The organism is Pseudomonas sp. R25(2017) (genome assembly GCF_002112565.1).
GTDB lineage: Bacteria > Pseudomonadota > Gammaproteobacteria > Pseudomonadales > Pseudomonadaceae > Aquipseudomonas > Aquipseudomonas ekonensis.
In genome coordinates this window covers 1-57,671 of sequence record NZ_NEHZ01000003.1, presented here as the reverse complement: position 1 = coordinate 57,671, position 57,671 = coordinate 1, and the positions used below count along the sequence as shown (strand labels likewise).

Here is a 57,671-nt window from a genome sequence, read left to right as displayed (position 1 = left end):
AAGCAGTTCTCCCGCGACTTCTTCGACTTGATCGTGATCGACGAGTGTCACCGTGGCAGCGCTGCCGAGGATTCCGCCTGGCGCGAAATTCTCGACTATTTCTCCAGCGCCACCCATGTCGGCCTAACCGCCACACCAAAGGAAACCAAAGAGGTGTCAAGCATCACCTACTTCGGTGAGCCGGTGTACAGCTACACCCTCAAACAGGGCATCGAGGACGGTTTTCTTGCGCCATATAAAGTGGTGCGCATCGACTTCGACAAAGACTTGCAAGGCTGGCGCCCCCCCAAGGGCATGCTCGACAAGAACGGCGAACTGATCGAAGACCGCATCTACAATCTGAAGGACATGGATCGCAGCCTGGTCATCGAGGCGCGGACTCAACTGGTCGCGCAGAAGGTCACCGAGTTCCTCAAGGCCTCAGACCCATTCCAGAAAACAATCGTCTTCTGCGACGATATCAATCACGCCGAACGCATGCGCCAAGCCTTGGTCAACCTCAACCCCGAGCGCGTGGCTGAGAACCGCAAGTACGTCATGCGCATTACTGGCGATGACCAGGAGGGCAAAGCCGAACTGGACAACTTCATCAACCCGGAAATGCGCTACCCGGTCATCGCCACCACCAGCAAACTAATGACCACCGGCGTAGATGCGCAGACCTGCAAGCTGATCGTGCTCGACCAGCACATCAAATCTATGACCGAGTTCAAGCAGATCATCGGTCGTGGCACCCGCATCAACGAGGAATTCGGTAAGTACTGGTTCACCATAATGGATTTCAAAAAGGCCACCGAGCTGTTTGCCGACCCGGCCTTCGACGGAGACCCAGTGGTGATCTACGCCCCAGAGATCGATGACTCCCCGGTACCGCCTGATGAACCAATAGCCGATGAAGAAGGCTCCAGCGCTGGCAACGATAACGAGGGTGACGAATCAGATTTCACAGGCGAGGAAGAAGGCAAAAAACGCATCAGATACATCATCAACAACGTACCGGTCTATGTCGTCGCTGAACGGGTGCAGTACTACGGTCCTGATGGCCGGCTGATCACCGAGTCACTACACGATTACACCCGCACCTGCGTACGAAAGCAGTTCGCCTCACTGGATGACTTCCTCCGACGCTGGGGAGATGCCGAGCAAAAGAGAGTCATCATCGAGGAGATGGCCATCCAGGGCGTGATGTGGGAGGCCTTGGCCGAAGAAGTAGAAAAGAAACAAGGCAAGCCGCTCGATCCGTTCGACCTGATCTGCCACGTAGCCTTCGATCAGCCTGCCTTATCACGCCGTGAGCGAGCCGAGCAGGTAAAAAAGCGCAACTATTTCGCCAAATATTCTGGCGCAGCCCGCCAGGTGCTGGAGGCGCTATTGGATAAATACGCAGATACTGGAATCGAGCACATCGAAGACATAAAAATTCTTCAGCTTGACCCCTTCAGCCAGATCGGTGCCCCTATCGAGCTGGTCAAAGCCTTTGGCGGCAAGGCGGGTTACACCAAGGCGATCCACGAACTGGAGGAGGAGCTCTACGCAAGCTAAGGGTTGGACACCGACGACATGACGAAGCAGTCTCCTCCACTATCCGGTAGAATTTTGCCCCCCTGCGATACGTGTTGAGAGACCTTCATGTCCATTAGCTCCACCATCAAGTCCATCCAGGACACCATGCGCAAAGACGTTGGCGTAGACGGCGACGCCCAGCGCATTGGCCAGCTAGTTTGGCTGTTGTTCCTGAAGATTTTTGATGACCGCGAGCAGGAATGGGAACTGATGGACGACAACTACCGGTCGCCCATTCCCGAGAGCTGCCGCTGGCGCACCTGGGCCGCCGACCCGGAAGGCATGACCGGCGATGCGCTGAAGGAGTTTATCGACAACAACCTGTTCCCCCAGTTGCAGAACCTGCACGAGTACAGCAACACACCGTCAGCCTTCGTAGTACGCAGCGTGTTTGAAGACGCATACAACTACATGAAGTCCGGCCAATTGCTGCGCCAGGTAATCAACAAAATTCAAGAGGGCGTGGACTTCAATAGGGCTCAGGAGCGCCACGAATTCGGCAATCTTTACGAGCAACTGCTGCGTGACCTGCAGAATGCTGGTAACGCTGGCGAGTTTTACACCCCGCGCCCCGTCACCGAATTTATGGTGCGCATGGTTGATCCCAAGCTGGCCGAGAAGGTCATGGACCCGGCCTGCGGCACCGGCGGTTTCCTCACCTGCGCTATCGAGCACAAACGCAGCCGCTATGTAAATACCGCCGAGGATGAGCGTACTCTACAAGCCAGCATCTTCGGTGTAGAGAAGAAGCCGCTTCCGCACCTGCTGGCAACCACCAACATGATCCTGCATGGCATCGAAGTGCCCAGCCAGATCCGCCACGACAATACCCTGAGTAAACCCCTGATCAGCTGGGGCCCGAGCGAACGCATGCACTGCATCGTCGCCAACCCGCCGTTTGGCGGCGTGGAAGAAGACGGTATCGAAACCAACTTCCCCGCGGCCTTCCGCACCCGCGAAACTGCCGACCTGTTTCTGGTGCTAATCATGCAGCTACTCAAGGACGGTGGCCGCGCCGCCGTAGTGCTTCCCGATGGCTTCCTATTTGGCGAAGGCATCAAAAGCCGTATCAAGGAAAAGCTACTGGCCGAGTGCAACCTGCACACGATCGTTCGTCTCCCCAACGGAGTGTTCAACCCCTACACCGGCATCAAGACCAACCTGCTGTTCTTCACCAAAGGTACACGCACCAAACAGGTGTGGTTCTACGAGCATCAGTACCCAGCCGGAGTAAAGAACTACTCCAAGACTCGCCCCATGCGCATCGAAGAATTCGCCGTGGAGGAAGCCTGGTGGGGCAGCGAGGCCGATGGCTTTGCTGCACGAGTGGAGAACGAGTTTGCCTGGCAGGTCAGCATCGAAGAACTGCAAGCGCGCAACTGGAACCTAGACTGCAAAAACCCGCATATCGACGAACAGGTCAGCCACGACCCCGACGAGCTCCTGCGTAACTACGCCAACCTGCAAAGCGAAATCAGCGACCTGCGTGACCAGCTTAAAGCCGTGCTGGCTGAAGCCTTGGAGCGTGAGGTATGACGGCGCTGCTAACCAACAACCTGCCGCTACTGGCCGGTGCGCCCAATGGCATTAAAAAGCTGCGAGAGCTGATTTTGGAATTAGCGGTGCGCGGCAAGTTGGTGCCGCAAGATCCAAGTGATGAACCGGCCAGCGAGTTGCTTAAGCGGATTGCAGAAGACAAGGCGCGGTTAACTGCGGGTAAAAAATTAAAGCAGCAGGCTGAGATAAGTTCGCAGGAACAACCATTTCCCGTGCCTCAGGGTTGGAACTGGGTACGCCTTGGAAGTTGTCTTGAGATGATCAATGGGCGCGCATTCAAGCCTACAGAATGGATAGCTGCGGGACTTCCCATTGTCAGGATCCAAAACCTGAACAAACCAGAGGCGCCGTTTAACTATTGCAATCCAGATACTGTCGATGATCGCCATGTCATCGACACTGGGACAATACTCATCAGCTGGTCAGGCACACCCGGGACTTCATTCGGGGCGTTCATTTGGGAACGAGGAAAAGCGGCTCTAAACCAACATATTTTTTCTTGCTCTCAGGTAGGCGACGCATTTTTCGATAAGTTTCTAAAATTGGCGATAAATACTCGCTTAGAAGAACTGATTGCTAAAGCTCACGGCGGAGTGGGACTTCAGCATGTGACGAAAGGTAAGCTAGAAGCACTTACTCTAGTCTTGCCCCCGATCGCTGAACAACACCGCATCGTCGCCAAAGTCGATGAACTGATGGCTTTCTGCGACCGACTGGACGCCCAACAGGCCGACGCCGAAAACGCCCACGCCCAACTGTTGCAAGCGCTACTCGACAGCCTGATACAGACCTGCGACGCCAACCAGTTCGCTGCCAACTGGCAACGCCTGGCCAAACACTTCCACACTCTGTTCACCACCGAATCCAGCATCGGTGCCCTCAAACAAACGGTGCTGCAACTCGCAGTGATGGGCAAACTGGTGCCGCAAAATTCCAGTGATGAGCCGGTGGCATGTCTGCTCGAGAAAAATGGCATTAAAAGCCAACCCCATATGTTGCAGGGGTGGGCTCAAGCCCCGCTGGGGCAGCTTGGCGAAATTATTGGTGGATCGACACCTAGCAAAGCCAATGCGGAGTTCTGGAGCGGTGATATCCCCTGGGTTTCTCCGAAGGACATGAAGCGACCGCTGATCCAGGACTCCGAAGACCACATATCTGCTAAAGCCTTGGCTGAAACCTCACTAAGATCAGTCCCTCCCAAGAGCTTGCTTATGGTCGTACGGGGCATGATCTTGGCGCACTCCTTTCCTGTCGCAATCACTGCGCGGGAGGTCACAATCAACCAAGACATGAAGGCATTAGTGCCACCTGCAGAAATCAGTGATTACCTGCTGATGTACTTGCAGGCTGCGAAGGGGTTGATGGTTGGACTTGTTGACCGGTCAAGTCATGGCACCTGCAAGCTGATTTCGGAAAAGTTGTGGTCGCATATCGTTAGCTTGCCACCTCTCGACGAACAGCACCGCATCGTCAAAAAAGTTGCTCAACTGATGACTCTATGCGACCAACTAAAAGCCCGCTTAACCCAGGCCCACCAACTCAACGAACAGCTAGCTAACACTCTCGTCGAGCACGCCATTAGTGAAGATTGCCGACAGGCTTCAATTTCCGCCGATCGGCAAGTGGCTCGTACCCTACTCGCAGCGGAAATCACGCATCGACTACATAACCAACGTACATTCGGACAACGCAAGCTACAGAAAGTGATTTATCTGGCCGAGCATGCAGCTAAGCTTACCGCTATCCAGGGCGCTTACCTGCGCGATGCTGCGGGCCCCCACGATCGCCAGCTAATGAATCAGATAGAAAGTGAGTTGCGAAACCGGCAGTGGTACGAGCGCATCGAGCGCGAGACTGTTGGCCATTCGTACCGCCCGCTTTCTCAAGCAGGAGAACATCGGCAGGCATATAGAGGCAATTGGTCAGTCGCTGAACGCATCACCGTTGACCAGGTGATCGAGCTAATGCAGGGTTGGGATACGGATCGTTGCGAAATGACTGTGACTCTCTATGCCGCGTGGAACGATTTTATTCTCGAAGGTCGCCCAGTTGCCGATGAAGCCATCGTGAACGAAGTCATGCATAACTGGAACGTCACTAAGCTACGCTTCTGCAAAACCGAATGGTTCGCGGTTCTCGCAGAGATGAAGAAGCACAAGGTGCTAATGCCCACCGGCTTTGGCAAGCGGACCGAAGGTGGCATGCGCAGCTTACCCGGCTTCGAATAAGATTAATCTCTGGCAAGTCTTTGCAAAATAACACACCGAGGCATATCGCTGATTTCAGCTTGCCTCGGCATTCCAATCGGTATTCCAAAGAGTTTTATTAACCAATGTATTTCTTGCAAATCAGGTAGCTAATAGCTCTGTTCAAATTACCCCGGCTCATCCAAGAAAGTCTTTAATTTTTCTTGGAATTCAGTAATGCCAGATATTATCTCACCCGAATACTCCACCTCTCCAATCACCAACTCAAGACATGCAACCTTCACGCAGGCACATAAAAGTAACTCAACGGCACCAATCGCTTAGTCTCCGGATCGGTAGCTGGGTAATGCGCCATCAACGTGCGCGCCAGTTCATCCAACGTCCACATCGTCAGATGTACGTTGGCCCGCTCTCCTTCATACAGCGCCTCTTTAGTAAACCCACCAGTGCTTACATACAGCCCTCGATCATCCTTGTGTCTTCCACCGAGAAAGCTGCGGATTTCGTTGCTCCCCATCCGGGCATTCCGATGCTTGACCTCTACAACAATTCGCGGTGGCTCAAATCCAAAACCATCGGGCGATGCAATGATGTCCTTGCCGCGGTCAGCACCGGCCGGTGAAACAAGCGTTTTGTATCCCATGGCTCGCAAAATGCCCGCCACCAACTCCTGCATCTCAGCCCAGTCCAGACTGTTGATTTGATCCTTGATGCGCTCGAAGGCGATCTCCTGAACGCCCTTAAGCGGATCCTCAAGAGCTTCTGGTTCTTCAATCAAATCCTTTGGTGCAGTGGTCACGTTCTTCCCAGTGGCCAGGGCCAGCAATTCCTTCTGGGCATCCTCAGCAACATTGAACACGGTAAGCGTAGATCCCAGACTGTTTCTGCTGGCACCGGTGAGTTTGTCGCGGTCGACCTCCTGCGCAAACCACTCAACCGGCCTGGTCAAAGACATACCCACCTCTGCCAGGTCGGGACGATGCTGGCACGCACCAGTGAAGCGGCCCACCAAGTAGGTCCGGTTCGCAGGAGAATAGGTAACGACCGTATCGCCGATGTTGATTTCGTTAACGAAACGGAACACCTGGGAAGCACCCGATACGGCACTTGCATCCTTGATCCCTGGCTGTAGATCTTTATAGGCTTGGATCAACGCCTTTCGGGTAACGCCAGGCTTGGCCTCAAGCGCCAGTTGAGTCCACCCAATGGCTGCGAGATTGCGATCTCTGAAATCGTCATAGAGACGGCCGCCGTCACCTCGAATCATCCACATCGTGGGCATGTTGATACTCATTCTTTCCATGGAGTTGAGGCGAAACTGTAGCAATGGTGATTTTTTGTGTGAATGAAAAAAGCACGACACGTAGCTCTGCTTACCTGCAGGCAAAAATCAGGTTTCACAAGGCCGCGATCAGCTCGACGGCGAAGCAACATACTTGTCCACAAGTTGGTACTGCTGCCCTACAGTCGATCACGCGCGACGGTCGAAAAAAGTCTCTGCGCCTACCTGGATACCCCCAGCATCAGTCAACGCCGTATTGCAGCCAACATTGCTCACCGACCTGACCGTAAGTTCGTCACTGAATCGCTCCGGTGGGCTAGGCATTTAACTGTGGGGACATCACTTCAGACACACGCCAACTTCAGCCGAGCTCCGTGCTCCCCTAAGCACGTCCTAGGAAGTTTCCCGCAACACGCGTCGACTTCCATGAACTGTTTCAAGCATCACCGACACGATAGGCTCCTGGCTTCGCTTTCACCCGGCCATCAAATGCCTGGAGCCCCGTCATGAAGAAAGACAGCCAGACCCCACCATCCCCAGCACCCGATTCGGACCCCCACGACTCCCGCCCGCAGCCCAGCGAACGTGTGCGCAAACGCCGGCAAGCGCCCCCCTTCAAGGAGTTGTTCAGCGTCCGCACCGATGTGGACACGCTGACCCTGCTCACGCACGCCACCCAAACCCTGGCCGCGCTCAACTCCGTGACGGCGAATTTCGCCGACGGTTTCGAGGGGGCGCAGCGCAGTCGGATGCTGGCGATTCAGCAGTTGGCGACCATGACGGAGATGCTGGTGTGTCGAGCGCTGGAAACTGTCGATCCGCAGCAGGCCGTCGTGCCACCGCCGGCGCCCGTTGTCCACTGAGACGGCAGGCCTGGCGCCGAGGGTGCAAGTCATTCATCGACATGAACTTTTCTTCACCCCCGCTTAATCGGCGGCCGTGTACATTGCCCTCGCTCATTCAAGAAACTACGGTTCGCCCGCGCTCTCCCGCGGGCTTTTTTTTGCCTGGGGTTTGGCCTTGAGGCGGTAGGCCAGCGTGTCTTGCACGCCGTGCTGCGGCGAGTTGCGGCCCGCGGGGTGCACGCGGATCAGCTCGAATCCGACGGATTCCGCCAGGCGTTGGCTGCGGGTGTTGGCCGAAGACGCGCTCAGATAGAAGTCAGCGTCAGGAAAACCACAAAGCAATCGGCTCAATGCAGCACGCATGTAGCCCTTGCCCGAATGCTCGGTGTTGGCCCAATACCCCACGACGTAACGATTGCGGCGCCGTGGCTTCAGGCCGATGCAGCCGAGAACGGTCTGGCCGTCGTCGGCGACGATGAACCAGCGGCGTTCGCCGGTTTCGCTGCTGAAGTCGTCACGGGACATGAGCAGAAACTCAAGCGCCTGTTCCTCGGTGGTGTGGGGACGGGCCCAGGGCAGGAATTCGGCGTGGGCGACGTGGCTGGCGTTGAGCGCGTGGGCGAGCGCGGTGCACAGCGTCGGATCGGGGGGCAGCAGGCGGAACGATTGCTGGCCGGTGGTGAACGCAAACTCCATTTCCTTTTCCTTGATCGGATTCCATGTGGTTCGACGATATACGAAGCCGCCCCGTGAATCTTCAAACCCTGCGCAAACTCAAGCGAGCGGTTTGTGTTTTCTTCCCCATCGGTCAATTCTTCCAATAAGTCCCGCCAACGGAGCGCCCGATGCCGCTGCTCACCCTGCCCTGCCCACGCCTGACGCTCGCCGTGCTCGATCCGGAGCAGGCGGGTCTGGAACACGATTTCTACCGACGCAACCAGCGGCACCTCGCCCCGTGGTCGCCGATCCGCACCGACGACTACTTTTCCACCGAACAGATCCGCCGGCGCCTTGAGGTGCAGGGCAGCGCTTTCGAGGCCGGGCTGGCGGTGCATTTGGCGCTGCTGACGCCGGACGGCGGGCAGATGATCGGCGCGTGCAATTTCAGCGGGATCATCCGCGGCGCGTTCCAGGCCTGCTTCCTGGGCTATCACATCGATGAGGCCCATCAGGGCCAAGGTTTGATGCATGAAGCGCTGGAGGCCGGCATCGCCTACATGTTCGAAAGCCAGAACCTGCACCGGATCATGGCCAACTACATTCCCGGCAACGAGCGCAGTGCGCGGTTGCTGGAGCGCCTGGGGTTCGAGCGTGAGGGTTACGCCAAGGCGTACCTGAACATCGCCGGGCGCTGGCAGGACCATGTGCTGACGGCGCGGGTGAACGACCGGTTCGAGGCAGAGGAGCAGCGTTGGTCGCGACGTCTTTCCTGACGTTCACAATTTGTTAAGCATTGGCCGGGTAAGCTCGGGTTTCCTGCTCAACTCCGGTTGCCTGAATCCATGTCGCGTGCCGCCTCGTCCCTGTTCCTGCTTGCCGCCCTGCTGTTTTTCTTCGCGTTGGGCAACCATCAACTGCAAGGCTCCACCGAGGCCCGGGTCGCCGGGATCGCCATGGAGATGCACCTGGACAATGACTGGGTGACGCCGCGCCTGTTCGGCGAACCGTTCCTGGAGAAACCGCCCCTGAGCCTGTGGCTGGACGCCGGCGCCCTGCGCGTGTTCGGCGTGTCGCCGTGGGCGGTGCGGCTGGCGTCGGCGTTTGCCGGGCTGTTCAGCGTGATGGTGCTGTACACGATGCTGCGCCGCCTCGGACGGCCACGGGCCATCGCCTGGACGGCGGGGATTCTGCTGGCGACCATGGCCAGCTACTGGAGCAACGTGCGTGGCGTCGGCGAAGACGCGTTGCTGGCGCTCGGCGTGACCACCGCGCTGCTGGCGTTTTTCCAGGGCCTGCGTTCGCCGACGGTGGGCAACGGCCTGCTGTTCGCCGCCGGGATCGCCGTCGCCACCCTGAGCAAAGGCGTGCTGGGCCTGGCCATGCCGGGGGTGGTGATCTTCGCGTACCTTTTGGCGGACAACCTGATGGACCGGCGCCTGAAACTCGGCGCCTGGCTGCGTCCGGGCCTGCTGACGGCGTTGGGGCTGGTGCCGCTGCTGATCTGGCTGGCGGTGCTGTACCAGCGCGGCGGCGCGCAGGCCGTGGGCGAAGTGCTGCTGACCAACAGCGTCGGGCGCTTCAGCGGCTCCTTCGTGGAGGCCGGCCACTACGAACCGTTCTACTACTACCTGGCCAAACTGCCGGAAGCGTTCCTGCCGTGGAACATTCTGGTGTACCTGGGGCTGTGGCACTTTCGCAAAAGCCTGCGGGCCAACCGTTACCTGCTGTTTTTCAGCCTGTGGATCATTGCCCAGTTCATCATGCTGACCCTGGCCTCCAGCAAACGCACGGTGTACCTGATGTCGATGACCCCGGCCGCCGCTGGGATCGCAGCGGAGTACGCGGCGGTGCTGTTCGAACGGCTGAAGGGCCGCGAACACGGCTTCACCGGCTGGCTCGCTCGGCACCGCCGGGCCTTGGCATCCGGCCTGCTGGCGCTGGTGATCGCCAGTTACCTGGGCGCAGCGCAGTGGGCGATGCCCCGGGCCGACCGCCAGTTGTCGTTCCTGCCGCTGACCGAGCAGATCCAGTCGATGCAGGCCAACGGCCAACAGGTGGCGCTGTTCCAGGCCAACGAGCGGCTGGGTGGCGCCAGCGTGTTCTACACCCAGAGCATCCTCAAGGGCCTGGACACCCCCGCCCAACTGGACGCCTACCTGCGCGCCTCGCCGGCCCACGTGGCGGTGATGTCCGGCGACAGCGAGCCCGCCGCGCCGCTCAAAGTGCTCAAGACCATGATGGTCGGGCGCCAGGCCTATTATTTCGTCGGCTACTGAGGGATTCACGCCCATGAAAAAACCGCCAGTGACGGCGGTTTTTTCATGCACGACGCAGAAGGGTCAGGCGGTGCCGGCCTGGGCGGCGAACACCGGCCGCCGGCGCTCTTGCAGCACCGGCAATGCCAGCCGGGCCTGGCCGTAGAACGCCAGCGCCGTCAGCAGGCAGGTCAGCCAGACGAAGATCCCGGCCCAGAACGTGTGGGACATGTAGTGCCAGCCCTGCAGCACCCGCGTGGTGCCGTAGATCAGGCCGAGCAGCAGCGATCCGTACAGCACGGCGCTGGAGAAACGCCACTGGTGACGGCGCGCGACAAAGTACAGCGCCAGCATGGTGAACCCGCCCGACGCGTGGCCGCCCGGCCAGCAGCGGCCGTCGCCGGCCTCGCGGAACAGCTGGAAATTGCTGAACCAGTCGACGTGCGCCATCTTGCCGCCGTACAGCGTGGTTTCGATCGGGCAATACACGCTGGTGTGGGCCTTGAGGAAATGGATCACGCCGGTGCACAGCGCGAACGCCACGACGACGAACAGCCAGTCGCGCCGATGCTCAGCGGCGAAGCGCAGAACCGGCGCCACCTGGCTGCGCTCCAGGAACGCACCCAGGCGCGGGCGCCGGTCGGTGCCCAACAATGGCCAGACTAACGACAGCATCAACGCGATCAACGCCCCTTCGGCCGTCCAGTTCGGAATGATTCGCGCCCATTTGTGGGTGAACTGTTCGAACAGGTGGTTCTGCTCGATGGGGAACAACTGGCTCACCGGGTCGAACAGCAGGTTGCTGAAGGCGACATCGAGGTGGGTCATGTCGAACACCGCAAACACCAGCGCCGCGCAGGCCAGGGGAATGCCGAAGTTGAACAGGTAGTAGCGGCTGGGCGTCATGGAGTGTCCTGAGGTGAGGGAGGCAGTCATTGGGCAGTCACCGAGCGCCAGTCCGAGGCTTCGATGAGGCCGAGCATTTTCGGCGCCGATGGGTTGGCGGCGGAGATGAACAGGGAGGCGCCGTAGCCGGGCGTCGAGGCGGAGACCTTCAGATCCTTTTCCAGCTGCGCCATGCATTCGCTGTGGGTCACCAGGATCAGGTTGCGCCCCGGCACCTTGTGCGCGAGGGCGTCCTGCAGCATCCGGCCCTTGCAGTTGATCAGCCAGTCCTCGCCGGTCGCCGCCCGGTTGAACATGTAGCCGGCGGTCTGCACGGTGCGCAGCATCGGGCTGTTGTAGATGTCGGCGTGGGCCAGGCCCAGGCGCTCGAACTGCGCGCCGACGCCCACGGCGACGCTGCGCGAGCGGTCGGTGATGCCATCGTTGCCGATCAGGCAAGGCGCCTTGGAGTGGTCGCAGCGCTCGACATGGCGCACCAGCACGATCATGTCGCCCTTGGCCCACCCCGCCGCCAGCGCCTTTGCGCCGGCCACGTTGCCGTGGGCCAGGTCCGGCACCGCCGCAGGCGCCAGCAGCCACAGGGTCAAGGGAACCGCCAGCAGCGTGGCCGCCAGGATCACCCAGGCATTGCGGTAGCGGGCCAGGCCGCCCAGCGACAGCGAGCGTTTGACCCCGAACAGACTCAGTCTCAATTCCACAGCAGGCCGCCTCACCGGCATACAGCACGCGACATTCAAAGCGGCGAGGTTAAGGACAGCGGCGTGGGCGACCGGTGAAACGCGTGTGAAAAAAACCTTGGGAGGACGTGCGGACGCGCCGGAAAGCTTTGTTACAGATTCCGTCCGACAAAATCCTTTCAGCTCTCGGGATTGCGGCCGATACAGTCCTGCTAACACCATTGCTGGCTCAAAAGAACAACAATCTTCCAGCCCAACCGACGATCAAGCAGCACAACGTTTCTGGAGGAATTGTGATGAATAGCTGGTTCGGCAACATCAGCGTGAACCTCAAACTGGGGCTGGGCTTCGGCCTTGTCCTGGCACTGACCTGCATCCTGGCGCTGACCGGCTGGACCAGCCTGGGCGGCCTGATTGACCGCAGCAACTGGATGAGCGACATCACCCAGCTCAACGCCGGCCTGACCAAGCTGCGCGTGGTGCGCCTGCAATACATGCTGACCAACGGCGACGAGACCGCCGCGCAGAACGTGCAGACCACCCTCGACGGCTTCGCCGCTCAGCAGCAGGCGTTGATCAGCAAGTTCAAAAGCCCGGAAAACGTCAAACTGCTCAAGGAGCAGGCGCAGACCATCGCCGAGTACCAGACGTCGCTGAACAAGATGCGCAACGCCTACCGCACCGGCAACAGCGCACGCGACACCATGTCCGCCAACGCCGAGACCGCCTACACCCAGCTTGAGACCATCAGCGACTTCGTCCGCCAACTGCCGATGAGCGAGCAGCGCTTCGAGCAGTTCCAGGCCATCACCGAAGCCAAGGAAGCGTTCATCCTGGCGCGCTACGAAGTGCGCGGCTATACCGCCACCACCAACGCCGACACCGAACAGAAAGCCGTCGCCCAGCTGAATGTCGCGATCGCCAGCCTCAAGCAGCTGAACGCGCACTTCGCCAGCTCCCACCAGAGCGCCCTGCGCCAGCTGGAAGACGCGCTGGTCAGCTACCGCAGCGCCTTGCAGGCCTACAAGGCCGCCAACACCGACGCCGTGCAGGCGCGCAAGGAAATGACCGACCAGGGCGCCACCATCGTGACCCTGAGCGAGCAGCTGTACCAGATCCAGCTTGACCGCCGCGACGTGGAAAGCGCCCAGGCCCGCACCCTGCAACTGATCAGCACCTTGCTGGCGCTGCTGGTGGGCGTGATCGCCGCCGTGATCATCACCCGTCAGATCACCCGTCCGCTGCAGGAAACCCTGACCGTGGTCGAGCGCATCGCCAGCGGCGACCTGACCCAGAACGTCAAGGTCAACCGCCGCGACGAACTCGGCGTGCTGCAGCAAGGTATCGCCCGCATGGGCGTGACCCTGCGCGACCTGATCAGCGGCATCCGCGACGGCGTCACCCAGATCGCCAGCGCCGCCGAAGAGCTGTCGGCCGTCACCGAGCAGACCAGCGCCGGGGTCAACAGCCAGAAGGTCGAGACCGATCAGGTCGCCACCGCCATGCATGAAATGACCGCCACCGTGCAGGAAGTCGCGCGCAACGCCGAAGAGGCCTCCCAGGCCGCTGCGGCCGCCGACGGCGAAGCCCGCGACGGCGACAAGGTGGTCAACGAAGCCATCGCCCAGATCGAGCGTCTGGCCAGCGAAGTGGTGCGCTCCACCGAAGCCATGACCGTGCTGCAGCAGGAAAGCGACAAGATCGGCAGCGTCATGGACGTGATCAAGGCCGTGGCCGAACAGACCAACTTGCTGGCCCTCAACGCCGCCATCGAAGCGGCCCGTGCCGGTGAGGCGGGCCGTGGCTTCGCCGTGGTCGCCGACGAAGTCCGCGGCCTGGCCCAGCGCACGCAGAAGTCCACCGAGGAAATCGAAGGACTGGTGGCGGGCCTGCAGAATGGCACCCAGCAAGTGGCCGCCGTGATGAACAACAGCCGCGCCCTGACCGACAGCAGCGTGGCCCTGACCCGCAAGGCCGGCGACTCCCTGGAGAACATCACCCGCACGGTGTCGAACATCCAGTCGATGAACCAGCAGATCGCCGCCGCCGCCGAGCAGCAGAGCGCCGTGGCCGAAGAGATCAGCCGCAGCATCATCAACGTGCGCGACGTGTCCGAACAGACCGCCGCCGCAAGCGACGAGACCGCCGCGTCCAGCGTCGAACTGGCCCGCCTGGGCGGTCAGCTGCAGCAGATGGTGAGTCACTTCCGCGTCTGACACCCGTCAGCGGGCAAGCCTGCTCCCGCAGGGACGCAACGAACCTGCGGGAGCAACTGTCTTGATCTTTTCCTGGGGCGCCTTCTCTGGCGCCATCGCCAGCAGGCTGGCTCCCACAGAGGATTGGGGTGGATGCAGAATCTGCGCCCACCGCAAAGCCATGTGGGAACGGCGATGCGACTTGCCCGCGAAAGCGGTCAGAAGGGTTGCCGAAAACGTTCGGCCGTTACCGCAGACGCTCTGCTACGCCAGCGAACGCCTCAAACACAAATCGCATTGGTGAACACCAACCGGTTCCCGAACGGATCGGTCACGGTCATGTCCTGGCTGCCCCACGGCATGGCCTGGATGTCCGGGCGGGCGAATTTGTAGGCCTTGGCGATCAGTTGCTGCTGGAACGCCTCCAGTTCGTCGGTCTCGATGCGCAGGGCCGAGCCCGGCGTGGCGTCGCCGTGGTGTTCGGACAGGTGCAGCACGCAATCACCCCGGGAGATTTGCAGGTACAGCGGGAAGCCTTCTTCGAAGCGGTGCTGCCAATCGATCGTGAAGCCGAGGAAACCGACGTAGAACTCGATCGCCTTGGCCTCATCGAAAATCCGCAGGATCGGAGTGGTTTTGCCGAAGCTCATGGGTTGCTCCCTGACTGATTGGCCCCAATTGTAGACGGGCTGGATGTCAGCGCTTCGGCCTGCGCCCGGCATTCTTTAATTGCAATGTGCCACCACTGTGACGCACTGCTCGGAATCCTCAGCGAAATCCCTCCCGCAGGTCGCCCCGGCGCGCCAGAAACCGTCCTTCCCGGCACCCTGTAGCTTGCCCGTCGCGGTAGCTCAAAGCGCCGTTGACCCACACGCCGTCGATCCCCTGCGCCGGCCGTTGCGGGTCGTTGAAGTCCGCCACGTCGCGCACGGTGGCCGGGTCGAACAGCACCAGATCCGCCCAATGCCCTTCGCGGATTTCCCCGCGTTCCGCCAGGCCGAAGCGCTTGGCCGACAGCCCGGTCATCTTGTGCACGGCGGTGTGCAACGGAAACAGCCCGACATCGCGGCTGAAATGCCCCAGCACCCGAGGGAACGCGCCCCACAGGCGAGGATGCGGGAACGGGTCTTCCGGCAGGCCGTCGGAGCCGACCATCGTCAGCGGATGCGCGAGGATCCGCCGCACGTCGTTCTCGTCCATGCCGTAATACACCGCGCCCGCCGGTTGCAGGCGCCGCGCCGCCTCCAGCAGCGGCACCTGCCATTCGGCGGCGATGTCGGCCAGGTCGCGGCCGCCCATCTGCGGGTGGGGCGTGGACCAGGTGACGGTGATGCGGTGGGCGTCGGTGACCTGCTTGAGGTCCAGGGTCGAGGAACTGGCCGCGTAGGGATAGCAGTCGCAGCCCACCGGATGGTTTTTCGCCGCCGCCTCCAACGAGGCCAACAGTTGCGGGCTGCGCCCCCAGTTGCCGACGCCGGCGCACTTGAGGTGGGAGACGATCACCGGCGATTGCGCGTGGCGGCCGATGCGGAACGCTTCGTCCATGGCCTCCAGCACCGGTTCGAATTCGCTGCGCAGGTGGGTGGTGTACACCGCGCCGAAGGCGTTCAGCTCTTCGGTCAGTTGCATCACTTCCTCGGTGGACGCCGAGAACGCGCTCGCATAGGCCAGGCCTGTGGATAACCCCAAGGCCCCTGCTTCGAGGCTTTCGCGCAACTGCTCGCGCATGGCGGCGATCTCTTCGGCGCTGGCGGTGCGGAACAGGTCATCGAGGTGATTGCTGCGCAGCGCCGTATGCCCGACCAGCGCCGCCACGTTCAGCGTCGTGTTCGCCGATTCGACCGCGGCGCGGTAATCGCGAAAGCGCGGATAGACGAACGCCGCCGCACTGCCCAGCAGGTTCATCGGATCCGGCGGATCGCCCCGCAGGCTGACCGGTGCGGCGCTGATCCCGCAGTTGCCGACGATCACCGTGGTCACGCCCTGGCTGAGCTTGGGCAGCATCTGCGGCTGGCGGATCACCACGGTGTCGTCGTGGGTGTGCACGTCGATGAACCCCGGTGCCAGCACCCGACCGGCCGCGTCGATCTCATCGCCGGCGCGGGCGTCCGGCAGGTCGCCGATGCGCTCGATGCGGCCGGCTCGGATCGCCATGTCGGCGGTGTAGCCGGGGGCATTGCTGCCGTCGATGACGTGGGCGTTGCGGATCAGTGTGTCGTAGCGCATGGGGTCTCCGGCATCAGGCCAGCGTCAGTCCCTTCCCTTGATCAGATGATGATCGAATCCCTGCTCGATCAGGTAGCGCCAGGCCACCTGGACATCTTCCGGGATTTCCTGCCCGACCTGAAAGCCCAGCGACGGATAAACCTTGATCCGGTGCACATCCCCGACCATTTCGTCGATCAGCCCCAGCACGCCGATCAAGTGACTGACCCCGTCGGGAAAGCCGAACGCCGGCGCATCCACCCACGCGTCGAGCTCCGGCCACTGCACGGGCAAGGTCAACGCCACGCGCCGGATCGAGTTGGGTTTGGTCAGGAAGGTCGCCCGGCGCACGTCCGGAAACAGCGCCTTGGCGAAGGCGATGTTCTCGGCGAAATTGGTGGCGCGTCGCTCCAGGGTGAACCGCTCCGCCGGCACCCCCAGCATAAGCGCCCGTTGCGCGAAGACTTCGGCTTCGGGACGTTCCCACAAATGCTTCGTCCAGTTGCCGGTGTTGCCGGTGAACAGCAGGTGCGGGGCGACGCCGCGTTTGAGCAGCTCGCAGGCGTAGTCGCAGACCCGCAGGTCATAGGAGCCGCAGACCACGATCAGCTCGCAGGACTCGTGCCCGCGCCCCGACCCGAGAAAGTCCCACAGGACGTTGGCGTGCTTGAGGGTCGGCGTCATGAGAGGACCGCCTCCCGGGCACCGAGGACCAGACCGCCGTCGACGTAGCCATGGGCCGATTCCGCCGCCAGCGAGACCGGCAGCCGGGTGAAGTCGGCGTACGCGCACGCGGCGCCGTGCCCGGTCAGGGTCGGGTCGTCGCCGATGCCGATGCACAGCGCGCCGCTGCCGGTGGCCGACTGCACGCCGCTGACGGAGTCTTCGAAGACCAGGCATTCATCGCTTCGGCAACCCAGCCGCGCCGCCGCCAAGTGATAGGGATCGGGCGCGGGCTTGCCGTGGCGCACATCGTCACGGCAGATGATGGTGTCAAAAGCCGAGGCCAGGTCATGTTGCTGCAGGACATGCTCGACCCGCGCCCGCCAACTGCTGGTCACCAGGGCCATGGGCACGCGGCCCCTGAGCCGGCCGATCAGTTCGGCGACGCCCGGCACCAGCGAGCACGCGGAACGTTCCTCGATGGCGTCGACTTCCTGCTTGATCGCCGCCCGCTTACGCTCGTCGAAGCGGCCGAACAGGGCCTGCAAGGTGTAGCCACCGGGGCGGCCGTGAATGTGCTCGTCGATGAACGCCTGGTCGACGGCGATTGCGTACTGGCGCGCCACGGTCGTCCAGGCGAGTTCGATGACCTCGCGGGACTGGATCAGCACGCCGTCCATGTCAAAGCAGACGGCTGTAAACGTTCTTGGTGTCATCCGTTGAACTTCGCATTCTCTGGTGGGCGATGAAGGCCAGCGCCGTGCCGGCCAGGGCGAACAGGGCCATGACGCGATAGGACCACTGCGGCAGCGTCTCGTACAGGTAGCCGGCGAACGGCGTGGCCAGCCCCATGGGCAACGCGACAGCCAGCGAATAGTAGACGCCTTGGGTGAAGACCTGGATGTCCTGCGGCGCGTGATCACGGATCAGGCGCATGATCGCCGAATGGTAGGCGGCGAAGCTCAGGGCGTGCAGGCATTGCCCCAGCACGATCAGCGCCAGCGCGTCGCTGTCGGAGAAGAACGCCCAGCGCACGGCGGCGCAGACGCTGGAGACCATCACCACCGGCAGCGCCGGCCAGTGCGCCAGGACCTTGTTGGAGAACGCGAAGTAGGTGATTTCCGCCAGCACCGCCAACGCCCAGAACGCGCCGATCCAGCTCGCGGAATACCCCTTCACGCCCCAGCCGATCGAGGCGGTGGAAAAGTACAGGGTGTGGCTCAACTGAATGCAGCTGGCCGCCGCAATCGCGATCAGCAGCGGCTTGTGGGCGAACAGCGCTGTCCAGTCCGGACGCTTGGGGGGGCGCCCGGCCGGCGCCGGCGGCGTGCGCGGCACCCGATGCTTGAGCCACAGGCAGGCCACCCCGGTGAAGGCCATGCTCGCCGCGATCACCAGCGGCACCCAGGACTGGCCTTGGTGCGCGAACAGCAGGCCGCCGAGGGTCGACGTCAGGATGAACGCCGACGACCCCACCGCCCGCACCCAGCCGTAGTTCTGCAACGCCTGCTTGTCGCGCTTGAGCAGGTAGGACTCGGACAGCGGCAGCACCACCATCCACAGGCCGCCGAACAGGATGCTCAGGCACACGAATCCCCACAGGTGCACCGGCATGAAATGGAACAGCAGCGTGCACAGCGCCGCCGAGAAACCGAGCGCGGCGGCCAGGCGCAGTTGGTCCACGCGCCAGTCGGCCACGTAGGTGATCAGCACGCCGGTCACCACTTGCGGCCAGTAGACCGCCGCGATCAGCAGGCCGATCTGGCTGGCGCTGAAGCCCAGCGAGTCCAGCCAGGTCGGCCAGAACGGATAGATGATCCCTTCCGCCGCAAAGAAACCGAAAAAGATCAGATACATTCGTCATCCATAGGACTTGCCTCCGGTCAGGGCTCCGGCGGAGCCCTGCTGTCGGTCTTGCGTCTATTCGAAACGGTGCTGGGTGAAAGGGTTCTTGCCCTTGCGCCAGACGATCAGCGATTCGCTCATCACCACCAGGTCCACCATCCCCTCCTTCAACGCATCCAGGGCATCCCGGGACGTGCAGACGATGGGTTCCTCATGGCGGTTGAACGAGGTGTTGATCAACGCAGCCTGGCCGGTCTTTTCGTGCCAGGCGGTCAGCAGGCGATGCATGAACGGATCGGCCTGCGGACGGATGACCTGCGGCCGTGCGGTGCCGTCGATGTGCACCACCGCCGGGCTCGCCTCGCGAAACGTCGGGTGGCAATCGTAGGTCATGGTCATGGTGTCCGCCGCCACCTGGCTTTCCTCCCAGCCGACGTAGCAGGCCGCCGCCTGTTCGATGGCGGTGACCGGGCCGAACGGCATGAACTCGGTGCGGTGCATGCGTTTGTTCAGCCAGTCGTTCACCTCGGCATCCTGGGCGTGGTAGACAATGCTGCGGTTGCACAGCGAACGCGGGCCGAACTCCATCTTGCCCTTGAACATGCCCAGCACCTGGTTTTCCTGCAACGCCTCGGTGAGCACCTCGATGAGGTTCGACGGCGTGTGGTAGCCGAGCTCGGGGTAGTCGCGGTGGATCAGGTTGATGTTCTGCGACACGCTGCGCGAATCCGGCCCGAGCATCATCGACGGGGCCTTGAAGCGGGTGCCGTTCTCCAGGTACGCCGCGCCGACCGCCGCCGCCAGGGCCAGGCCGCCGTCGCCCATGCACGGCAGCACGTAGACGTCCTTCACGCCGGGGATCTCGCGCAGGCGCTGGTTGAGCTTCACGTTGCCGAACACGCCGCCGGCCAGGCACAGGGCGGCGCTGCCCCGTTGCGCCAGGTGATGGCTGACGGTCGCCACCAGCAGGTCTTCGGTGTGGCGCTGGGCGGCCGCCGCGATGTCCTCGGGGGTCTCATCGGCCAGCAGGGCCTGCAGGCTGTCGGCGTAGTGGTCGTAGGACGGCAGGAACAGGTCGCCGCACACCGCCTTGATGCGCCCGTCTTCGAACCGGATCATCTGCTGCATCACGCCCAGCAGCTTCTGCGGATCGCCGAATGCGGCAAGGCCAGTGATCTTGCCCTCGTGCCGGTTGGGCTTGTAACCCAGCAGGCGGGTGATGCGCCCGTAGAAATAGCCCAGGCTGTCGATGCTGGTCTCGCGCTGCAGCACGGTGGTTTCGTTGGGGCCGTACCAGCTCACGGTGAGGGACTGGAAGTCGCCGCGCCCGTCGCAGGTCAGGGTCAGCGCCTCGTCGAACGGCGAGCAGACATAGGCACCCAGGGCATGGCACTCATGGTGGTCGATGAAGTAGGCCTTGCCGGCCAGGCCGTTGTCCGCGATGAACCGGTCGAACTCGGCGCGCTTTTCCTTATCGTTGCGGATCTCGTCGGTGACGCGCTTGCGGAACTGCGCAAGGCCCTGGGGATTGTTCCGCGCCTCCTCGACGATGCGGTCGAAGTACAGCTCCATGTGCTTGTCGGCGTTGAAGCCGGCGTTCCATCCGTACGCCACATGGTCGAGGTCCTCCAGCGAGACCCCGGCCTGGCTCAGCACGAATTCGATGGACTGGGCGGGCCAGACCTTGTGGTCCTTGATCCGGGTGAAGCGTTCTTCGCTGACCGCAGACAGAATCTGACCGTCGCGCACCAGGCAAGCGCCCGACAGATCGTTGTTGGTGATCCCTAGAATGAGCATGACTGTTCCCTGTTATTGCCGACTTCATGGATGAGCGCGCCCGTGCGCCAGGCATCTGTTGCCCGGGCCCATGGCGGATTCCGGCCGTCAGTGGCCGTGGGTCGTTAACAAGTGAGGCGGCGAAGCGGTTACGTTCGCCGGGACATGCCTTTAGGGGAGGGCATCATGAGTGCGCATGGTCATCGCCAATTCCTTTTGTAGAAAAAACCCACGGGAGGTAACCCACTCACACGGCCTCATGCCTGACATCAAGTGGGTGCTGAACCGGCAGTATCGAATCTGCGTGTCCGGGAATCAGCCTAGCCGCAATTGTGCGGAGCGCCCGCAAAACGCGACCTAAAATTTAAATGCCGCCCGAAGTCTTTTGTTTCCAAAGGTTTGCGCGACTCAAGACACACAAAAACGTGTAGGAGCGAGCCTGCTCGCGATTGCGGTCTGTCATTCGACATTGGCATCGACTGACACTACGTAATCGCGAGCAGGCTCGCTCCTACAGGTCTGTTTTGTGTGCGCAAGCGTGATCAGCCCTTGAAGTCCGCATTGGCGTAGGTCGCCAGCTTGCCCTGGATGAAATCCAGGAAGCACTGGATCCGCAGCGCCAGCTGCGAGTTGCGGTAGTACACGGCGTTGATCGGCTGCCGGTATCCGCTGTTGAATTGCGCCAGCACCACCTTGAGGCGCCCGGAGCGGATGTCGTCGATGGTCATGAAGTGCGAGAGGCAAGCGATGCCCTGCCCTTCCAACGCCAGGTGACGCACGGTTTCGCCGCTGGAGGCGCCGATGGCCGGGGTGACCGGCCAGCGGTCGCCGTGCACGTGGCGCAGCGGCCACTGGTTGAGGCCTTCGTTCTGGGTGAAGCCGAGCAAGATGTGCCGGCTCAGGTCGGCCACTTCGGCGGGGGTGCCGTGGGCGGCCAGGTATGCCGGGCTGGCGACGATCAGCAGCGGGCTGCAGCCGAGCGAACGGGCGTGCAGCGTCGAGTCGGCCAGGGTGCCGATGCGGATGGCGATGTCGGTGCTCTGCTCCAGCAGGTCGATGATCAGGTCGTTGCTGTTGAGCTCCAGCAGGATGTCCGGGTAGAGACGGCGGAACTCGTCGACGTACGGCACCACCGCGTGCAGCATGAACGGCGAGGCGGCATTGATCCGCAGCCGCCCGGACGGGGTCTGGTGGCGGGAAATGAGCCGCTCTTCCAGCTCGTCCATCTGGTCGAGGATGCGCTTGGCCTGCGCGAAGAAGTACTTGCCCTCTTCGGTCAGGTCCATACGCCGGGTGGTGCGGTTGATCAGCGTCGTTTCGAGCTTGGCCTCCAGCCGCGACAGGGTGCGGCTGACCGCCGACGGCGTCTGGCCGACCTGCTCGGCGGCGGCGGAGATCGAACCGCACTCGATCACACAGACGAAAATCTGCAACTCATCGGATCTGGCTTTCACGGGTGTCCTCGAATCGGCAGGCCTGCACCTCAGGCTCAGGCCTGCGATAGTAGCCGAGCCTCAAGCCTTGAGGCCAAACACCTCTTTCAGGTGCTGCTCGTAGCGCACCACGTCGGCCTCGATGTTCGGGCGCTTCATCACGTCCACGCACAGGAACGTCGGCAGGCCGGTCATGCCCAGGAACTGGTTGGCCTTGTGGAACGGGAAGTAGACGGCGTCCACGCCCTTGGCCTCGAAGAAGTCGGTCGGATCCTCGAAGGCCTGCTGCGGCGCGTTCCAGGTCAGCGACAGCATGTACTGCTTGCCGTGGATCAGGCCGCCGCTGCCGTACTTCTGCGAGGCGTCGGAACGGGTGCGGCCGTCGCTGGCGTAGAGGCTGCCGTGGCCGGCGGTGAACACTTCGTCGACGTACTTCTTCACCGTCCACGGCGCGCCCATCCACCAGCCCGGCATCTGATAGATGATCACGTCGGCCCAGAGGAACTTGGCCACCTCTTCGGCCACGTCGTAGCCCTCGTCGATGAAGGTGGTCTTGACGTCGAGACCGCCGCGGTCGAGCACGGCGAGCGCCGCCTCGTGCAGGGTGGCGTTGTAGCGGCCGTCGGAGTGGGCGAATTTTTTGCCGCCGTTGAGCAACAGTACTTTTTTCATGGGTCAGCCTCGAATGGATTCCAATGCCCGGCGCACTCGCCGGATGGAGAAGGGAAGTGAAGGAATGGCGGCAGGTTAACGGTCCGCCCCGCGCGGAATAAGCAGCGGTTGCGCAAATGACATTTGACTGAAAATCACGAATCACCCAACGATTCGTGCCGTAGCATTGGCCGCCACTTCAACTTGAGGAACCGAACGATGAGCGAACGCCAAGGCTTCATCCTGCACGCCAAGACCCGCCCGGAAAAAGCCGAGGCCTTCGAGGCGTTCTTCCGCGCCCACGTCGAGCCGAGCCGCGCCGAACCGGGCTGCATCGAGTACCACATGCTGCGCGACAAGCACGATCCGACCCTGTTCATCTTCTACGAGATCTGGGAATCCCAGGCGCACCTGGACGTGCACTCGAACCTGCCGCACATGCAGCAGTTCCTGGCGCAGCGCATGGAATACCTGGAGCGGGATTTCGACATCCGCCCGATCGAGATGCTCAGCGCCTCGTCGGCTAGCCGCTGACCAGCAGATGGGCGCCGAGCGCGCCCAGACCGATGAAGAACACCCGCTTGAACAAGGTGGCGCTGATCCGTCGGCGCAGCCATTGGCCGAACCCCATGCCGAGCATCGCCGGCACCAGCGCCAGCCAAGAGGCGCCGAATTCCGCACCGCCCAGGGCGCCGCGCCACAGCAGGCCGCCAGCCAGGGCCAGGGTCGACACGGTGAAGGACAGGCCCAGCGCCTGCACCAGCTCATCACGGCTCAAGCCCAACGCTTGCAGGTAAGGCACCGCCGGGATCACGAACACGCCGGTGGCCGAGGTGATGACCCCAGTCACGGCGCCGCACACCGGACCAAGCCAGGGCTCATACCGACGATTGACCCGCAAGGCCGGCAGCCACAACCCGTACAGCGCATACAGCAGCAACGCCGCGCCGAGCCCGCGCACGACCCAATGCCCGCCCGCCATGCCGAGCCACAGGGTGCCGACGCCGGTGCCGAGGAAAATCGACAGCAGCATCGGCCACAGGCGCTTCACAAGCCCAGGCAAGTGGCCGCCGAAGGCCAGTTGCCAGAGGTTGGTCAGGGTCGCCGGGACGATCAGCAGCGCCGCTGCCTGCGCCGGCGCCATAGCCAGACCCAGCAGCCCCATGGCGACCGTGGGCAGGCCGAGGCCGATCACGCCCTTGACCGAGCCGGCGAGGAAGAAAGTGGCGATGACCAGCAAAGACAGGGCAATGCCGAGGTTCTGGTAGAAATCGAGGTAGGCGTTCATGGCGCCACTGTGCGCCTGGCCGGACGTTTTGGAAATCTGCCATATACTGAGGCAGCCTATTGCAAACCAAGAGGCTGAGAATAATGCTGAGGCCACTGGCCCCATCGCGGGCAAGCCCGATCCCACAGGGGGATGCGGTAGACAGGACGACCTCACAGGCCCCATCGCCAGCAGGCCGGCTCCCACCGTTCCGGGGGACACCACAGTCCCTGTGGGAGCCAGCCTGCTGGCGATAAGGCCAGTGCAAACGACACACTGCCCGAGACTCTCCGATGCACTTCGACTTCACCGACCTGCGCCTCTTCCTGCACACCCTCGACGCCGGCAACATCACCGCCGGCGCCGACCGCAGCCACCTGTCGCTGGCCGCCGCCAGCGCGCGGATCCGCGCCATGGAAGCGTCGCTGGGCACCGATCTGCTGCAGCGCGGCCGCCGTGGCGTCACCCCGACGCCGGCCGGCCAGGTCTTGGCGCACCACGCCCGGATCCTGCTGCAGCAGGCCGAACGCCTGCAGCAGGATCTGGCCGACTACGCCCATGGGGTCAAAGGCCGGATCCGCCTGCTGTGCAACACCACGGCCATCACCGAATACCTGCCCGAAGCCCTGGCGGATTTCCTGGGCCGCCACCCCAACCTCGACATCGACCTGCAGGAACTGCCCAGCGCGCGCATCACCCACGCCCTGCGCGAGGGGGCGGCGGACCTGGGGATCGTCTCGGATGCGGTGGACCGCGAAGGCTTGCAGACCCGCTTCTTCCGCGACGATCCGCTGGTGCTGATCCTGCCGCCGGGGCATGCCCTGGCCGAACGGCCTTCGCTCACCTTCGCCCAGACCCTGAGCCACGACTACGTGGCCCTGGGCGCCGCCAGCGCACTGGCGATCCACCTGGAAGAACAAGCGCTGCACATCGGCCAGCGCATGGCGATCCGGATGCGCGCCGAGGGTTTCGACGCCGTCATCCGCATGGTCGCCCACGGTGCCGGCCTGGCCATCGTGCCGCTGGCGGCGCTGGAGCGCTCCGCGCAAAAACCACGGATCGCCCACCGCACCCTGTCCGAGGACTGGGCCAACCGCCAGCTCCACCTCTGCGCCCGCGACTTCGCCCACCTGCCCGCCTACGCCCGCGCCTTGCTGGCCGCGCTGACGCCGGGAACGCCTTGACTCTACCGTTAGGGGCAGACTCTATCCTGAGGGCTTCATTTCAGGAGTACACATGATGCGCAAACGAATGCTCGTGATTCTGGGGCATCCTTCCACCGACAGCTTTTGCGGCGCCCTGACCGAAACCTACGTCCAGGCCGCCAAGGAGGCCGGCCACGACGTGCGCCTGCTGCGCCTGGACACGCTGGACTTCGACCCGGTGCTGCACGAAGGCTACAACAAGCCCCAGCCCCTGGAGCCGGATCTGCTCCAGGCCCAGGCCGACATCACCTGGGCCGAGCACCTGACCTTCGTGTACCCGATCTGGTGGGGCGGGATCCCGGCGCTGTTCAAAGGCTTCCTCGACCGGATCCTGCTGTCCGGCTTCGCCTTCAAGTACCGCAAAGGCAAGGCCTTCCCGGACAAGCTGCTGAAGGGCCGCACCGCGCACCTGTTGGTGACCATGGACACGCCGCCCTGGTACTACAAGTGGATCTACCGCATGCCGGGCCTGCACCAGATGCGCAAGACCACCCTGGAGTTCTGCGGCATCAAACCGATCAAGACCCTGACGTTCGGCCCGATCCTCGGCTCGAAGCCGGAACAGCGCGACATCTGGCTGGAGCAGGCGCGCGTGACCGCCGCCGCCAGCTGAGGCATTTCCCTTCATTGCGCTGACGGCACACCGCCGTCAGCGCTTCTGCGGTCCCTTGCGGTTCTTTGCGGCAAGGGGCCGTCGGTCGGCTGCGCGCGTCATAAGCACGCAGCCGCAACCTCTCCATGTTATCCACGGTATGATCGCCCCCGGTCAGGCATGAGGCCTGGTCGCGCATCAGCCCTGTTTGATCATCGAGACGGACCTTTATGTATATCGGCAAAGCCGCCCAGCTGTCGGGCACCACAGTCAAAAGCATTCGCCACTACGAAGAGATCGGCCTGTTGCCGGAGCCCAGGCGTGAGGGCAAATACCGGATCTACAGTCAGGAGAGCGTCGAGGTGCTGACGTTCATCAAGTGCGCCCAGCAATTGGGCTTCAAGCTCAAGGAACTTCAGGTGATCCTCAACAGCTACCGCGGCGACGTGTTCCCCTGGGACATGGCGCAGCAGGCGATCGCCGAAAAAAAAGCCGATCTGGTGGCCCGGATCGGCGAATTGCGGCAGTTGCACGATGGCCTGGAAGCCTTTGAGAACAACCTCAGCGATGCGCGCCAAGAGTGTCAGTTCGAGCGCATCGCCCGCCAAGGCGAAAAAAACTCCGGCAACACACTGAACTGAATGTCCTGCTGCACCGGGTGACCGCTCCCGCAGGCCGTACCAGGGCCGGCGGAAGCGGTTTTCGCCGAATCAGTTCATGGCCGGTTCCCCACCGGCAGAGTGTGTGTCGGCCACCTGCGCCAGCGGAACGACCGCCCCGAAGAACCACGGCGACACCAGCGTCACCAGCACGATGGTCATGACCCCGCTGGAGAACAGCGCCATGGCCACCAGCGCCCCCAGGTCGACGATCGGCTTGAAGTCGGAGAACAGCAGGGCCATGAAGCCGACGGAGAAGATCACCACGTTGATCACCGTCGAACGGCCGACGCTGTGCATCGCCTGCAGAATCGCCGCATCGACTTCGACGCCCTCCTGCACCAGCAGCTTGATCCGCGACAGCAGGTGCACCGCGTAGTCGACCACGCCGACCACCAGGAACGTCACCAGCGTCGTGCCGATGTTCAGCTCGATGTGGAACAGGAACATGAAGCCGTAGACCGTCACCGACGTGGTCAGCAGCGTGAGCATGCCGAGCAGGCCCAGACGCACGGACTTGAGCCAGTACATCATCATCAGCGTGACCACCACCAGCGCCAGGGAAAAGCTCAGCACCTGCCCCTGGGTGATCTCCTGCAGCACGCCGGTCCAGATCAGCGGCGTGCCGGCGTGGGTCACCTCCAGGTTGGCCGGCTTGTTCACCAGCAGCCAGGCGTCGAGGCGGTCCAGCATGCCCTGGTAGTCGCTGGCCACGGACGAGGTCATGGTGTACAGGGTCAACGCCTTGGAGAAGTCGGCGTTGAGCACGTTGTTCAGGTCCGAGCCGCCGCCGTTCTCGAACAGCATCACGTGCTGCTCGATCAGTGAGTTGCCCGTCACCTCGAACTGCTCGACCTGCCCGTCGTCGTTGACCGAGGACACCTTCTCGACCGCCTCCGGCACCCGCAGGTACGCGGGATCCATGTCGTTGAGCACCAGGTTCATGCGCTTGACGTAGGTGGCCAGCGAATAGCCGTAGCTCACGTTCGGCTGCTGCTTGATGAAGCGGTCGAGCCGGTCGATGAACTGCACCGTCTCGGTGGTCAGCACGCCACGGGGCTCCTTGCTGTCGATGGCGATCCAGCCCGGCGCGGTGCCCGCCACCTTGGCGTGGTTGATGAACTGGTCGGAGATGCGGATGTGGCTGTCCGGCTTGAAGTAGGCGATGCCGGAGTCTTCGATGTCGACGCGGAACGTGAACACCGTCGCCAGCGCCAGCAACGGCACGAGCACCACCAGGATCGGTTTGCGGAAGCGGATCATCCACGCGCAGAACGCCACCAGATAGCGCGAGATGACCGATTCCTTGTGCACCGCCACCTTGGCCTGCGCCGTCGGATCCTTGCCCCAGATCGAGATCCAGGCCGGAATCAGCAGCAGCGAAATGATCAGCGCCGCCGTCAGGCCGATGGACATGAACACCCCGAAGTTGCGGATGCTGACGATGTTGTTGGTGGTGGAGATCAGGAACGTGGCGATGGTCGTCACGGTCGTCAGCACCACCGGCACCACCATCAGCCGCTGCGTGCGGCGGTTGGCCTCGCGGTTGCTCTTGCCCGCGTTCTTCTGCTCGTAGTACTCGGCCATGACGTGGATCGCGTCCGAGCAGCAGATGGTGAACAGGAACACCGGCAACACGCTGGTGAGCAGGTCGAACGGCACCCGCCACAGGGCCATCAGCCCCAGCGTCCAGATGGTGCAGAACAGGATGTTGAACAGCGGCAGCAGCACGCCCAGCGGTTTGCGGAAGAAGAAGATCAGCAGCAGCGTGATCAGCAGGAACACGATCGGGAACAGCACCGCCAGGTCGTGGTCGATGATTTCCTGCTGGGCCGCGATGAAGATCGGCATCCCGGCGATGAAGATCTCGTCCTTGTACGCCGGGTGCTCGGCCTGGTACTGCGCGACCAGGCCGCGCACGATCTGGTAGGCGCGCAGCTGGGCCTGGGCGTCGTCCTGCTTGGTGCCGAGCTCGGCCACCAGCATCGCGACTTTCTTGTCCTTGGACACCACCCCGTCGACCATCAGCTCGTTGCCCATGATCTGCGATTCGACCAGCGCCGGATCCATGTCATAGGCGTTGAGCGTCTTGTGGATCAGTAGCTCGCCGCCGTCGGTCAGGACGATGTTCTCCAGGTCACCCATGGACGCCATTTCGCGGATCGGGTTGATCCGCTCGGCCAGGAAGGTCAGGAACAGCTGGTCGTGGGGATCCCAGCCCTCGCTCTGGGCATGGTCGCGAAGGGCCTTGGCCTGGGCGTAGTCGTTCTGGGAAAAGCCGTCCTCCAGAATGTCTCGGGTCAGCAGTTGCGCGCGGCTGTCGTCGGGATGGCCGGCGACGATCTGCGCCAGCTGTTCCTTGTCGGCGTCGTTGGCCAGGATCATCTTGCGCACCGACTGCGACAGCGAGAACAGCGCGTTGAGGGTGTCCTTGTTGAACACCGTCTGCGGGTTGTTCAGCGCCACCATCACCGAGTCGAACGTGCCGGTGAACTCACCTTGCAGGTCGATGATGGTCTTGCGCGCCGGGTGGGTGTCCTTGAGCAGGTAAGGGTTGGTGTCGGACACCAGCGCACCCAGCGTATAGGTGAAATACGCGGTGATCGCCACCAGCAGGAAAACGATCGCCCGCGCATGGCGCTCGACGAAGTTCAGGTATCTTTCCATGATCATGCGTTCCAGGGTCTTCGGGGCGGCGCCCGGTTAGCGGGCGGACACGGCGAACTCGGGCAGGTCGCCGGTCTTCAGGCCGCGCTTGATGGCGGTCTGGGTGAACAGGCGGTCTTCCAGCGGCACGTTGTACTGCAGCTGGTTGAAGCGCATTTCCGAACGGGTGCCGTCGATGAAGTGCTCGGTCTCGCTCAGCACGATGCTGTCGATCGAATCGATGGTCTCGACCTTCTGGGTGCGCATCTGCTTGATCAGCACGCCCTTGATGTCGAAGAAGTCCTGGCGCATGACCAGGAAGTTGCCCTTGTCGATCCACACCTTGAGCTTGTTGTAGCCGGTCTTGGCCAGCACCTCCGGGGAGGCCGGTTCGCGCTCGATCACGTAGCAGTCGCGGCCCTTGACCTGCTCTTCGCCGACCAGCACCTGCGAGTAGTCCTTGACCCGGATCTTGTCCAGGTCGGCATAGGAGTACTCGCTGCCCATGAACGAGCCGCGCTTGTCGGTGGTGGAGATGCGCCGGGTCTGGCGGCTGACCGGCAGGTACATCCACTGGCTGTCCTCCAGGCCCAGGGGTTCGTGGGGGTTCTCGATGTGGAACGCCACGTCGCGCACGTCGGTGGGCGCGGAGAAGTACATGCTGAATTTGTCGCTGTCCGGGTAATCCTTCTGCAGGTAGGTGAACTCCCGCACCCGGGTGTTGCCCTTCTTGTCGTGCAGGATCAGCGAGACCTGGGACATGAAGCTGGTGCCGTCGTTGCGGTCGCGCACCTTCTGGATGATGTCGTCGGCGTTCTGGCCGGCGGCGTTCGCGCAGGCGGCACCGAGGATCAGCGCGGCGGCGGTCATGGTTTTCAGTAACGGCAACATGTGAGCTTCCCTTTTCGTTGTTTGAGTCGTTTCAGGCCTGTACGCCGGGGCACGCAGGCGTCATGGGGTCAAAACAGATAACCGGCGGACAGCCGCACCTGATCGCGGTCGCTGTACTCGCCGAACGAGCGGTCCGGCTTGCCGAAGAACACGTCGACTTCCAGCCCGAGCTTGATCCAGTCCACCGGCTTGTAGGTGAAGATGCCCTGCAGCAGCGCATCGTCGTGGAACGGTGGCGACGCGGCGACCACCAGCCGGCTCTTGAGGCGGTCCTGCCAGTGGGTGCCTTCGGCCGACAGGGTGAACAGGTGGTCGAGCTTGTCCTGCACCATGCCGGCCTGCCAGTCGACCAATTGCTGACGCTGCCACTGCGCGGAGATCAGCCAGTCGCGCAACAGGTAGTCGACGCCCAGCAGCGACTTGACCATCGGCGTGCTGTCGGCGCCGTAGCCGCGGGTCGGGTTGGTGACCCGCCAGCGGTCGAACCAGGCGATTTCGCTGCGCACCACGATGCTGTGGCCGGCATCGATCGCCAGCCCCGCACCGCCCATGGTGTAGCGCGGGAACCGCCGTTCCAGACGCGTGCGGCCGTCCTCGGCCAGGCCTTCGACGGCGTACACCGGATCCTGCTGGCGCGCGTTGAGGGCGACGAAACTGGTGTCCACCGCACCGATCCGGCCGTTGGCGCTCAGGCCGTAGGAAAAGCCTTGGTCACCGTCATAGCCGGGCTTGGAGTCGACCAGGAAATACTGCGGGTCCGGCACGGCGAACAGCGGCGCGTCGAACTCGCTGCCGGCCACCGGCGGTCGGTTCTTTTCGAAACCGGTGATCCACAGCGCCTCCAGTTCCCACTCGCCCACCGGCTGGGCGAAACGCACCATCGGCACGGCGATGCGGCTGTCCTCCAGCAGCGGCGTCAGGCCGTCGCGGTAGTCCAGCGGATTGATCTGGTCGAGCACCCGCAGTTCATCGGCACGGCCCCAGACCACCTGCTGCCAGCCGACGGTCACCTCGCCGTCGCCCAACGAATGGCCGACGTACAGGTGCCGCCAGTCGGCGTCGAAGCGGTACTTGTCCCGCGCCCGCTCGCCGTAGGGGTTGCTGCCGTCGTAGCGGGCGTCATAGCGCACGCGGCCCTTGGCCTTGTAGTAGCCGCCGTCCCAGTTGTCCTCCAGGTTGGCCTTGAAATACACGGCCTTCTGGGTGACCCGGTCATCGCCGTGCAACCGCACGGCGGTCGCCACGCCGACCTCGGCGTCGGCGTAGTCCGGCTGCAGGTCCTGCGCCGTGAGGCCGGCCAGCGCCGGCCCCGCGTTCAGGCAGGCCACGGCGGCCCAGGCGGCCCGGCTGATGTGAAGTCTGGGCATCGCTACATTCCCAACCCGACGCCGCCGTCGATCACCAGGCTCTGGGCCGTCACGCCCCCCGCCTGCGGGCTCGCCAGGTAGCTCACCATGGCCGCCACCTCTTCGCTCTCGATGAAACGGCGCATCGGCAGTTTCTTCTTCGCGTTGCGCAGGATCTGCTCCTGGGTCAGCCCGGCCATCGCCGCCTGCGTCGCCAGCTCGCCCTGCAGCATCGGCGTGTCGATCCACGCCGGCAGGATCGCGTTGACCGTGATCCGGCGCGACGCCAGATCCAGCGCCAGCGCCTTGGTCATGCCGACGATGCCGTGCTTGGAGGCACAGTACGCGGTGTTGCGCACCTTGCCGGCGCGGCCGAGGATCGACGACATGTTGATGATCCGGCCGCCGTCGGGCATCAGCGGCAGGCACAGCGACGTGACGTAGAACGTGCCGTTGAGGTTGACCGAAATCACCCGGTGCCAGTTGAGCAGGTCATCGGGTTCGTTCTCGTTGCAGATGCCCGCGCTGTTGACCAGTACGTCGACCTGCGCGACCTGTTTGCCGAGGATCTTGAACAGCGTTTCCATGGCCGGCAGGTCGGCGATGTCCGCGCGGTGGGTCTCGACCTGCGCCCGGATCCGCTGCGGCTGCGCATCGAGCCAGCCTTGCAACTGCGGCAGATCCAGATCCAGCAGGATCAGACGGTTGCCGGCGTCGGCGGCAAAGGCCTCCGCCACGGCACGGCCGATGCCCTTGGCGGCACCGGTGATCAGGATGGTGCGGTTCATGGCATCTTCAGCCCGCCGTTGACCGGCAGGACCTCCCCGGTCAAATAGAGGCCGCGCTCGGCGAGGTACAGCACCGCCTCGGCGATCTCCTCAGGTTCGGCGTAACGCTTGATCAGCAGCCGCGACTGGATTTCCTCCTCTTGGCTGCCGATCAGCGCGGTGCTCATTTCGGTCTTGACGATGCCCGGCGCCACCGCGTTCACCCGGATGTTGCGCGGCGACAGCTCCACCGCCAGGGCGCGGGTCAGCGCTTCGACCCCGCCCTTGGCGGCGGCGTAGTTGCTCTGGCCCTTGCCGGGCTTCTGCGCCGCCACCGAACCGATGTTGACGATGCAGCCGCCGCGCTGGCGCATCATGCCCGGCACCACCTGCTGACAGCACAGCAGGGTGCCGACGAGGTTGGTCTGGATCACCTCGACGATGTCCTTGACCGGCATTGTCGCCAGCAGGCCGTCGCGGGTGATGCCGGCGTTGTTCACCAACAGGTCGATGCGCTGGAAATGCGCCTCGACCCGCTCGAAGAAGGTGCGGATGCTGTCGGCGCTGGCGACATCGCATTGCAGCGCCAGGCACTCCACGCCTTGGGCCTGGAGCTGCCCGCGCAGCTCCATCGCCGCCGTTTCGTCACGTACGTAACTGAACGCGACCTGATAACCCGCGCCGGCCAGGGCCAGGACGATCGCCCGGCCGATGCCGCGGCTGCCGCCGGTCACCACTGCTGTTTTGTTCGGCATGACCGTTCCTTAAAGCGAGTTGGCGGTTTTGAATTGGGCGAGGCTGAAACCGTGGGTCGCGGCCAGCGCACGGATCTGCTGCACCTGCTCGCGGCTGATGTCGCCGTAGGAGTAGTGCTGCTTCATTCCGGACAGGCCCATCAACACCGATTCGGCCATGCACGCATACAGCTGCCCCTGCTTGAGGTAGGCCCGCACGTTCGGCGCCAGCCCGTCGCCCATCGGCGTCTGCACGATCCCGCCGTGCATGTAGAGCACGTCGGCACGCTCGCTGGAGAGGTTCTGGTCCACGTTCAGCGGCACGGCGATGTCGCAGATCACGCTGCTTTCGGCGAAATGCCGGGCATCGAGGAACGGCTGCGGAGCGTTCGCCGCGCACAGCACGATGCGCGCTTGCTTGAGCACTTCCAGATCGTTGCTGACGGTGATGAACGCGTTCGCGCCCAGACGTTCTTCGACCAGTTTCGCCACGCGCTGACCGAGGTCGGCGCCGGCGCCGTGGGCCTGCAGCAAGGCGTCCATGCCGTCGAGCCCTTGCAGGCGGCTGGCGAGGCGGTCATCGGCGGCGACACCCTTGAGGATCGCCCGGGCGGCGTCGGCGTAGATCTGCTGCGCGGTCTTCTCCAGACGGCGCAAGGAGCCGTCGCGGCCGCTGCCGATCAAGATCAGGTGCTCGACCCCGGCGGACAGCAGCGAGGCATAGGTCGAGGCGATGTTGCCGGCGGCGCCGACCACCGCCGCGGTCTGCCGGGCCAGTTCCAGGCCCTGCTGTTTGCAGCCCTGTTCGATGGCTTCCAGGCCCATGCCGATGGTCAGCGCGTTGCCGGAGGTCAGCGCCATGTCGGGAATCTTCAGCGCCTGGCAGTTGTTGGTGACGATCGAGGTGTACATGCCCAGCCCGGCCACGCTGTAGCCGTCGGCGCGGGCATCGCGGATGCGGTTGCCGATTTCGTCGCGGATGGTCTCCAGGTCGCCGTTGGCGATGTACTCCGCCATGGCGTCGGAGTGCATGCACAGCGGATACAGGGTGAACTCCACCGCCGTGCCGAGCTTCGAACGGATCTGCACCGGGCCGATGGGCGCCGCGCGGCGCTCGGGGGCCATGCGCTTGATGAACTCGCGCTTCTGCTTGGGGCTGAGGGTGGCCAGCGACGGGTCGACATCGCTGAGCATGTCGGCGTCGATCAGGTGGTTGATGAACGCCACGCGCGCGACCACGCGGACGTTCGCGTCAGGCTTTGGGAGGCTTTCGTCCCCCTTGAAGCTGGTGTCCCGGGCCGGCACGCCGGGGACGGTGCCGGCCAGCACGCCGGCGGCCAGCGGGAAGGCGTCGCGGCGGCGCAGCATGTCGCAGACTTTCTGCAGCGAACCGATCAGGCCGTCGATCTCCTCGAAGGTGATGCACACGGGCGGCTCCAGGCGGATCACGTTGGCGTTGCTGCCCGACGGCGCCACGCGCAGCGATTCGAACTGCAGCAAGTAGCCGGCGATGATGTAGCCCAGCGCGTCGTTGTACTGCGCCGAGGCCTGCACCAGCGAACTGCTGCCGGTCAGGTCATGCAGCTCGAAGCCCAGCAGCAGGCCGCGCCCGCGCACATCGGCGATCACGTCCGGGTACGCCGCCTTGAGCTCCAGCAGCGAAGACTTGAGGTATTCGCCCTTGCGCTCCACGTCCTTGAGCATCGCGCTGTCGTTCTCGAACAGACGGCGCAGGGCAGACAGGGCGATGTGGCAGGAGACATCGTCCTCGGCGAAGGTCGAGCTGTGGATGTAGCTGAAATCGACTTCGTAGTGGCTGGCGCGGATCACGGTCGCGGCGATTTTCATCAGGCCGCCGCCCAGGGCCTTCGACAGGCAGTAGTAGTCGCCCTGCAGGTTGAAGTGGCTGGCGCCGAGCAAGGTGCCGGTGCGGCCGAAACCGGACTGCACTTCGTCGATGATCAGCGGGCACTGCTGCTCGTTGCACAGTTTGCGCAGGCCCAGGTAGAACGCACCGGCGAACTCGTTGATCCCGCCCTCGCCCTGGATCGGCTCCAGCAGCACGGCAGTGATCGCGCTGAACGCGTCGCGGCGCACCTGCAAGGTCTCGCCGCTCCACTCAAGGTTCAGCCAGTGGCGCTGATGGCGGGCCGGCAGTTCCTGAAGCTGCTGCGGCTGATGCGGATCGATGAACTCCACGTTCAGGCCGAACCGGGCGAACGGCTTGCGGTACTGCTTGCCGTAGGTCAGCTGGACGGTGTTCACCAGTTTGCCGTGGAAACTGCCGCGCACGGCCAGGAACACCGGCTCGACGTGCAGTTGCGCCAGGTTGTGCTGACGCACCGCCTCCACCACCTGACGCACGGTCACGGTGGTCAGGTGGGCCGGCAGCAGGCCTGGCGGCAGGTCCAGGTCATCGACCTCAAGCTCCACATAGGCCTTGTCGCTGGCGGTCAGTTCGGCCAGGGCGAAGTCGCGCTCGTCGAACGCCTTCTGCAGGTTTTTCTGGCGACGGTACTCGGCGTGCTTGACCGCGATCTCCACCGACTCGGCGCCGCTGTTGGAGAAGGTCGAAATGTAGCGCTCGGTGTTGTTCAGTTCGCGGTTGAACGCCTCGCTCAACTCACGGCCCAACTGCCCCGCCGCGCCGCGCACGGACATCTGTGCGTTGAACGGCACGTCGGCTCGCAACAGGCCGCAGAGCTGATCGACGAATTGCGGATCGTTGTGGCCGTACAGCGCGGCGCCGTAGCCGCCGAGGAAATCGGTGACGGTGACTTCCGCGCCTTGCGGGTCGCGGTAGAACAGCTTGCTGCCCAATGCCCGGTGAAACTGGCATTCCAGGCCCAGGGCCTGCATCAGTTCAACGAATTTCGGACGTACGTAATCGCGGTAATCCATGACAGTCATATCCCTTGGGTAAAAAACGAGAGGCGATGCATTGCGTTCGGGCGGTCAGTCGCCCGCCCGTAAATCGAGTCGGTAGCAGGCGCTGAAGCCGTTGGTGTCGCGGTTGACGATCAAGCAGTCGTGCAGCACCGCATCCCGGTGTCCGCCGGCCACGAACGGCAGGTGCGGATCCACCGGCTGCTCCAGGCCGATGACCGGCGGCACGCACTGGGCGACCAGGGCCTGGCGGGCCAGGATCAGATCGACCAGGCTCGGCGCCCCGCTGAGCAGGCCGGTGACCCCGACGCCGCTGGTGATGTGCGCGGCGCCGGTGCGGGCCAGCGTGCGGGCCAGGTCGGCGTCCTGCTGCGGGTCGCCGCTGGCGCTGCCGATCAGCAGATCCGCTTGCCGATCCGGCAGGTTCAACGACTCCAGGCGCGGGTGCGCGGCCAGCTCCGCCAGGCAGACCTGCGGCCCCGGCGGCAGATCGTCGGCACGGCGCAGGATCAGCGCGGCGGCACCTTCGCCGGCGATCCCGCCGCCGCCCTGACGGTCGAACGCGCGCAGGCTCACCGGCCCGTCGGTGCCGATGGCCCCGGCCTCGGCCAGGGCGGCCAGCGCCAGCGGGTCGAGTTCACTGCCGGCACCGACCACGATCGCGGCATCGATGCGTCCGCTTTGCAGGGCCGCCCGCGCCTCGCGCAGAGCGGCCAGGTTGCCGGCCACGCCTTGCATGTAGGCGTTGCACTCGCACTCCAGCTTCAGCGCCAGGCTGACGATGCCGAGCAAGCCGTTGCTCAGGCTCTTGAGCACCAGGAACGGATCCAGCGCGCGCTCCTGCAGCACACGCTGCGCCAGGCGCTGCATGTCGGCACCGGAGGCGTCGCGGCACTCGTCCAGCAGTTCGCCGTAGGACGCCACCGACGGATGGGTGTAGCCGCCCTGGCAGCAATAGAGTCCATAACGCAGGCCGTCGGCGCCCGGCTCAAGCCCCGCCTCGGCCAACGCCTGGCGCACGCTGCTGACGCCCCAGATCACCGCCGGCGGGCAGTAGCGCTGAAGGTTCTGCGGAACATCCTGGCGGCTGCGCTGGTGCGCCTGCTCGCTGACATGGCCGAACGCGGCGATCCGCTCGCTGCGAAACAGGGGCGAGCTCAACGGCACGATGCCGCTGCGCCCCTCGACGGCGGCCGACCACAGGTGCTCCGGGCCCCGGCCGCTGGCCAGCACGCAACCGCTGCCGGCGATGGCAACCTGTACAGAGTCCATGTTCATTGTCCTTGCTCCCGGTATTTGCCAAGCGCCAGCGAGGTATTGAGGCCACCGAAGCCGAAGGAATTGCTCAGCGCAAAATCCACCCGGCGGCTGACCGCTTCGCCGGGGCAATAGTCGAGGTCGCACTGCTCATCGGCGTGGTGCAGGTTCACGGTCGGCGTGACCAGATCGTTCAGGCAGGCCAGGGCCGTGACAATGCATTCCGGCGCGCCGGCCGCCGCGATCAGGTGGCCGAACTGCGATTTGTTGGCGCTCACCGCCAGCGAGCGGTAGTGGCGCTGCTCGGCGAACACGCTTTTGATCGCCAGGGTTTCGGCCACGTCATTGAGCGGCGTGGACGTGCCGTGGGCGTTGATCAGGTCGATCTGCGCGGCGCGCAGTCCCGCGTCGTCCAGCGCCGCCTGCATGGCCAGCGCCGCACCCCGGCCTTGCGGTTGCGGCGCGGTGACCTTGTAGGCGTCCAGGCTGCTGCCGAAACCGAGCACCTCAGCGTAGGGCGTCGCCCCGCGCGCCAAGGCGTGCTCAAGGCTTTCGAGCACGACGAAGCCGCCGCCCTCGCCGGCGATCAGGCCGCTGCGGTCACGGTCGAACGGACGGCACAGATCGGCGCCCCAACGCTGCTCGCCCGACGCGGCGCCGAGCAGGTACAGCGCGGCCATGGTGTCGAGATTGAGCACCGAGTCCGCGCCGCCGGCCAGCGCCACGCTCACCTCGCCGCGGCGGATCATCTGGAACGCGTTGCCGATGGCCTGGGCCGCGCCGGCGCAGGCGCTGCTGATGTTGATCACCGGGCCTTCGCAGCCCAGGTCGTCGGCGATCACCCGGGCCAGGCGGTCGTTGCCCTGACGCAGCGAACCTTCTTCGCTCACCTGCGCCGCACGGTTCATCAGGTGCGACCAGTCCGCCTCGCGGCCGTCCGGGGCCTGGGCCAGCAACATGTCGGCAAGCATGTGCTGAGGCGCGCCGGACGCGCACAGCACGGCCGCACCGCGCAGTTGGTCGGGGGTCAGGCGACTGTCGGCCACCGCCTGGGTGGCGGCCACCCAGCCGAACCGACTGCGCCGCTCCAGCGGCATGTCCCAGGCCGGATGGCCTTGCAGCCGCTGCGGCATCAGCGCCATGTCGACGGCGGCCGCGTAGCGCACCGGAAACGGTTCCTCGCCAAGGTCTTCCGGTTGCCAGGGGCGCACGCAATGTTCGCCGCCGAGCATCTTTTCCCACAGGGTCTGCCATTCGAAACCGAACCCGGTCACGGCCCCCATGCCGGTAATCACAATCCGTGTCGCGCTCATGCGTACTTCTCCATGGGTTCACAGGCCAGCAGCAAGGCGCCCCAATGGCCGCCGCGACTGTGGCTGACCAGCAACGTGTAGCCGGGCTCCACCGCTTCCAGGCTTTGGTGCAGGGTCAGGGCCGCTTCGGTCAGCAGCGTGCTGGCGCCGAGGTCGCCGGTCATCGGCAGGATGCTGCGCACCGCCCTCGGCGGCGCGTCGAACAGCGCCTGCCAGTGCGGGTCGCCGGCATTGCCCACGACCAGGCCGACATCGCCGGGAAGCAGCCTTTCCTCGCTCAACGCCTGTTCGATGACCCGCCGCCCGACCGCTTGCGCCCGCTGCGGATCGCGGGTGTAGCCCCGGGCGAATCCGGCGACGCGCAACACCTGCCCGGCACCGGAGGGAGGGCTGGCGGACAGCAGCAAGGCAGCGGCGCCTTCACCGTGGACCGGCTCGCCCGACGGATCCGCCTCGCGCAGGTACAGCGCCGGCGTCAGGTTCGGGCTGCTGCTGACCACCAACGCCGCATCGGCGTTCTGCTCGCCGATCTGGCGGCTGGCTTCGATCAGCGCATCGAGTCCGGCGTTGTCACCGGAACAGAAACCGCCCATCGGTCCTTGGCATTGCAGCGCTTCGGCGACGTAGGCCATCACGCTGCTGTTGAGCAAGGTCAGCGCGTGCAACGGCGGCGTATTGGCCAACAGTTGCGCGACTTTTTTCTGCGGTTGCTCAGCGATGGCCCGCACCGCGTCCCAGCACGGGCTCGGCGCGTCGACCTCCGGAATCGCCGCCGTCAGGGCGATGCGCTCCGGCGGCAGGTTCAGGGCCGCAAGCGCCGGGGCCAGGCGGGCGGCGCAGTGCAGCAGGCGCAGGCCCTGGGGCTCGACGCTGCGTTGGATCTTGCGGTCGAACAGGTTGCCGGCCAGGCGCGGCGGCGCCAGCGCAAACGCCCGACGCTCAGCGTCGAAGGCCAACCGTTGCGCCGACGTCGGCGCGCCCAACAGATCGGCGCATTCGCTGCCGGCGGCGTTCAGCACGGCCGCCGCATGGATAAAGACGCTGTTCATCTCACGCCCTCCCCAGCAGCAGCGAACTGTTGATGCCGCCGAACCCGAAGGAATTGGACATCACCACGCTGATCGACTGCTGCAACGGTTCATCCAGGAACCGCAGCGCCGGGTAGTCGGCACGCTCGGGCTCATAGTTCAGCGTCGGCAACAGCACGCCGTCACGCAGGCTGATCAGCGACAGCACCGCCTCGATTGCGCCGCTGCCGGCCAGGGAATGGCCGACGGCGGACTTGTTGGCGGTGTAGGTCACATGGTCCTGGACATCGCCGAACACGCGCTGCAGGGCCAGGGCCTCGCAACTGTCGTTGGCCTGGGTGGATGTGCCGTGGGTGTTGACGTGCTGCACGGCGCTGCTCAGCAGGCCGGCGTCTTCGATTGCCGCTTCCATGCATTCCTCGTATTTGCTGCCGTCCCGGCTGCTGGAGGTCATCTTCTGGGCCTCGCACACGTTGGCGTAGCCCAGCACCCGACCGAGCACCTTGGCCTTGCGCCGGCGAGCATGCTCGGCGGATTCGAGCACCACCAGGGCCGCGCCTTCGCTGAGCACGAAGCCGCTGCGGTCGGGCATGAACGGCCGGCTCTGCTCGCTGGCCGGCAAGTCCGCCTGACAGATCGCGCCAAGGCTGTTGAACATGTAGTAAGGCAACTCGTTGGCCATCAACTCCACAGCGCCGCACAGTGCCAGATCGATCTCGCCGCGCTCGATGGCCCGGAACGCGCTGCCGATGGCCATGGTGCCGGCGGCGCAGGCGTCGGAGTGGGTCGAGACGTGATCGCGGATGCCCAGCCGCTCGGCCAGATCCTGAGTCTGCTGATCGACCCGCCGGGCAAACGCTGTGCCCGACGTCGCCGGACGCTCCAGCAGCCGGTCCAGGTCGACCTGACCCGCCTCGTCCATGCAACGGGCGACCCATTGCAGGTCATGGCTGTCGGCGCAGTACTTGTTGGCGCCCAGGAACAGCCCGCTGCGGCTGCGGGCGAAATCCGCCGGCGTCAGGCCCGCATGCTGCAAGGCCTGCCGGGCGACATAGTCGGCCAGCACACTTTGCCGCGGATGCTGCGCGGCGTTGCCGCCGAACCCCGCCGTGATCCGCTGCCACTGCTCGTCATCGATGAACCCGGCCGCACTGTTGCGAAACCCCAGCGCCTTGAACCATGGATGCTCGCGGACACAGGATCGCTTGCGGCTGATCCGCTCGAACAACGTGGCGGCGTCCAGCGCCATCGGCGCCGCCAGGCCGTACCCGCTCACACAGACTTCTCGTGCCCGCATGGGAACTCCTAGACCGCTTCTTTGACGTGGGAAGCCACAAAGCGCTCGACCAGTTGGCGGGACACCTCATCGCCGTCGGCCGGCGTCAGGCGCGCGCTGCAAGCGCCGCACACCACTTGCTGACGCTCGTTCAGCACGGCTTGATGGGCATTGCAGTCGGGGCAGGCCTTGGGCAGGTAGTTGAAGAGGTTGCGGCACTGCTGCGCCCAGTTGCGCACGGTGGTGGCGGCAAACACCTGGGCCGGTTGCATGCCGGCGTGGAGCTGGTCCGGGGCATAGGCGCTCAGGCTCTGCTCCAGCAACGCCTTGCCGCTTTCGGTGATGCGGCCGTTGGCCAGGAACTCGCTGGCGTCACCGCACACGGCAACGGCGTGATCCAGCACGCTGGTCTTGGGCAAGGTGCAGCCGTACTGGCGACCCAGCTGGAAGCTGAGGTCGACGATGTCCAGAGAATCGGCGCCCAGGTCTTCGACGATGCTGCTGTGCTCGTCGATGTCATCGGCGCCCATCACCAACAGTTGCGCAAGGATTTCGCGGGTGCTGGCAATGACGTTTTCCAAGTCCAATGGATTGTTCATCTTTATCTCCGTATATGTCGTGATTACTTCATGGATTCCGTCCGTGAGAAGTAACTTTTCCCACAACAACTTCTCACGCGGCGGCAATCTAAACTCTGACCTTAAGGGGAGAGTCAACGGACTTTCCGAAGTTTTTCGACCACTTGGCACGGACATACAAAAGAGCCTGCCCATCGCACCCCAATGGTGCAAACCTCAGGAGACACGACACATTTACTTAACAGAGACGGTATACGGTATGGCGCCGGCGCTGCTTCGCCAGGTGCTGCCGGTCGAACTAAAGCACTAACTTGAGCAGGCACTCTCCAGACGCATGAAGAAACAAAACCGGACAATTAAATAAGTTATAACTTCAGAACTTTTGCTCCACATCAATTCGACCTTCGCGCAACGCACGGCGTCAGGAAGAAGAACAGGGCCTGCGGCGCAACTGCGTTTATGGGCAACTGGATGTCGAGCGCAGACAACAGCACAGACAGCACGCGCTATAGGGTGCGGATTCCTTTCGTCCATTCCATTGCCGGAGTCCCCATGACCGCCACCGCCCCCATCACCGTTCTGCGCGACACCCACCCGCTGCCGGTTCTCGACGCCTGCAAATGGGAGAAGCTCGAAGGCGATCCGCACACCGTCAACCTCAACGCCTACACCAGCGAAGACGGCAGCAAGATCATGGGCACCTGGATCTGCACGCCGGGCAAATGGCGGGTGGATTACGTGAAATGGGAGTACTGCCACTTCCAGGAAGGCTATTGCATCATCACCCCGGACGGCATGGCGCCGATCCATCTGCGCGCCGGCGACATCTTCGTGGTCGAGCCGGGCATGAAGGGCACGTGGGAAGTGGTCGAGACCGTGCGCAAGTATTTCGTGTTCGCCTGACGCAAAAAAGCCGGGAGACCGCCCGACGCGGTTTCCCGGCAACACCTACTGCATTCTGACTGTCACTGCATCTGCAGCACTTGAGGCGTGGGGCTGACGACTACTGCGGCTTGCGGTAGCTGTTGACGATCGCCGAGAAGTCCTTGCCGCCCTCCCCGCGCTGGCTCATCGCCTGGTACAGCTGCTGCGCCACCGCGCCGAGCATCACCGGCTGGTGCGCCTGCCGCGCCGCTTCGGTGGCCAGGCCCAGATCCTTGAGCATCAGCTCCGCACCGAACCCGCCGGTGTAGCCTCGCGACGCCGGCGCCGTTTCGACGATGCCCGGCCACGGGTTGTACATCTCCGAACTCCAGCAGCGCCCGGTGGAACTGTTGATGATCCCGGCCAGCACTGTGGTGTCGATACCCAACGCATCACCCAACGCCATGGCCTCGCTGACCCCGACCATGGAAATGGCGAGCAGCAGGTTGTTGCAGATCTTGGCGATCTGGCCGGTGCCGACCTCACCGCAATGCACGATGTTGCGGCCCATTTGCGCCAGCACCGGTTGCAGGGTGGCGAACAGCTCCGGCGTGGCGCCGACCATGAAGGTCAGCGTACCGGCCGCCGCGCCGCCGGTGCCGCCGGAGACCGGCGCGTCCGCCATGGCCACGCCTTGCTTGGCGGCCGCAGCGGCCACATCGCGGGCGGTCTGCGGATCGATGGTGCTGCAATCGACCGCCGGCACGCCTTTGCCGATGCCGGCCAGCACGCCGTCCTCGCCCAACCAGACGCCGCGCACATGCACGGCGGCCGGCAGCATGGTAATCACCAGCTCAGCGTCCTTGGCCGCGTCCTTCGCGGTCGGGCGGATGGTGCCGCCCAGTTGCTCCAGTTCCGCCAGCACGGTCTTGTTCAGGTCCACCAGGTTCAGCGAGTGGCCGGCCTTGATCAGGTTGCGCGCCATCGGCGCGCCCATGTTGCCCAGCCCGATGAATGCGATTTTCATGGCCGGTTCCTCAGCGCAGGTTGATGGTGGTGTTCGGGCCGTCGTTGACGCTGTCGTCGTCGAACCAGCGCGCGGTCACGGTCTTGGTCTGGGTGTAGAACTGCACCACTTGCTTGCCGTACGGGCCGAGGTCGCCGAGCTTCGAGCCGCGCGAACCGGTGAAGCTGAAGAACGGCACCGGCACCGGGATCGGGATGTTGATGCCGACCTGGCCGACGTCGATCTCCGCCTGGAACTTGCGCGCCGCCGCGCCGCTCTGGGTGAACAGGCCGGTGCCGTTGCCGAACGGGTTGGCGTTGACCAGCGCGATGGCCTGGTCAAGGGTGTCAACTTCCAGCACCACCAGCACCGGGCCGAAGATTTCCTGGGTGTAGATCTGCATGTCGGTGGTCACCCCGGAGAACAGGGTCGGGCCGACGAAGTTGCCGTTCTCGTAACCCGGCACGCTGATGCCGCGGCCGTCCAGTTCGAGCTTGGCGCCTTCCTTGACGCCGCTTTCGATCAGGTCGAGGATCCTCGCCTTGGCCTTCTTCGAGATCACCGGTCCCACATCGGTGCCCGGCTCGCTGCCGGCGTTGACCTTGAGCTTCTGCGCCAGCGCCTTCAGGTCGGGCAGCCATTGCTTGGCCGCGCCCACCAGCACCACCACCGAGGTGGCCATGCAGCGTTGCCCGGCCGCGCCGAAACCGGCGCCGACCAGCGCATTGAGCGCCTGCTCGCGGTTGGCGTCCGGCAGCACCACGGCGTGGTTCTTGGCGCCCATCATCGATTGCACGCGCTTGCCGTGCTTGCCGGCCAAGTCATAGACGTGGGTGCCCACGGCGGTGGAACCGACGAAGGAGACCGCCTTGATGTCCTTGTGGGTGCACAGGCCGTCCACCACGTCCTTGCCGCCATGCACCACGTTGAGCACGCCGGCTGGGATGCCGGCCTCGATGGCCAGTTCCACCAGCAGCATCGTCGACAGCGGATCCTGCTCGGACGGCTTGAGCACGAAGGTGTTGCCGCAGGCGATGGCCATCGGGAACATCCACAGCGGAATCATCGCCGGGAAGTTGAACGGGGTGATGCCTGCGCAGACGCCGATCGGCTGGCGCAGGGTGTAGGTGTCGACGCCGCCGGCGACGTTCTCGGCGAACTCGCCCATTTGCAGGGAGCCGATGGAGCAGGCGTGCTCGACCACTTCCAGGCCACGGAAAATGTCGCCCTCGGCATCGGCGATGGTCTTGCCCTGCTCGGCGCTGAGCACCACGGCGATGCGCTTGGAGTGCTCGCGGATCAGGGCCTGCAGTTTGAGCATGATGCGCATGCGCGCGCCGATCGGGGTCAGTTTCCAGGTCTGGAAGGCGCGCTGGGCGGCGCTGACCGCGGCATCGACTTCGGCGGCGGTGGCGAACGGCACCCGGGCCAGGACTTGCTGGGTCGCCGGGTTGACGATGTCGTGCCACTCGGTGGTCTGCGATTCGACCCATTCACCGTCGATCAGCAGCTTGACCTTCTGGACCGTGGTGTCGTTGGGCGTGAGCGATGCGTTCATGCTGGTCTCCGGAACTTGTTTTTATCGTGGGAGCCAAGGCGAAAGGTCCGCCTTGGAAGGAGGCGTGTGCCGCACATTGGTTGTCGGACCGTTTTTGGAGTATAGATGTGCAAACTTCTAATAAGAACGCACATATAAGCCCGTCCATCATGCAAAAAAACATCACCTCGCTGGGGTCGCTGAACTGGGACGACCTCAAGTTCTTCCTCGAAGTCGCCCGCACCCGCAAGGCCAGCACGGCAGCCAAGCGCCTGGCGGTGGACTACACCACCGTGTCGCGGCGCATCGGTTCGCTGGAGGCGGCGCTGGGCACCTTGCTGTTCGAGAAGTCGCGCACCAACGGCTTCGTGCTGACCGCCGAAGGCCAGCGCCTGCTCAGTTACGCCGAATCGATCGAAAGCACGCTGCACATGGCCTGCGAGCAGGTGTCCGGCTCCGGCGTCGCGCTGTCCGGCCATGTGCGCATGGGCTGCACCGAAGGCTTCGGCAGTTTTTTCATCACCCCGCAGTTGAGCCGTTTCGTCGATGACTATCCGGCGATCTCGGTGGACATCCTGCCGCTGCCGCACTTCATCAGCCTGTCCAAGCGCGAGGCGGACATCGTCATCGCCCTGGAGCGGCCGGAGCACGGGCCTTACGTGTGCTGCAAGCTCTGCGACTACCGCCTGCAGCTGTACGCGACCCAGGAATACCTCGACCAGCACCCGCCGATCCGCCGCCCCGCGGATCTGAGCCAGCACCGGTTCATCAGTTATGTGGACGACCTGGCGTTCAGCTCCGAGCTTCTCTATCTGGCCAATGTGCTGCCCGGCGCCAACGCGCACCTGCGCAGCACCAGCGTGATCGCCCAATTCGTGGCGGCGCAGCAAGGGCGGTCGCTGGCGATCCTGCCGTGCTTCCTCGCCGCACAGGATCCACGCCTGCTGCCGGTGCTGCCGGAGGAAATCGACATCACCCGGCAGTTCTGGATGTACTGCCGGGAGGATCTGCGCAAGTTGAAGCGGATCACCCTGTTGTGGGATTACATCCGCGAAGTGACGGAGCGCAACCAGGCGCTGTTGATGGGGGAAAGCCGCGAGATGCGCTTTGCCGATTAGTCGGCGCTGACCACGATCGACACCCGGCGGTTTTCGTTGCGTCCGGTCGCGGTGGCGTTGGACGCCACCGGTTCGCTGCTGCCCAGTCCGCGCAGCTGGATGTTTTCTTCTTTCATGCCGACGGTTTTCAGGACTGTGCTGACGCTTTTGGCGCGGCGCAGTGAGAGTTGCTGGTTGTAGCCCTCCTTGCCCGAGGCGTCGGTATGGCCGTCCACCCGCACCCGCTCGATGCCGACGCCGGTCAGTGCCTTGCCGATGCGCTCGACGATCTCGGTGCTTTGCCGGTTCAGGCTGTCGTCATCGCTGCCGAACAGCACCTTGCCCGACAGGCCGAACTCCCAGCCGTCGTCGGTCAGCTCGAAGCCTTGCTGCTTGAGCACGGCGATCTGCTCCGGGGTGAGGCCTTTGGGCGGAACGGACTGGCAACCGGTCAGGGCCAGAACGGCCATCAGCAGCAAACTGGCAAACAATCGCAGGGGAAGTGAGAACACGGGATTCAGCTCCTGGTTTGAAGATTGACGACCGGATCCTCCGACCCGGCGGTGAACTGGGCGCCGCGGGACAGGCGCTTGGCCTGGTACATCGCCCCGTCGGCGGCATCGAGCAGCGCGCCGGGGGTGGCGCCATGATCGGGGTAGACCGCGATGCCGATGCTGAGCGACGTCACGACGCTGGTGTCGCCCGGCAATGCGATGGGCATGTCCATGCTGGCGAGGATCTTGTCGGCGATGCGCTCGGCGTCTTCGGTCTTGTGCAGGGGCGTGAGCAGGACAGCGAACTCGTCGCCGCCCAGGCGCGCCACCAGATCCTCTTCGCGCAACTGCGCCCGCACCCGGTTGGCCACCGCCACCAGCACCGCATCGCCGGCCGCGTGGCCGAAGTTGTCGTTGATGCTCTTGAACCGGTCGCTGTCGAGAAACAGCACCGCCACCCGCTCATGAAGCTTGTTGGCGCTGCGCAGGGCGCGGATCAGGCGGCCTTCGAAAAAGGCGCGGTTGGGCAATCCGGTGAGGCTGTCGTGGCTGGCCTGGTGGGCGAGGGTCTCGTTCTCGCTCTGCAGGTGCGTCTGCCACGACTCCAGCTCATCGAGCAGGGCATTGAAGTCGTTGCCCAGATTGTCGAGCTCGGCGATCCGCGCCGGCGGCACGCGCCGGTCCAGTGCCCGCTCGCTGCGGGCGGCGTGGGCGACGGCGGCGAGGCTGTGCAGCGGGCCGATGATCCCGCGCAACTGGCGGCGCGCCAGGTAGAGCGCGACCCAGGCGCTGATCGCCGTGCACAGGATGATGCCCGCCAGGCCGCTCAGCAAAAAGCGCATCAGGTTGCCGCCGTGGCCGGTGAGCAGAATGCGGCCGATCTCGCGGTTCTGATGCAGGATCGGCAAGTTGATGGGCTTTTCCAGAATGGTGCGGGCGAGCTGCATTTCCAGTTCGGAGATCAAGCCGTTTTCCGGGCGCTGCCAGCGGGCGAGCAACTGGCCTTCCTCGTCGATCACCTGAGCGTCCGCCACCTCTTCGGTCGAGGCGATCAGCGCCAGCGCCTCGGTGGCGGCCGCCTTGTCGTCGAACACCACAGCGGCTTCCACGGTGTAGCTGATCGAACGGGCGATCAAGTGCAGGTTATGGTCGGCATAGACCCGCAGCGCCAGCACGCCCAACAGGGTCAGGGAAACGCTGGCCATCGCCACCGCGACCAGCGCGACGATCAGGTGGCCGCGGCCGATCACCGCGCCGAGGGCCGGACGCCCCATGGATCGTTTGCGCTTCATGGCACCGCCGACTTGCGTCGAGACAGCTGCAGCACGCTCGGATGGATGCGCACGCCGCTGCGGGCCACGGAATCGAGGTTGACCTCGAAGGACACCTGCTCGTCGCCGACCCGCAGGCAGAACAGACTGCCGACCGTGCACTGGTCGCCGCCCTCGCTGATGCTCAGCACCGGATGGCCGGTCAAGGAGGCGAACAGGCGACTGCGTTCTTCTGCCGTGAGTTTGCCGATGTACACCGCATCGCACTCGCCGGCGATGGCCGGGCTGTCGGCCAGCAGCCGGCGCACGACCACCGGACGTCCCGTGGCCTGCGTGGTGCCTTTGACCAGGTCATCGGTGTATTCGGTGGGACCGACGATGCACAGACGCAATTGCGCCGGCTCGACCGGCCAGCGCGCATAGCTGAGGATGCCCAGGACCACCTGAGTGACCGACTTGGCCCGTTGCTCGGCCATGCCCGCCGGAGACTGCGGTTGGGCGACCGCCATGCCCGTCAGCAAACAGAGCAGGCCCACAAGCAACGCTTGCTTGCAGCCAACCACGCGCTCTGTGGCCCAGACAGCCAGCTTCATGCAGGGATTCTCTTGGATCGTCACAAAATGATGCCGCAACGATAGCACAGCGCAGGTACACCAGCGAGACGCCAGCCCCCTGACCGGTCGGTCAGTTCGCGCAGCCAAACGCCGCTGTCTTCACGCGCTGTGCCCGATCCCCTCCTCCAGTTCCAGCATCAGCCCGCTCAGTCGCTTGACCTTGCGTTGCACGGCCTCCTCGAACACGCCCTCTTGAGGTTCTATCAGGGTGAACCAATGCTTGGCCCGGGTGATGCCGGTGTAGATCAGCTCCTTGGTCAGCACCGGATTCAAGGCATCCGGCAGGATAAGGGCCGTGTGGGCGAACTCCGAGCCCTGGGACTTGTGCACGGTCATCGCGTAAACGGTCTCGACGTCGTTGAGCCGGCTCGGCAACACGAACCGCACGCCGCCGCGCCCGTCATTGCGCGGGAACGCCACCCGCAGCAGCGGCTTGCCCGCGTCGTCGCCGTCCTGCCCGGGCAACGACAACGCGATGCCGATGTCGCCGTTCATCAGCCCCAGCCCGTAATCGTTGCGGGTCATCAGCACCGGGCGCCCCTCGTACCACTGCTGGTCGCTTGGGATCAGGCGCGCCTTGAGCAAGGCCTCGGCGATGCGCAGGTTCAAGCCCTCGACGCCCCAAGGCCCCTTGCGCACGGCGCACAGCAGCTGGAAGGTGTCGAACGCCTGCAGGACTTCGCGCGCCCAGTCGGCCCATGCCGGCTGCTCCAGGGGCGTCCCCGCAGCCGGACGCCGATCGCGCAATACGTTCAGATAATGGCGATAGCCCTGGGGGCCCTCACCTCGCCCGTCGAGCACCAGGCGTTCCAGTTGATGGTGTTGCTCGTTCTTGAGCTGCAAGGCGAACACATCGCTATTGTTGCCGGCAGCGAGCACCCGTCGAGCCTCTTCCGGCATTTGCTGATTGACGCACCGTGCGAGCTGGCCGATGCCGCTGCCTTCGCCGAAACGCCGCGAGTGACGCAGCATCACCACCTGCTGGGCCAGCGGATACACCCCTTGGGTGTCCTCCTGAAGGCCGCTGTCCTGCAGGGACTCGCCGCTGACCGACTCCAGCCAGCACCGGGTCTCGGGGCTGTACCATCCGTTCTCGGCATCGCGGCACAGATCCCCCAGCACAGCCCCTGCCTCGACGGAGGCCAGCTGATCCTTGTCCCCCAGCAACACCAGCCGAGCCTGGGGCGGCAAGGCATCGAGCAGGTTGGCCATCATCTCCAGATCGATCATCGACGCCTCGTCGACCACCAGCACATCCAGCGGCAAGCGGTTGCCTGCATGGTGACGGAAGTGCCGGGTGCCGGGCCGGCTGCCGAGCAAACGGTGAACCGTGGTCACCTCCGTGGGGATCTTGTCCCGAACCGCTTCCGGGACCTTCAGCGATTGCACCTGCTGGCTGATGGACTCGGTCAAGCGCGCGGCCGCTTTGCCGGTGGGCGCGGCCAGACGGATCCGCAACGGCTGACCGGCCGTCACCGCCGGCGCCTGGAGCAAGGCCAACAGACGCACGACCGTCGTGGTCTTGCCGGTGCCGGGCCCTCCGGTGACGATGCTGAAGGCGCCCCGGACCGCCAAGGCACACGCCAGTTTCTGCCAGTCGACCACGGCGGATCCCTTCGCCGCGCCGAACAATCCATCGAGCTGCTGCGGCAGGTCGTCCGGGGTCGTTTCGGGCTGCGCGAGACGCAGGCGCAACGCGACATCGATGCGCCGCTCGTAGGACCAGTAACGCCGCAGGTACAGACGCTTGCCGGACAGCACCAACGGACGCTGCAACGCCGCTACGCCCGTATCCGCCGCCAACGCCACCAGCGGGCTGCCGGCCAGCACCTTGCACCAGTGGGGCCCCTCGACCGTGGCGAGCAACTGCGACGGCAACAGCCGCGCGCCCGTCTGCACATCGCCTTCGGGCGGCAGCGACAGGGCGAAGTCCGGCGCCTTGAGGGTTTCGAACACGTCCAGGCACACATGCCCGTGGCCGAGCTGGTGACTGGTGAGCGCCGCGGCAAGCAGCACCAACGGATCCCCCTCGGGCGCCAGCTCGTGAAGGAACGCCACAAATGCCTTGTCCAGTGCACGAAGCCAGCCGCGCTCGACCCAACGGGTCAGCAGGATCAGCAAGTCATCGGCACAGGTCAACGGTGCCAGGCCGGCCAGGCTGTCGGCGGCGAGCGGTGTGGGCAGCAAATCGGCGAACGTGCGGCTCATAGCAAGACTCCCTGTTCCCAGGCCGGTTCGCTTCTGGGTTCCGGTTTGCCCTGGAACATCCGGTCGAGGCGTTCGATCAGCTCCCGCGGCGGCCGAGTGAAGTATGCGCCCCGGCTGTTCGCCCGGCTGCCGCGCAGAAACAGGTACAGCGCACCGCCGACATGCCGGTCGTAGTCGTAATCCGCCAGACGGGCCTTGAGCTGGCGGTGAAGCGCCAACAGGTACAGGACATATTGCAGGTCGTAACGGTTGTCGAGCATCGATTGCTCCATCGCCTGATCGGTGTAGGCGGTGTCGTCGGCACCGAGCCAGTTGGACTTGTAGTCCGCCACGTAGTAACGGCCATCGTGTTCGAACGTCAGGTCGATGAACCCCTTGAACATACCGTTGAGCTGCACCTCTTCGGCGGCGGCCCGTGCCACGCCACGGTGGGTGAACTGGCGCACCAGGCCATCCAGCTTCGCCACGTCGACCTTGTGGCTGGCGAACCAGAACTCCATCTCCACCCGGTACTGGCGCAACCCTTCGAGCACCACCGGCGGCTGTTCGCCAACGGGCAGGGGCGACTTGAGCAGGTGCCGCAACCATTCGCTCAAGGTCACGATCCAGGACTCCCAGCCACGTCGGCTGCAACGCCTTGCGACCGCATCCTTCAGCGCGTCGCCGGACACGGCAAAACCTTCCTCGCCCGCCCACTCCAGAAGGCCGTGCAGGAACGTCCCCGGATTGGGGCCACGGGGGAAACGGTGGATATCGGCGCCTCCTTCGACGGTCTCCTGTGGCGCATCGGGGTCGAGGCGCTCATCGTCGAACAGCTTCTGCGCCTGCGGACTCTCGGGCGCTTCCTCCGGGCCATCGCTCAACACATCACTGATGCGCAAGGCGCTGTAGGACGCGATCCACCAGTTCTCGCTGGCTCTGCGTGCCGGCATCAGCACCGGACGCAGCGTCGCGTCGTCGCCCGGAGGCTGGTAATGCTCGTCGGTCGCCAGGGGCATCGCCTCGAGACTGAGCGAGGAGTTGCCTTGCCGCAGGTCCTCCAGCCACCGGGTCAATCCTGCGGACTCGGCCAACGGCGTACCGCCGCCCAACAGGTAACCCAATGCGGACAGGTGCAGCACCGAACCGTTGCTGTTGCCGCGTTTGAGATCCGTCACCCCCAGCCAGCAAGCATGCTGCGCACGGGTCAGCGCAACGTAGAGCAGGCGCAGATCCTCCGCCAGACGTTCGTCGTCCGCCAGGGCGACCAGCTCCGCCGTGGGTTTGAGGCTCACCTGCGCCTCGCCCTGTGCATCGTGGTAATGCAGCGGGAGACGGCTGCCGTCCACCGGTTTCGCCGAGCAGATGAACGGCAGAAAGACCAGCGGATACTCGAGCCCCTTGGATTTGTGGATGGTCACCACCTTGACCAGTTGCTCATCGCTTTCCAGGCGCAGGATCTGTTCCTCGCCCGCCTGCCCGGACAACACCAGATGCTCGGCCAGGTGCCGGATCAGCGCCTGTTCGCCGTCCAGTTCGGCGGCGGCCTGCTGCAGCAGCTCCGACAGATGCAGCAGGTTGGTCAGCACCCGCTCCCCGTCGCTGCGCGCCATCAATGTCTGCGGCAGACGGAAGTCGTGCAGCAGTCGCCGCAGCATGGGCAGCACGCCTTGCTTGCGCCAGAGTTCACGGTATCCGCGAAACTGCATCACCCGGTTTTCCCAGGCCCGTTCGTCACGGTTGAGGCGCTCCAGCTCCAGCAGCGGCAGGTTCAGCGTGACGCAGGCCAAGGCCGCCTTGAGCGAGCGTTCGACGTCCGGTTCGGCGCAGGCCTTAAGCCAACCGAGCAGGTCACGGGCCTCCTGGGCGGCGAAGACCGAGTCCTTGTCCGACAGGTAAACGCTGCGCACGCCGCGTTTCGCCAGTTCGTCGCGCACCGCCTTGGCCTCCTTGCCGTCGCGCACCAGGATCGCGATGTCCGCCGGCCTCAGCCCCCTGAATGCCTTGCCCTCTTGCGCGAAGCCCACTTGCCCGGTCTGCCCGCCATTGAGTCGGAACACGATCTCACTGGCGCAGGCCGCCGCGAACTGCTGGCGATAGACCGCACCGGACAAGGGCTGATCGACGGACAACTGCCAGAGGTTGAGCGCAGCGACATCCTGCCCCGACACTTGCAGCCGCTCCGTTCGCCCCTGGGCCTTCACGGACTGGAACGGCACCGGGTTGTCACCGTCCTTCTCCCGGAACAGAAACGCGCCTCGCCCTCCCTCCCGGGATTCGGCATGGTCGAACACATGGTTCACCGCATCGACCATGCCGTGGCTGGAGCGGAAGTTGGTGTCCAGCGTATGCCACCGGCCGGCGGTGGCCTGCCGGGCCCGCAGATAGGTGTGGATGTCGGCGCCGCGGAAGGCATAGATCGCCTGCTTGGGGTCGCCGATCATGAACAGCCCGGTCTCGGGATCGTTGTCCCCGATGCGGTAGATGCTGTCGAAGATCCGGTACTGCACCGGGTCGGTGTCCTGGAACTCGTCGATCAGGGCGACCGGGAACTGCTCACGGATCAGCGTGGCAAGGCGCTCTCCGCCGTCGGCACGCAATGCCGCGTCCAGGCGCAGCAACATGTCGTCGAAGCCCATCTCGGCCCGGCGGCGCTTCTCGGCCTCGAAGCGGGCACCGACCCATCCGGCGGCATGCACCAGCACGGCGGCATCAGGCGTGGGCAACGCGTCGAGGCTCGCCTTGAGCGTCAACATGGCCTCCAGCCCAGGATGGCTTGGAGGTACGCCTTTCCAGGCCTCGGCCATGCCATCGGGGGTGAGACGGGTGAACCCTGTGCCGATGTCGAGTTGTTCGAGCGCCTCGTCTTCGGCCCACGCCGTGAGCTTCTCGAACCACGGTTCGAAGTAACGGGCCTGCATCTTGCGGCCGTCGACCGCTTTGCCCGCAACGCCCTCGTGGCAGATCGCAAGCAGCTCGGGGGCCCAACGCCGCCAAGGCGTTTTCAGCTCAAGCATCGCCGCTCGCCGTTGCTGCAGGCATTCTTCGATCAGTTCGGCCGGCGTCTTGCTCTCGTCGCCTTCATGGACGCTGGACAGCAGGCCCCGTATCCGCGGCAGCAAGGCCGCAGGCCCGCCCCAGTTGCTGCGCACCCAGTTCAGGGCATCGCCTTGCATCGGATAGCAGAACAGACGCCAGTAATCGCGCAGCACCTCGGCGAGCAGCTCTGTGTGGTCGGTCTCCAGCGTCTGGGTGAACAAGCTCCCGCTGTCGAAGGCATGCTCGCGCAGCATGCGCTGGCACCAACCGTGGATGGTCGACACGGCGGCCTCGTCCATCCACTGCGCGGCGACGTCCAGGCGACTGGCGCAGCCGGGCCAGCGCTGCGGATCGAATTGTTCGCGCAGGGCTTCGATCAAGGCGTCCGGCGCCGGCGTCTCGTCGCGGAAGAAGCGCGCGGCATCGGCCAGGCGGGTGCGGATCCGCTCACGCAATTCTTTGGTGGCGGCATCGGTGAAGGTCACCACGAGAATCTGCGGCGGCAGCAGCTCACGGCCGAAGCCTGACTGCTCGCCCCCATGGCCGAGGATCAGCCGCAGGTAAAGCGCAGAGATGGTGAAGGTCTTGCCGGTGCCGGCACTGGCTTCGATCAGCTGGCTGCCATGCAACGGAAAGGTCAGGGCCAGAGGCGTATTTGCGGTCATGGACGGTTCCCCTCTTCGCTCAACGAACGCCAACCGGCCTCAAGCAATGGGCGATACAAGGCACCGCACCAATCCGGAAAGGTTTCGTCGGCCGCCAACGCATCGAAGTCAGCGAACTGACGGACGAGGGCCGGGCTTTCGCCTCGCTCGCCCTCGCTGGTCAGGCCGTCCCCTTCATAGGCCTTTCGGGCAGCGGCTGCGGCCTTGAGCGGATCGCTCTGGGTCAGCCACGCGAAAGCGGTCTTCACGGCGACGGGCAGCGGCTGACGCATCCCCGTCTGCCAGGCAAGCAGCATGTCTTCCAGGATTCGCCAGGCGCTGTCCGACGCGATGGGATCGAGCAGCAGCGAGTCATCGCTGGCCACCAGTGCGGTCGTCAAGGACACGCCGTTGGCACAGGCCAACACATGATTGACCCACGGTTTGGTCAGACGATGCCATTTGCGGTTCCTGACCGATCCGATGCCGTTGGGGATGGTGGTGACGGACAGAAGCCCGCCGTCCGCCCGCTGATGCAGTCCGCCAAGCCATCCCTCAAGGCGCAGCGCCTGCCATTCGAGACTGACCGGAATGGCGCCCGTCAGCGGCGTCGGCCACAAGGCCAGCAACTGCCCATAGCGTTGCAGCAGGTTCGGCAGCGGCTCGATCAACTCCCGCTGCAGGCACTCGCCGAACCCGGCCATCGGCAACAACCCGCTGTTCTGCAGACGACGGGCCTGCGTCTCCAGCGCCGTTGCCGCGTCGTCCGGGTGCCCCAGTGCGGCTTCCAGCAGGTTGTCGCTCAGGGTGTAGCGTTGCAAGGCGTCCAGCACGAAAGGTTCTTCGTCCGCCAGTGGCGCCTGGGCAGATTCAAAATGGACCTTGAGCCTTTGGGTAAAGAAATGGCGAACCGGATTGCGCAGAAAGTCCTGCAGCAACGCCGGGCTCAGGGGCTCCTCCGGCACATGGGGCTCAAGCATCGGCGTGACGGCGCCGGGTTCCTGGCGCTCATGCAGAGTCCGCCATTCGCTGGCATAGCTGAACAGCGCTCGCCCTTCCTGAAAGTAGCGCGAACTGAATGGCTGCAGAGGATGTTCCTCGGTGAGGACGTGCACCAGGCTCTCGGCAGTGTCGCCCAGGTGCCAGCCGCTGGCGATATGGTCGCGCAACTGGCCGATCAGCACGGAAGGAGGACGTTCGCTGTTGTCGCGAATGCTGCGTCCGACCCAACTGATGTAGAGCTGATGACGCGCGGACAGCAGGGCCTCGAGCAACAGGTAGCGGTCGTCTTCGCGTCGCGAACGGTCGCCCGGCCGGTAGTCGCTGCCCATCAGGTCGAAATCCAGGGGAGGCTGCGCCCGCGGATAGTCTCCGTCGTTCATGCCCAGCAGGCAAACGAGCTTGAAAGGAATGGCGCGCATCGGCATCAGTGTGCAGAAGTTCACGGCACCGGCGAGAAAGCGCTGGGACAAACGCCCCTGATCCAGCCCCGCCAGCCAGGCTTCCCGAACGACGGTCAGTGGCAGCTCGTCCTCCAGCCTCACAGCGTCGCAGGTTTCCAGCCAGGTCTCCCGCAGATCCTCGAGCTGGGTGATCAGGTACTCATCGTGTTCATCGCCGGCCTTGAAGAACACTTGCATCAAGGCCTGCAACCGGCGCCCCCACTCCTCAGGTCGCGCTGGCTGCATGAACTCCCGGTGGGCAAGCTCCAATGCATCCAGCAGGGCGACGAGGGGGCCGATCAGCGCAGCGTCCAGGCCGCCGATCTCATCGTAAGGCTCGATCTGTTCGTAGGCATCGGAATGTCCGACCGCGTAACCGAGCAGCATCCGGCGCAAACCGAAGCTCCAACTGTTTTGCTCGAGTTCGCCCGGAAGGCCCAGTCCGGCACGCTGCCGGGCGTTCAGGCCCCAACGTACTCCGGCACCTTCGATCCAGCGGTGCAAGGTGGGCAGATCACGCTCGTGCACCCCGAAACGCAAGCGCAAGGCCGGCACATCCAGCAGATCCAGGATCTCGCTGACCGGGAAGCGGCTGTCCGGCAGCTTGAGCAGATGCTCGACCGCGATCAGCAGCGGCTCGCGTCCGCGCTGGCCCTGGTCCGTCAATGTGAAAGGAATGAAACGCGGGTCGCGGCGGTCGAGCTGGCCGAACACCGCCCGGATGTGGGGCGCATAGCTGTCGACGTCAGGCACCATCACGATCACGTCGCGGGGACGCAAACCGGGGTCGGCACTGAAGCGGGCCAGCAACTGGTCGTGGAGAATCTCCACCTCACGCTGGGCACTATGGGCGACGTGAAAACGGATGGACTCGTCCTGCTCCGGAACAACGGCGGGCCAACGCTCACGCGTCTCATTGAGGGGGCGCAACTCGAGGATGTCGTCCTGCAATTGATTGAGCAGCGTATGGGGCTGCGTTTCGCTGAACAGGTCGATGCGCCCATCCCGAAAGGCCGCACGGTAGCTGTCGGGCTCATCATAGCTGTCGAGCAGGTTGATGTAGTCGCGCCCTTGCTTGCCCCAGGCGGCCAGCAGCGGATGGGCATGCTGATGCAGGGAATCCGGATCAAGGACCACGGGCATGCCGGTCTTGCGTGTCTGACGCTTGTACTGGTGCCGCAGCAGGTCCTTGTCGGCGACGATGTCGGCCCAGTGGTGCCGGCACGGGTTGTGGACACACAGCAGCACCTGACTGAAACGGGCCAGCCCTGCCAGCGCCTCCAGAACCTGGGCGGGCAGCGAAGAGATCCCGAAGACGATGACCCGGGGAGGTATGGCGGCAGGCGCGCTCTCAAGGTTGTTGATGCGCTCGATGAACCGTTGATGAACCCCCGCCCGACTCTGGGCCATGCCCTCTGCACCTACGTCGTCGAGCAACGCACGCCAAAGCTCGGCTTGCCAGCAACTGGCCGGCGGCAGCGGTTTGATCTCGCCTCTGACGCTGCGCAGTTGATGACGGCCCTCGGCCCAGTCCTCGAGCCAGTCGGCACGGTACACCTGGTATTGGTCGAAGAGATCGGCGAGGCGCTCGGAAAGCTGATAGCGCTTACGCAAGTCGGTGTCACGGGTGAGGAATCGCTGAAGCGGCTCGAAGTGCGGTCGCTCGATGACCTGCGGCAGCAGACGCATCAACCGCCATGTCAACGGGGCCTTGTCGAGCAAGGACTTTGCCGGAATCTCGTCCCGCCCCAGCACCGTACGGTAGAGCTGCCACATGAAGCTGCCCGGCAATTGCACGTCGATGGCGGCGGCGATGCCGCAACCGCCCGAGTCATCCTCGCCGGGCTCCTCGGCCAGTGCCAGCTTCAGCCACTGGGCGATGCCGTTGCTTTGCACCAAAGCGATCTCATTCTCCAGAGGTGCCAGCGGATAACGCCGCATGACGCTCACCACCAGACTGCGCAGCTCGTCCAGGCTGTTGCTCTGAACAACCATGAATGCAGGGTTGAGGGACTGGGCGTCCGGCATGGAGGATTCCTTGGAGAAGAACAAAACCAGGGCAGAACATTAGCACTGTCGACTGATTGTGACAGCCGGACGGAGGCTGGGTGTGCTGTACGAACTTTCCTGCGGGCAAAACAAAACCCCAACCGCTTTCGCAGTTGGGGTTCCGGAATTTAATCTTGACGATGACCTACTCTCACATGGGGAAACCCCACACTACCATCGGCGATGCATCGTTTCACTTCTGAGTTCGGGATGGGATCAGGTGGTTCCAACGCTCTATGGTCGTCAAGAAATTCTGTGTGCC

At 64.2% G+C, this 57,671-nt stretch carries 45 protein-coding genes, 1 rRNA gene and 2 pseudogenes (1 of these 48 running past the window's edge); 15 read left to right on the top strand and 33 right to left on the bottom strand.

What is annotated here, in order from left to right; translation table 11 throughout:
* From hsdR to CAG31_RS04715, 3 genes are all read left to right on the top strand, one after another.
* Window positions 1-1,542: the 3' portion of an EcoAI/FtnUII family type I restriction enzme subunit R gene (gene hsdR, locus CAG31_RS04725; protein ID WP_085578385.1), read on the top strand. The gene continues 825 nt to the left of window position 1, outside the view; 1,542 of the gene's 2,367 nt are visible here — the last part of the coding sequence; its start codon lies off the left edge, out of view; it ends in the stop codon at window positions 1,540-1,542.
* An 87-nt stretch (window positions 1,543-1,629) separates the two neighbouring features.
* Window positions 1,630-3,099: a class I SAM-dependent DNA methyltransferase gene (locus CAG31_RS04720; protein WP_085578383.1), complete on the top strand. Its 1,470-nt coding sequence runs from the start codon at window positions 1,630-1,632 to the stop codon at window positions 3,097-3,099.
* Window positions 3,096-5,348 carry a restriction endonuclease subunit S gene (locus CAG31_RS04715; protein WP_085578381.1) on the top strand — a complete coding sequence of 751 codons (2,253 nt, stop codon included), beginning with the start codon at window positions 3,096-3,098 and terminating at the stop codon, window positions 5,346-5,348. The genes CAG31_RS04720 and CAG31_RS04715 overlap by 4 nt, the downstream gene beginning before the upstream one ends.
* 259 nt (window positions 5,349-5,607) lie before the next feature.
* On the opposite strand, the gene CAG31_RS04710 is transcribed toward CAG31_RS04715, so the two are convergent.
* Window positions 5,608-6,609, bottom strand: coding sequence for a restriction endonuclease (locus tag CAG31_RS04710; protein WP_085578379.1), 1,002 nt, complete (start codon window positions 6,607-6,609; stop codon window positions 5,608-5,610).
* 238 nt (window positions 6,610-6,847) lie between these two features.
* On the opposite strand from CAG31_RS04710, the pseudogene CAG31_RS28650 reads away from it, so the two are divergent.
* Together CAG31_RS28650 and CAG31_RS04705 are read left to right on the top strand one after the other, a co-directional pair.
* Window positions 6,848-6,937, top strand: a pseudogene (locus CAG31_RS28650) (hydrolase); the annotation flags it as partial.
* Between the two features lie 178 nt (window positions 6,938-7,115).
* Window positions 7,116-7,472, top strand: coding sequence for a DUF6124 family protein (locus CAG31_RS04705; RefSeq protein WP_085578377.1), 357 nt, complete (start codon window positions 7,116-7,118; stop codon window positions 7,470-7,472).
* Window positions 7,473-7,577: 105 nt separating this feature from the next.
* On the opposite strand, the gene CAG31_RS04700 is transcribed toward CAG31_RS04705, so the two are convergent.
* The gene (locus tag CAG31_RS04700) at window positions 7,578-8,150 is read right to left on the bottom strand and encodes a GNAT family N-acetyltransferase (protein ID WP_139831363.1); all 573 of its coding nucleotides are present in this window, start codon (window positions 8,148-8,150) and stop codon (window positions 7,578-7,580) included.
* Window positions 8,151-8,299: 149 nt separating this feature from the next.
* On the opposite strand from CAG31_RS04700, the gene CAG31_RS04695 reads away from it, so the two are divergent.
* Window positions 8,300-8,887, top strand: a complete 588-nt coding sequence (locus tag CAG31_RS04695; RefSeq protein ID WP_085578375.1) for a GNAT family N-acetyltransferase — start codon at window positions 8,300-8,302, stop codon at window positions 8,885-8,887.
* A 69-nt stretch (window positions 8,888-8,956) separates the two neighbouring features.
* Window positions 8,957-10,390: a glycosyltransferase family 39 protein gene (locus tag CAG31_RS04690; protein WP_085578373.1), complete on the top strand. Its 1,434-nt coding sequence runs from the start codon at window positions 8,957-8,959 to the stop codon at window positions 10,388-10,390.
* A 63-nt stretch (window positions 10,391-10,453) separates the two neighbouring features.
* On the opposite strand, the gene CAG31_RS04685 is transcribed toward CAG31_RS04690, so the two are convergent.
* Together CAG31_RS04685 and CAG31_RS04680 are read right to left on the bottom strand one after the other, a co-directional pair.
* Window positions 10,454-11,275, bottom strand: a complete 822-nt coding sequence (locus tag CAG31_RS04685; protein ID WP_085578371.1) for a phosphatase PAP2 family protein — start codon at window positions 11,273-11,275, stop codon at window positions 10,454-10,456.
* Window positions 11,276-11,301: 26 nt separating this feature from the next.
* Window positions 11,302-11,973 (bottom strand): histidine phosphatase family protein, encoded by a 672-nt coding sequence (locus CAG31_RS04680; RefSeq protein WP_085578369.1) that lies wholly within the window; start codon window positions 11,971-11,973, stop codon window positions 11,302-11,304.
* Window positions 11,974-12,311: 338 nt separating this feature from the next.
* Between CAG31_RS04680 and CAG31_RS28910 the strand changes: the two are divergent.
* Window positions 12,312-13,262, top strand: a pseudogene (locus tag CAG31_RS28910) (methyl-accepting chemotaxis protein); the annotation flags it as partial.
* Between the two features lie 42 nt (window positions 13,263-13,304).
* Window positions 13,305-14,168, top strand: a complete 864-nt coding sequence (locus CAG31_RS28905) for a methyl-accepting chemotaxis protein (protein WP_371856092.1) — start codon at window positions 13,305-13,307, stop codon at window positions 14,166-14,168.
* 260 nt (window positions 14,169-14,428) lie between these two features.
* Here the strand turns inward: CAG31_RS28905 and CAG31_RS04670 are convergent, their stop codons facing one another.
* The 8 genes from CAG31_RS04670 to CAG31_RS04635 all read right to left on the bottom strand — a co-directional run bounded on the left by CAG31_RS04670 (window position 14,429) and on the right by CAG31_RS04635 (window position 22,741).
* Window positions 14,429-14,797, bottom strand: coding sequence for a glyoxalase superfamily protein (locus tag CAG31_RS04670; protein ID WP_085578365.1), 369 nt, complete (start codon window positions 14,795-14,797; stop codon window positions 14,429-14,431).
* 118 nt (window positions 14,798-14,915) lie between these two features.
* Window positions 14,916-16,373, bottom strand: coding sequence for an amidohydrolase family protein (locus CAG31_RS04665; protein WP_085578363.1), 1,458 nt, complete (start codon window positions 16,371-16,373; stop codon window positions 14,916-14,918).
* A 24-nt stretch (window positions 16,374-16,397) separates the two neighbouring features.
* A complete protein-coding gene (locus CAG31_RS04660) occupies window positions 16,398-17,036 on the bottom strand; it encodes a YdcF family protein (protein ID WP_085578361.1) in 639 nt (212 codons plus the stop codon).
* Window positions 17,033-17,695: an HAD family phosphatase gene (locus tag CAG31_RS04655; RefSeq protein ID WP_256575506.1), complete on the bottom strand. Its 663-nt coding sequence runs from the start codon at window positions 17,693-17,695 to the stop codon at window positions 17,033-17,035. The genes CAG31_RS04660 and CAG31_RS04655 overlap by 4 nt, the downstream gene beginning before the upstream one ends.
* A gap of 1 nt (window position 17,696) precedes the next feature.
* Window positions 17,697-18,872: an MFS transporter gene (locus CAG31_RS04650; protein WP_085578357.1), complete on the bottom strand. Its 1,176-nt coding sequence runs from the start codon at window positions 18,870-18,872 to the stop codon at window positions 17,697-17,699.
* A 63-nt stretch (window positions 18,873-18,935) separates the two neighbouring features.
* Entirely contained in the window at window positions 18,936-20,657 is a 1,722-nt protein-coding gene (locus tag CAG31_RS04645; RefSeq protein WP_085578355.1) for a carbamoyltransferase C-terminal domain-containing protein, read from the bottom strand.
* A 521-nt stretch (window positions 20,658-21,178) separates the two neighbouring features.
* Window positions 21,179-22,090, bottom strand: coding sequence for a LysR family transcriptional regulator (locus CAG31_RS04640; protein ID WP_085578353.1), 912 nt, complete (start codon window positions 22,088-22,090; stop codon window positions 21,179-21,181).
* Between the two features lie 60 nt (window positions 22,091-22,150).
* Window positions 22,151-22,741: an NAD(P)H-dependent oxidoreductase gene (locus CAG31_RS04635; RefSeq protein ID WP_085578351.1), complete on the bottom strand. Its 591-nt coding sequence runs from the start codon at window positions 22,739-22,741 to the stop codon at window positions 22,151-22,153.
* Between the two features lie 198 nt (window positions 22,742-22,939).
* Between CAG31_RS04635 and CAG31_RS04630 the strand changes: the two genes are divergently transcribed.
* Window positions 22,940-23,254, top strand: coding sequence for a putative quinol monooxygenase (locus tag CAG31_RS04630; protein ID WP_085578349.1), 315 nt, complete (start codon window positions 22,940-22,942; stop codon window positions 23,252-23,254).
* Here CAG31_RS04630 and CAG31_RS04625 read toward each other — a convergent pair.
* Window positions 23,244-24,008, bottom strand: a complete 765-nt coding sequence (locus tag CAG31_RS04625) for a sulfite exporter TauE/SafE family protein (protein WP_085578347.1) — start codon at window positions 24,006-24,008, stop codon at window positions 23,244-23,246. The genes CAG31_RS04630 and CAG31_RS04625 overlap by 11 nt on opposite strands.
* Before the next feature lie 272 nt (window positions 24,009-24,280).
* On the opposite strand from CAG31_RS04625, the gene CAG31_RS04620 reads away from it, so the two are divergent.
* The 3 genes from CAG31_RS04620 (at window position 24,281) to CAG31_RS04610 (ending at window position 26,425) form a co-directional block, all read left to right on the top strand.
* Window positions 24,281-25,171, top strand: a complete 891-nt coding sequence (locus CAG31_RS04620) for a LysR family transcriptional regulator (RefSeq protein ID WP_085578345.1) — start codon at window positions 24,281-24,283, stop codon at window positions 25,169-25,171.
* A 52-nt stretch (window positions 25,172-25,223) separates the two neighbouring features.
* Complete coding sequence (locus CAG31_RS04615; protein ID WP_170929982.1) at window positions 25,224-25,805, top strand: NAD(P)H-dependent oxidoreductase; 582 nt, start codon at window positions 25,224-25,226, stop codon at window positions 25,803-25,805.
* A gap of 209 nt (window positions 25,806-26,014) precedes the next feature.
* Window positions 26,015-26,425 carry a MerR family transcriptional regulator gene (locus CAG31_RS04610; RefSeq protein ID WP_085578343.1) on the top strand — a complete coding sequence of 137 codons (411 nt, stop codon included), beginning with the start codon at window positions 26,015-26,017 and terminating at the stop codon, window positions 26,423-26,425.
* Between the two features lie 69 nt (window positions 26,426-26,494).
* Here CAG31_RS04610 and CAG31_RS04605 read toward each other — a convergent pair whose 3' ends face one another.
* From CAG31_RS04605 to CAG31_RS04555, 11 genes are all read right to left on the bottom strand, one after another.
* Window positions 26,495-29,110 carry an RND family transporter gene (locus CAG31_RS04605; protein ID WP_085578878.1) on the bottom strand — a complete coding sequence of 872 codons (2,616 nt, stop codon included), beginning with the start codon at window positions 29,108-29,110 and terminating at the stop codon, window positions 26,495-26,497.
* Window positions 29,111-29,146: 36 nt separating this feature from the next.
* The gene (locus CAG31_RS04600; protein WP_085578341.1) at window positions 29,147-29,980 is read right to left on the bottom strand and encodes an outer membrane lipoprotein-sorting protein; all 834 of its coding nucleotides are present in this window, start codon (window positions 29,978-29,980) and stop codon (window positions 29,147-29,149) included.
* Between the two features lie 68 nt (window positions 29,981-30,048).
* Window positions 30,049-31,347, bottom strand: coding sequence for a DUF1302 family protein (locus CAG31_RS04595; protein WP_085578339.1), 1,299 nt, complete (start codon window positions 31,345-31,347; stop codon window positions 30,049-30,051).
* 2 nt (window positions 31,348-31,349) lie between these two features.
* Complete coding sequence (locus CAG31_RS04590; protein ID WP_085578337.1) at window positions 31,350-32,114, bottom strand: SDR family NAD(P)-dependent oxidoreductase; 765 nt, start codon at window positions 32,112-32,114, stop codon at window positions 31,350-31,352.
* Entirely contained in the window at window positions 32,111-32,848 is a 738-nt protein-coding gene (locus CAG31_RS04585) for a 3-oxoacyl-ACP reductase family protein (RefSeq protein ID WP_085578335.1), read from the bottom strand. Before CAG31_RS04585 ends, CAG31_RS04590 begins: the two co-directional genes overlap by 4 nt.
* A gap of 9 nt (window positions 32,849-32,857) precedes the next feature.
* Window positions 32,858-35,728, bottom strand: coding sequence for an aminotransferase class III-fold pyridoxal phosphate-dependent enzyme (locus CAG31_RS04580; protein WP_085578333.1), 2,871 nt, complete (start codon window positions 35,726-35,728; stop codon window positions 32,858-32,860).
* A 54-nt stretch (window positions 35,729-35,782) separates the two neighbouring features.
* Window positions 35,783-36,985: a beta-ketoacyl synthase N-terminal-like domain-containing protein gene (locus tag CAG31_RS04575; RefSeq protein ID WP_371856090.1), complete on the bottom strand. Its 1,203-nt coding sequence runs from the start codon at window positions 36,983-36,985 to the stop codon at window positions 35,783-35,785.
* Window positions 36,986-36,987: 2 nt separating this feature from the next.
* Window positions 36,988-38,283: a beta-ketoacyl-[acyl-carrier-protein] synthase family protein gene (locus CAG31_RS04570; RefSeq protein ID WP_085578328.1), complete on the bottom strand. Its 1,296-nt coding sequence runs from the start codon at window positions 38,281-38,283 to the stop codon at window positions 36,988-36,990.
* Complete coding sequence (locus CAG31_RS04565; RefSeq protein ID WP_085578326.1) at window positions 38,280-39,332, bottom strand: beta-ketoacyl synthase; 1,053 nt, start codon at window positions 39,330-39,332, stop codon at window positions 38,280-38,282. Before CAG31_RS04565 ends, CAG31_RS04570 begins: the two co-directional genes overlap by 4 nt.
* A gap of 1 nt (window position 39,333) precedes the next feature.
* Window positions 39,334-40,608 carry a beta-ketoacyl-[acyl-carrier-protein] synthase family protein gene (locus CAG31_RS04560; RefSeq protein ID WP_085578324.1) on the bottom strand — a complete coding sequence of 425 codons (1,275 nt, stop codon included), beginning with the start codon at window positions 40,606-40,608 and terminating at the stop codon, window positions 39,334-39,336.
* A gap of 8 nt (window positions 40,609-40,616) precedes the next feature.
* Complete coding sequence (locus CAG31_RS04555) at window positions 40,617-41,186, bottom strand: acyl carrier protein (protein WP_085578322.1); 570 nt, start codon at window positions 41,184-41,186, stop codon at window positions 40,617-40,619.
* Window positions 41,187-41,717: 531 nt separating this feature from the next.
* Here CAG31_RS04555 and CAG31_RS04550 point away from each other — a divergent pair.
* Window positions 41,718-42,068, top strand: a complete 351-nt coding sequence (locus CAG31_RS04550; protein WP_003221437.1) for a cupin domain-containing protein — start codon at window positions 41,718-41,720, stop codon at window positions 42,066-42,068.
* 100 nt (window positions 42,069-42,168) lie between these two features.
* On the opposite strand, the gene mmsB is transcribed toward CAG31_RS04550, so the two are convergent.
* Both mmsB and CAG31_RS04540 read right to left on the bottom strand, forming a co-directional pair.
* A complete protein-coding gene (mmsB, locus tag CAG31_RS04545) occupies window positions 42,169-43,056 on the bottom strand; it encodes a 3-hydroxyisobutyrate dehydrogenase (protein WP_085578320.1) in 888 nt (295 codons plus the stop codon).
* A gap of 10 nt (window positions 43,057-43,066) precedes the next feature.
* Window positions 43,067-44,593: a CoA-acylating methylmalonate-semialdehyde dehydrogenase gene (locus CAG31_RS04540; RefSeq protein ID WP_085578318.1), complete on the bottom strand. Its 1,527-nt coding sequence runs from the start codon at window positions 44,591-44,593 to the stop codon at window positions 43,067-43,069.
* Window positions 44,594-44,742: 149 nt separating this feature from the next.
* On the opposite strand from CAG31_RS04540, the gene CAG31_RS04535 reads away from it, so the two are divergent.
* Window positions 44,743-45,690 carry a LysR family transcriptional regulator gene (locus CAG31_RS04535; RefSeq protein ID WP_085578316.1) on the top strand — a complete coding sequence of 316 codons (948 nt, stop codon included), beginning with the start codon at window positions 44,743-44,745 and terminating at the stop codon, window positions 45,688-45,690.
* On the opposite strand, the gene CAG31_RS04530 is transcribed toward CAG31_RS04535, so the two are convergent.
* From CAG31_RS04530 to rrf, 7 genes are all read right to left on the bottom strand, one after another.
* Complete coding sequence (locus tag CAG31_RS04530) at window positions 45,687-46,139, bottom strand: OmpA family protein (protein WP_170929987.1); 453 nt, start codon at window positions 46,137-46,139, stop codon at window positions 45,687-45,689. The genes CAG31_RS04535 and CAG31_RS04530 overlap by 4 nt on opposite strands.
* Window positions 46,140-46,186: 47 nt before the next feature.
* A complete protein-coding gene (locus CAG31_RS04525) occupies window positions 46,187-47,455 on the bottom strand; it encodes a diguanylate cyclase domain-containing protein (protein WP_085578312.1) in 1,269 nt (422 codons plus the stop codon).
* A complete protein-coding gene (locus tag CAG31_RS04520; RefSeq protein WP_085578310.1) occupies window positions 47,452-48,027 on the bottom strand; it encodes a YfiR family protein in 576 nt (191 codons plus the stop codon). Before CAG31_RS04520 ends, CAG31_RS04525 begins: the two co-directional genes overlap by 4 nt.
* A 120-nt stretch (window positions 48,028-48,147) precedes the next feature.
* Complete coding sequence (gene recD, locus CAG31_RS04515) at window positions 48,148-50,256, bottom strand: exodeoxyribonuclease V subunit alpha (protein WP_085578308.1); 2,109 nt, start codon at window positions 50,254-50,256, stop codon at window positions 48,148-48,150.
* Complete coding sequence (gene recB, locus CAG31_RS04510; RefSeq protein WP_085578306.1) at window positions 50,253-53,939, bottom strand: exodeoxyribonuclease V subunit beta; 3,687 nt, start codon at window positions 53,937-53,939, stop codon at window positions 50,253-50,255. The genes recD and recB overlap by 4 nt, the downstream gene beginning before the upstream one ends.
* Window positions 53,936-57,388 (bottom strand): exodeoxyribonuclease V subunit gamma, encoded by a 3,453-nt coding sequence (gene recC, locus CAG31_RS04505; protein ID WP_085578304.1) that lies wholly within the window; start codon window positions 57,386-57,388, stop codon window positions 53,936-53,938. The genes recB and recC overlap by 4 nt, the downstream gene beginning before the upstream one ends.
* A gap of 153 nt (window positions 57,389-57,541) precedes the next feature.
* Window positions 57,542-57,657 (bottom strand): 5S ribosomal RNA (rrf, locus tag CAG31_RS04500).
* Between the last annotated feature and the right edge of the window lie 14 nt (window positions 57,658-57,671).

Bases quoted from the DNA above. Each gene is read 5' to 3' on its own strand.
- CAG31_RS04575 (WP_371856090.1), bottom strand. From the start codon at position 36,985: ATGGACTCTGTACAGGTTGCCATCGCCGGCAGCGGTTGCGTGCTGGCC.
- CAG31_RS04565 (WP_085578326.1), bottom strand. From the start codon at position 39,332: ATGAACAGCGTCTTTATCCATGCGGCGGCCGTGCTGAACGCCGCCGGC.
- CAG31_RS04720 (WP_085578383.1), top strand. From the start codon at position 1,630: ATGTCCATTAGCTCCACCATCAAGTCCATCCAGGACACCATGCGCAAA.
- CAG31_RS04550 (WP_003221437.1), top strand. From the start codon at position 41,718: ATGACCGCCACCGCCCCCATCACCGTTCTGCGCGACACCCACCCGCTG.
- CAG31_RS04540 (WP_085578318.1), bottom strand. From the start codon at position 44,593: ATGAACGCATCGCTCACGCCCAACGACACCACGGTCCAGAAGGTCAAG.
- CAG31_RS04555 (WP_085578322.1), bottom strand. From the start codon at position 41,186: ATGAACAATCCATTGGACTTGGAAAACGTCATTGCCAGCACCCGCGAA.
- recD (WP_085578308.1), bottom strand. From the start codon at position 50,256: ATGAGCCGCACGTTCGCCGATTTGCTGCCCACACCGCTCGCCGCCGAC.
- CAG31_RS04700 (WP_139831363.1), bottom strand. From the start codon at position 8,150: ATGGAGTTTGCGTTCACCACCGGCCAGCAATCGTTCCGCCTGCTGCCC.
- CAG31_RS04520 (WP_085578310.1), bottom strand. From the start codon at position 48,027: ATGAAGCTGGCTGTCTGGGCCACAGAGCGCGTGGTTGGCTGCAAGCAA.
- CAG31_RS04560 (WP_085578324.1), bottom strand. From the start codon at position 40,608: ATGCGGGCACGAGAAGTCTGTGTGAGCGGGTACGGCCTGGCGGCGCCG.
- CAG31_RS04690 (WP_085578373.1), top strand. From the start codon at position 8,957: ATGTCGCGTGCCGCCTCGTCCCTGTTCCTGCTTGCCGCCCTGCTGTTT.
- CAG31_RS04605 (WP_085578878.1), bottom strand. From the start codon at position 29,110: ATGGAAAGATACCTGAACTTCGTCGAGCGCCATGCGCGGGCGATCGTT.
- CAG31_RS04685 (WP_085578371.1), bottom strand. From the start codon at position 11,275: ATGACGCCCAGCCGCTACTACCTGTTCAACTTCGGCATTCCCCTGGCC.
- CAG31_RS04660 (WP_085578361.1), bottom strand. From the start codon at position 17,036: ATGACGCCGACCCTCAAGCACGCCAACGTCCTGTGGGACTTTCTCGGG.
- CAG31_RS04610 (WP_085578343.1), top strand. From the start codon at position 26,015: ATGTATATCGGCAAAGCCGCCCAGCTGTCGGGCACCACAGTCAAAAGC.
- CAG31_RS04530 (WP_170929987.1), bottom strand. From the start codon at position 46,139: ATGGCCGTTCTGGCCCTGACCGGTTGCCAGTCCGTTCCGCCCAAAGGC.
- CAG31_RS04670 (WP_085578365.1), bottom strand. From the start codon at position 14,797: ATGAGCTTCGGCAAAACCACTCCGATCCTGCGGATTTTCGATGAGGCC.
- CAG31_RS04705 (WP_085578377.1), top strand. From the start codon at position 7,116: ATGAAGAAAGACAGCCAGACCCCACCATCCCCAGCACCCGATTCGGAC.
- recB (WP_085578306.1), bottom strand. From the start codon at position 53,939: ATGACCGCAAATACGCCTCTGGCCCTGACCTTTCCGTTGCATGGCAGC.
- CAG31_RS28905 (WP_371856092.1), top strand. From the start codon at position 13,305: ATGGGCGTGACCCTGCGCGACCTGATCAGCGGCATCCGCGACGGCGTC.
- CAG31_RS04615 (WP_170929982.1), top strand. From the start codon at position 25,224: ATGATGCGCAAACGAATGCTCGTGATTCTGGGGCATCCTTCCACCGAC.
- CAG31_RS04625 (WP_085578347.1), bottom strand. From the start codon at position 24,008: ATGAACGCCTACCTCGATTTCTACCAGAACCTCGGCATTGCCCTGTCT.
- CAG31_RS04645 (WP_085578355.1), bottom strand. From the start codon at position 20,657: ATGCTCATTCTAGGGATCACCAACAACGATCTGTCGGGCGCTTGCCTG.
- CAG31_RS04650 (WP_085578357.1), bottom strand. From the start codon at position 18,872: ATGTATCTGATCTTTTTCGGTTTCTTTGCGGCGGAAGGGATCATCTAT.
- mmsB (WP_085578320.1), bottom strand. From the start codon at position 43,056: ATGAAAATCGCATTCATCGGGCTGGGCAACATGGGCGCGCCGATGGCG.
- CAG31_RS04635 (WP_085578351.1), bottom strand. From the start codon at position 22,741: ATGAAAAAAGTACTGTTGCTCAACGGCGGCAAAAAATTCGCCCACTCC.
- CAG31_RS04570 (WP_085578328.1), bottom strand. From the start codon at position 38,283: ATGAGCGCGACACGGATTGTGATTACCGGCATGGGGGCCGTGACCGGG.
- CAG31_RS04710 (WP_085578379.1), bottom strand. From the start codon at position 6,609: ATGCCCACGATGTGGATGATTCGAGGTGACGGCGGCCGTCTCTATGAC.
- CAG31_RS04585 (WP_085578335.1), bottom strand. From the start codon at position 32,848: ATGCCGAACAAAACAGCAGTGGTGACCGGCGGCAGCCGCGGCATCGGC.
- CAG31_RS04595 (WP_085578339.1), bottom strand. From the start codon at position 31,347: ATGCCCAGACTTCACATCAGCCGGGCCGCCTGGGCCGCCGTGGCCTGC.
- CAG31_RS04665 (WP_085578363.1), bottom strand. From the start codon at position 16,373: ATGCGCTACGACACACTGATCCGCAACGCCCACGTCATCGACGGCAGC.
- recC (WP_085578304.1), bottom strand. From the start codon at position 57,388: ATGCCGGACGCCCAGTCCCTCAACCCTGCATTCATGGTTGTTCAGAGC.
- CAG31_RS04630 (WP_085578349.1), top strand. From the start codon at position 22,940: ATGAGCGAACGCCAAGGCTTCATCCTGCACGCCAAGACCCGCCCGGAA.
- CAG31_RS04715 (WP_085578381.1), top strand. From the start codon at position 3,096: ATGACGGCGCTGCTAACCAACAACCTGCCGCTACTGGCCGGTGCGCCC.
- CAG31_RS04580 (WP_085578333.1), bottom strand. From the start codon at position 35,728: ATGGATTACCGCGATTACGTACGTCCGAAATTCGTTGAACTGATGCAG.
- CAG31_RS04590 (WP_085578337.1), bottom strand. From the start codon at position 32,114: ATGAACCGCACCATCCTGATCACCGGTGCCGCCAAGGGCATCGGCCGT.
- CAG31_RS04525 (WP_085578312.1), bottom strand. From the start codon at position 47,455: ATGAAGCGCAAACGATCCATGGGGCGTCCGGCCCTCGGCGCGGTGATC.
- CAG31_RS04655 (WP_256575506.1), bottom strand. From the start codon at position 17,695: ATGGACGGCGTGCTGATCCAGTCCCGCGAGGTCATCGAACTCGCCTGG.
- CAG31_RS04620 (WP_085578345.1), top strand. From the start codon at position 24,281: ATGCACTTCGACTTCACCGACCTGCGCCTCTTCCTGCACACCCTCGAC.
- CAG31_RS04695 (WP_085578375.1), top strand. From the start codon at position 8,300: ATGCCGCTGCTCACCCTGCCCTGCCCACGCCTGACGCTCGCCGTGCTC.
- CAG31_RS04535 (WP_085578316.1), top strand. From the start codon at position 44,743: ATGCAAAAAAACATCACCTCGCTGGGGTCGCTGAACTGGGACGACCTC.
- CAG31_RS04600 (WP_085578341.1), bottom strand. From the start codon at position 29,980: ATGTTGCCGTTACTGAAAACCATGACCGCCGCCGCGCTGATCCTCGGT.